This is a genomic window from Pseudomonas sp. Pseusp3, from assembly GCF_047304225.1.
In the GTDB taxonomy this organism is placed as follows: Bacteria; Pseudomonadota; Gammaproteobacteria; order Pseudomonadales; family Pseudomonadaceae; genus Aquipseudomonas; species Aquipseudomonas fluorescens_CD.
Genome location: NZ_JBGLYV010000057.1, coordinates 1 through 41,351 on the forward strand (window position 1 = coordinate 1; position 41,351 = coordinate 41,351).

Below are 41,351 nucleotides of genomic sequence, written 5' to 3' on the forward strand. Positions count from 1 at the left end.
GGGGATTCCTCCGCGGGGGCAGGAATATTTTACAGTGTTCTGGCGGGCCCTATCGCTGGCAAGCCAACTTGCCCTGCTTGCTGGTGATAGGACACTGGTAAATGCGGAGCCACAATTTTCAAGCTCCCCATCTTGTCTGCCGGCAGCACTATCATCAGCTGTCGAACAGGCATCCGTGTAAGGCGCATGAGCATAGCTCAGAACCGCCATATCTTCTGGCAAGTCATCGGCAATACGCAGGGAAAATTGCTGGAGCGTTGGCTCCGCTAACACAAACAACCACGCCTGGTCGTCAGCCTCACCCATGCGCCGAAGAACTCGTCCCAACACCTGTCGGTAGTGCAGTTCTGTTCGAATACGACTGAGGTATATCAGTCCCCTCGCTGATCATTCCTACGGCAACTACCCAGCGGCAGTCGCTGCTTTTGAATTCATTGATTACCTTCTGAGCATCGGCAGTGGCCACAAACCGAGCGCTGAGGTCGTTGACGAGTTTTACAAGCAGGCAATTCCAGCTGATTCGGTTGCCCGAGCCATCGCCTACGCGATCGAGCAACCTGCTGATGTAGACATTAACGAGATCGTCTTGCGCCCAACGTCGCAAGATTTCTGATTCGAGCAATGCCCCGCGCGTGATTCATCCGTAGCAACCGTATTTTCCTGCGACGAGAGCGGTTACCCCTTGCGCTAGTGGGCCTCGTGCTTACCGGCGTTTTTACGTTCCCAATTCAGTTGCCCAGTAACCTGGCGTGAGTGAGTGTGCGGGCTAATGTCTCAGCAACGCGTTCCTTCCACCTAGAGCGTTGGAATGCTTTTGCCATCTGTCACAGCTGTCTCTTGCACCTGCGGTGAAGGCGGGGCATGTCTACGCCGTAATGACCTACCTGTGGACGTTCGTAAGCAGCCTGGATGATGCTCCCGGCATGATTGATCAGATGGCCAGGTTGAAGGACATTGGCAAACGCGTCAGCCCAGGTCTGAAAGATGGGGATGAACAGAAGATCTGATGTATTGAAACGTAACGTCATTGAGCATGTCACGCCCACCAAGATTGCATCCTCTTTTTGATGGCTACAAAGCGATGCTGGTGGAAGAGGTCCGCACATATATTACGTGTCATGACCTGCTCCAAATTGAGGTACTCACTGCATCCCGGGTCGGGGGACTCGCCAGCGCGTTCGGTTCGGTCGCGCTCCTGTGGCTTGTTCCGGGCTCCCTCCCTACAGTGATGTAGCGCCTAGTTTCGACAGGGCGAGTAAAAAGCGCTTTGCCATCAATGGCCGCTATGGGTCGGATGCGGACTCTCACGAAGGGCAACTGTCGGCCAACCGCGCCATATCCTGTCCAGGTCTGGTGTATGGGCAGGCCAGGAAACGCAGAGCCGGGACAAGACCACCATGACTTCGTTTCTCTGCCTGCGGGTCTGCTCCTCTGATTGATCACGACAGCGCGCGCAAGTTGATGGCGAAACTCGTGAGAGAAACTCCGAAAGTCTGTGCAAACACTGCTCCCTTTAAGATGTGACCCGTCCTGAGTATTACGTTCTGCCCCTTAACCTGGAAATCTCAAGGGCTTTCGTATGGAACCAAGAGCGCGTGGCCAATGAGTTTTTTTATCATGTAAAGGAGCGCAAAATGAGCTACCTGGCGTTCGAATGACGTGTCGCAGTCGACTGGCGCGTAGTCATCACGGGCACCATGGGTAAGGACTTTCTCGGGTACGATGAGCGCGCATGCTGTCGACTGCAGGGGGCCGGAGGAGGCGTTTTGAAACCATTCCCGCCAGGACCTGGCACCTCAACTCTGAACATGTTCCTGCAAGGTGGCTTGCCACGCCGTGACGCTGTGCCGCAAACGTTAACGGAAAAAGCAGTCATCCCGGGCATTCCCAATGCTCGCTACTGGTTGGACCACGACCTGACTCTGTTCATTCAGGATGCAATTGATGGCAACAAACGTGAGAGCGAGGCTCTCGCCAGGGCCGGGAAACCGAACAACGTCCTGCCGCAGGCAAGTATGCTGGCAGTTTCGGGAGGCGGTGACGCAGGCACATTCGCAGCGGGACTCATTACGGGGTGGACCACGCATGGGACCCGCCCCATGTTCAAGGTCGTCACGGGCATTAGCGCGGGCGCCCTGCTCGCCCCGTTCGCTTACCTGGGATCCGGGTACGACGACGTTATTCGGTATATCGCCAACGCCATCGGTCCAAAAGACGTTTTTCGTTCGCGAAACGTGCTAACCCGTCTTGCCAGCGACGGTATAGCGGACAGCAAGCCACTGTCGCGACTCATTACAAAGTACGTCACTGCGGAGATTCTTGCGGCGGTTGCGTCGGAATACGCCAAAGGACGCATCCTGCTGATCGGCACAACCGACCTTGATTCAGGGCGGCCAGTCACTTGGAACATGGGCACTATTGCCTCTAGCGAAGCACCGGGAGCGCTCGACCTCTTCCGCAACATCATGATCGCGTCGATGAGTATTCCCGGCGCAGTCTCGCCCGTCATGATCGATGTGGACGTTGACGGCAAACAGTTTCAGGAAATGCACGTGGACGGAGGGGTAATCACTCAGGTGTTCCTTTACCCACCTGGCACCAAGATGGCGCTGAACAGAGCCACCGGAGCACCTTTGCGACTTGAACGTCATTTCTATGTCATTCGCAATGGGACACTGGAGCCACAGTGGTCCGGGACGAAACGCCGTACATTGAGCATCGGCGGTCGAGCCATCAGTGCATTGATTCAAACTCAGGGGATCAGCGACCTGGAGCGAATTTACCGTATGGCGCTGCAGGATGGAGCGGATTTCAACCTTGCGTACATTGGCTCCGACTTTAACTTTGCGCACAATCAGAAATTCGATGGCGAGTACATGAAGCGTTTATTCGATTACGCCTTTCAACTCAGCGCGAAGGGCTATCCGTGGCATAAATCGCCGCCCTCGGAAAACACCAGACTACGAAACGCCCACTGAACGATTTAGCCAATCTGTTGCGTCGACCGGTTGAATCCACAGCCAAAAGCGATCATCCGCGATCTCAAACCGTAACGCCGATGAAGATCAGCAGCTCCAAAAGCGATTCGGTCCATTGCCTGCGTTGTAACTCGACATGAGCTTAGAGGGTAGCCATCCAGGTAACACACATTCCTGATGCCATCGCTTAGGGCCAAGTTGAGCGCGAACAAACTCCTTACTTCTTTTTACAACTTCGAACACGGCACACAACGAAAACTTACATCGCCTTCCAATAATCGGCACTCGAATAACAAAAAGACCGATTACACGGAGAGTATCAAATGCCCTTTACCCGTACTGTTCTAGCGTTGTCCCTCGGCCTGTTTTTTTTGCAGAGCCAGGCCCAGGCGGCGCCGCCGCTGTCGCTCACTAACGGCAACTCCGAGCTGACTGCGCAAATCAGCAATGCCTGGATTGAAATCAACAAGTCCGCGTTAGAGCATAATATCCGTAGCCTGCAAGCGGAGCTGGCCGGCAAGTCGAAACTCTGTGCGGTACTGAAGGCCGATGCTTATGGTCATGGTATCGGACTGGTGATGCCTTCGGTGATCGCGCTGGGTGTACCGTGTGTGGCAGTCGCCAGTAACGAAGAAGCGCGAGTGGTTCGCCAAAGCGGCTTTAAAGGCCAGTTAATCCGTGTTCGCACCGCCTCCCTGGGTGAACTGGAAAATGCTCTGCAGTACAACGTCGAGGAACTGGTTGGCAACCTCGATTTCGCCCGCCAGGCGGCCGATCTTGCACATAACCACGGTCGCAAACTGCAGGTGCACATCGGCCTCAACTCAAGCGGCATGAGCCGTAACGGCGTGGAAATGGCCACCGAACAGGGCAAGAAAGACGCCGTGGCAATCACAAAGGTACCGAATCTGGAAGTGGTCGCAATCATGACCCACTTCGCGGTGGAGGATAAGGACGACGTACGCAAGGGCCTGGCAACCTTCAACGAACAAGCGGCTTGGCTGATGGACGTGGCCCAGCTCGATCGCAAGAAAATCACTCTGCACGCGGCCAACTCCTTCGCCACCCTGGAAGTACCCGAATCGCGCCTGGACATGGTGCGCACGGGCGGCGCGTTGTTTGGCGATACCGTCATTTCGCGCACTGAATATCGGCGCGTGATGCAATTCAAGTCGCATGTGGCCTCGGTCAATAACTATCCCGCTGGAAACACAGTGGGTTACGACCGCACCTTCACCCTGACACGTGATTCGAAACTTGCCAACATCACGGTCGGTTACTCCGATGGGTATCGCCGCGTGTTCACCAATAAAGGCGTGGTATTGATCAATGGTCATCGCGTGCCGGTGGTGGGCAAGGTTTCGATGAACACCGTGATGGTCGATGTCTCGGATGCACCCGACGTCAAGGCAGGTGATGAAGTAGTGCTGTTTGGCAAGCAAGGCGCAAGCGAAGTCAGCCAGGCTGAAGTCGAAGAGATCAACGGCGCGCTTCTGGCCGACCTCTACACCGTCTGGGGCAGTGCCAACCCGAAAATACTGGTCGAGAAGTAATTCCACCACCATCGTAAATTACAGGGCACGCTCATTCGGGCACAGTTTTGCCAAGCGCGGAAAAGCTCAAATGTATGGCAGGGACCGACAGGAGAGAGGTCGCATTCTCTTGCTGGAAGGTGACCATTATGTTTTTTTCCGCGCTGACTCAACGTATCGCCGGTGACGGCACAGTTGCCTGAGATATTCACTACTGCGCCATGGCGGTGAACAGCCTAGTCCGGCACCCTCTGGACAAGTTCCTACCGCCTCGCTCAAAAGAAAAATCAAACCTGCCAGGAAACGCCGTTACACATGGATCAAGCGAAACGTCCACCAGTGTTCGGGCCTACACAAAGAGGCTGTTGCGCTTCAGCCTAACCACCCCATTCATAAAATCACGAACCTGGCACACTGAGTCAGACTGCTAGCCTTCAGGGGGAAAGGCCGCTTCACGCCCTGAGGAAGTCAGTCAACTTTGATCAAGGTTCTTGAGCAACGGTGAACCGCGCGTCCTCTGTGCAACTAAATCCGGGTGAACGCTGATGACTACGTTGACAGATGTGCATAACGGGTCATGGCCCCGCCCAAGACGAAAGAGCACTTCATACCCTGGACAGCATGCTCGAAACTTTCGAACATCTAGACTCGGCGCCAGGGGGTTGTCCTACTCGACAGGCAAAGAACGGCTGATAGCTGCCCTCTGTGACAGGCAGCAATCGGCCAGAAGCAATGGGATGGACTCCTCCTCACCTCGGCATGCGCCTTGGCTTGCCCGCGGTGCATTTGGATATGGGCTTAGCCTGGCAGCGCCGTATCGGACAGCGATCGCAGCGTTATGAAACCTGACGTATTGCCACAGGGCCACCTATGCTTTGGATCAGGACACCGACATCATTTGGACAAAGATCTGGCTCGGTTACATGCCGGTGAAGCAGACCAAGTCCACAACGGGCAATCCAATCTCCGGTCAGTTCGACAACACCTGGATTCAAGCTTGAAACATGGCTTTGCGTTTCTGATTTTCTGTTGACGGAACACGACTTAATCCTGGAGTAAACCCAACATGACCTTGGCCCATAAACTGTTTGTCGGCGTCGCACTAGTCTGCCTGCTGCTCGGCGGCTGCACCTCCCAGGTCACTGAGCGCGAGCAGTACTCCGGCTTCCTGTCCAACTACAACAACCTGGAAGAAGTGACCACCGCCACCGGTGAGAAGGCACTGCGCTGGGTAAGCCCGTCGTGGAACCCGAATGCGTACGACACCATAGCGTTCAGAACGCTGGAGTTTTATCCCGCGCCGAAACCCAATGAGCAGGTCAATCAGCGGACGCTAGCCGACTTGCAGGATTTCATGTCCAGAAAGGCCAAACTCGTGCTGGGCCGGAAATACCAGAGAGTGTCTAACGCGGCCGCTGCACCAGCCGGGTCACACTCCCTGATCCTGCGTGCGGCAATCACCGGCGTCAGCGCCTCGAACGAGGGCATGAAGTGGTATGAAGTGATGCCGATCGCGGCCGTTGTCGGAGCGACACAGGCAGCCACCGGTCACCGGGATCAAGACACTAATCTGTTCATCGAAGCCGAATTCATTGACGCGAGAACCCATCAGACAATGGCCAAAGTGGTGCGAAAGGTATTCGGGAGTCAGCTAGAGAACGAGAGTCAGCAAATCACCACCAAAGACTTTAAAACCGCTATCGAAAAATTGAATACCGATCTCTGGACGTTCGTCCACAGTTGAACTGACTCTTTGGATCAGATGCTGTCTCTCACGAAGGGCAACTGTCGGCCAGAAGCAATCGTTCGGAGATGTTCATTAAGTCAAGGACGACTCAATCACTAATGCCCGGAGGTGGCTCAGGCAAATCGAGAGTCACTTAGTCTGATTCGACGGATAAAGACCGGCAAGCCGCGCTATCACAACACCAACATAAAAGACGCCTGAAAATTCTTCGACCATCACAAGTGAGCGGGCGTGGTTGGTCAACGGGATAACATCACCGTAACCGGTGGTCGTGAGCGTCGTGAGGCTGAAATAGATCAGTTTGAAGAAAGTGCCGGGCTGTCCGAAGTCGAGGTGACCTGGACCGAATGAGCCAGCGCTGGATATCTCGACCAGGGCATAGACGAAGGACCAGACGAAGGCCAGCATGATGTACCCCGCAAGTGCGCCATGCAGCTTGTCGGCGGTAATTGGTCCGCGTTTGAGAATATAGCGAAGCACTCCGCTAAACGAGACTGCAAGGGATGCCGCATAAGATATTCCGGCAAGAAAAAGAATCGCGATACTCTCAGTCCACAACGCAGCCCATTGAAGGCCAACCCCAAGCAACGCCAGGCCCAGTTTGAGAATGAACCCCCGCCGAGTCTGCCTGGTGGCGAAAGCGCCCACGAGCAGAACGGCTGAAAACAGAATGCCAAGCAATGTACGGGCAAATAGACCTTCCTCAAGAAAAGGAAAAAGGAGAATCAATCCTAGCAAGAGCAGCAATAGATAGGTGCAGGGCCCTTGCCCTATTACTATCTGACCTAAATCCTCGTCGGATTCGGCTTTATCTTGCGGATTTGTCATACCGGTTTCCCAAAGATTGAAATAACGCTCGAGACTTGACGCTGCAGGTTTGAAATCTGGCCTGGCTTTAGAAGTGTCGGCAGTGGAATTCTAGTCGCGAATGCATGTGAGAGGATTCAGCCGGACAGCTATGGGTCGATTTTTACCCTTCACGACAGGCAGAAATCGGCCAGGAGCCCGCTAAGCAGCCCGCTGTCGCTTGGGACTCTTCAAAATGATGCCGTAATGAAGGCACATCTCGCTAATAGCCAACGTAGACACGTATTCGCCTCAAAAACCCCCTCTGACAAGCACGATAATTAGCCAGCTAATTGTTAACGAAAATCTGAACTATTCATTTGAGTTTTCAGATTCTTTCGTCGTGCGGCCTGTGCCTAACATCGGCTCCACAGCGAACCAGTCTCGGTATCGCTCAGTGGGATCAGATGACGCAGAGACCCGGATCCGAAGTCCCCTGCTGCCGCTGACCATTGATCGCCAAGCCGTCTGGTGCCGTCGAAGTGCTTTTGCACCAGGCCCTGGGATTTTTGAGGATCACCGATGAAGCTGGAAATCTTTCGCACGCTGTGGGGTTACACCGCCAGCAAGGCTCAGGCGCTCGATGAGTTGCTGCGGGCGGGCTTTGATGGCATGGAAGCACGCCTGCCACTGGACGCCGGTGAACGGGCTGAGTTTGGCGCGTTTCTAGAGGCCAATCGCCTGGGCTATATCAGCACCGTCTTCACCGCGTACGACGTACTGCCCGACCAGTCGGCAACGCCTGCAGTGCACCTCTATGACCTGGACCGCAAGCTCGCCCTGGCCGCCGAACTCGGTCCACGCTTCGTCAACGTACTGGCGGGCAACGACCGCTGGTCCTTGCCACAACAAGTGGATTTTTTTGGCCAGGCACTGGATCTGGCGCGCAAGCACGGCCAGGTCTGCAGTTTCGAAACCCACCGCTCGCGTTCGCTGTTCAACCCCTGGGTAACCCTGGAGTTGATCCGGCAACTGCCCGATCTGTTGTTCACCAGTGACATCAGCCATTGGGTGGTGACCTGCGAGCGTCTGTTGAACGACCCGGCCGATGACCTGAGCGCTTTCGTCGAGCGGGTTCACCATATCCAGGCGCGGGTCGGTTACGACCAGGGCCCGCAGGTTCCGCACCCGGCGGCCCCCGAATATGCAAAAGAACTGGCGTTCCATCAGCAGCACTGGGAAAGCATCTGGCGCTCGCAGCAAGCCCGTGGTTACCAGGTCAGCACCCTGACCCCGGAATTCGGCGCCGACGGCTACCTGCATCATTTGCCCTTCACCAATGTCCCGGTCGCCGACCTGTGGTCATTGAACGTGTGGATGGGCCAGACCGAGCGCGAACACTTCGAGCGTTTCCACCACAAAAGCCATCCTTAGGGAGCCGATGCGTCATGCCTGACAATAAAAACAACAGCGCCAGCACTGACACACACAAAGCCAACTTCAATAGCATCCCGGTGGTCGACATCGCCGGTCTGTTCAGCGTTGAACTGGAACACCGCCTGGCCGTGGCCGAACAATTGGGGCGTGCCGCCAGCGAAGTCGGGTTCCTCTATATCACCCATCACGGCATCGACCCGCAACTGATCGCCAACCTGCGCAAGGCGGCCAAGGACTTTTTCGACCAGCCCTTCGACACCAAGATGCGGCACTACATCGGCACCTCGCAAACCCACAAGGGCTTTGTACCCGAAGGCGAAGAGGTCTATTCCAAAGGCAAGCCGGACCACAAGGAAGCCTTCGACGTCGGCTTCGAAGTCCCGGCCGATGACCCGCTGGTGCTGGCCAATACGCCATTGCTGGGGCCCAACGACTGGCCGCAGCTGGCAGGTTTCAAGGCATCGGTGCAGGCCTACTATGAAGCGATCTTCGCCCTGGGCCGGCGCCTGTTCGGCGGCTTCGCCCTGACCCTGGGCCTGGACGAAAACTATTTCGACAGCCTGGTCAGCCGTCCGCCGTCCAAGCTCCGGCTGATCCACTACCCCTACGACGGTGCGGCCCATGACGCACCGGGTCTGGGCGCCCATACTGATTACGAGTGTTTCACCATCCTCCTGGCCGACAAACCTGGCCTTGAGGTGATGAACAACCTTGGTCAATGGATCGATGCACCACCGATCGCCGATGCCTTTGTGGTCAACATCGGCGACATGCTGGAAGTGATGACGGCAGGCGCATTCGTTGCCACTGCGCACCGGGTGCGCAGCGTGAAGGAGGAGCGTTATTCCTTCCCGCTGTTTTATGCCTGCGACTATCACACCCAGATCAAACCACTGCCCGGGTTCGCCCAGGCCGGCAACGACTACGAAGAAATCACGATCGGCGAACACATGTATGGCCAGGCGCTGCAGACCTATCAGTATCTGCGCCAGAGGGTGGCCAACGGGGAAGTTCAACTGCCAGGCAAGGCACGCAAGCCCGCCAGTTTCGGACATTTGAAAAATCAGGCTCAACTGTCCTGATTGAAGTTTTCAGTTAAATCCTTATCTACGCCGGAGTCAGTAAATAATGAAAAACAATAAAAAAAACCTGTTGAGCTTGGCTGTATTGGCAACCGGCATGCTCGCTGCCTCGGCAAGCATGGCCGCGGCGGACACGTTCAAGGTCGGCATGGAAATCACTTACCCTCCTTTCGAATCCTATGACAAGGACAAGAACGTGGTGGGTTCGGACCCCGAATTGGCAACGGCACTGGCCAAACACATGAACGGCAAGGTGGAGTTCGTCGACACCAAGTTCCCGAGCCTGATCCTGGGCCTGAACTCCGGCAAGTACGACGCGGTCATTTCCGGCATGTACATCACGCCGGAGCGCCAGACTCAAGCCCAGACCATCGCCTATGCCAACACCGGTGCTGCGGTCATGGTGCCTCAGGGCAGCGAGATCAATGCGAAAAAGCCTGAGGACCTGTGCGGCTTGAAACTGGGCCTGGAACAGGGCACTACCTGGGTCAAGGAGTTCCGCAAGCTGTCCGACGACTACTGCGTGCCGAACAACAAAGGCGCCATCACCGTCAGCGAGTACCCCTCTGCGCCCGAAGTGACCCAGGCCCTGTTGTCCAAAAACATCCAGGCCCAGGTTGAAATCGCCGGTGCCGCAAAAATGATCGCGGAAAAAACCAATGGCCGGGTCGTGATCACCACCGAGCACCCGATCTATCAGCAAACCCTGGGCATCTTCGTCAAGAAAGGCAACGACGAAACCTTCCAGGCTTTGCAAAAAGCCTTCGAAGAGACGAAAAAGAGCGGTGAATACGCCGCTATCCTTAAGAAATATGGCCTGGAAGAGCCGGCTGCCCAATAAGAACCTGTCCTTGTAGTCTGGTCATCTGCCGTCCCTGCACGGGGGCGGCAGATCGAGGTGCCCTATGCAATTCGATTGGTCGTACTTTCTCTCCCTGTTCTCCTTGCCAGACTTCTGGAAAGCCTGCGTCACGGTGATCCAGCTCAGTGCCCTGGCCTGGTTCATCGGCATGCTGCTGGGTTTTCTCCTGGCCACGGCCAAGCTGTCCCAATCGCCCTTGCTGCGCATGCCGGCAGCTGCCTATATCTGGTTTTTCCGCAGCATCCCGTTGCTGGTGCTGGTGGTGTTCGTCTACAACCTGCCGCAATTGTTTCCCGGCAGCGGACCGATCCTGTCCAACCCCTTCTATTCCGGCTTGTTGGCCCTGGTGGTCACCGAGGCGGCGTACATGGCGGAAATCCATCGTGGCGGTCTGATTTCCGTGGCCAAGGGCCAAAAAGAAGCCGGGCGCGCGCTGGGTGTCGGCCTGTTCGGCATGCAACGCCTGATCGTGATTCCCCAGGCTTTCCGTATTTCGCTGCCCACGCTGATCAATGAATACATCACTGTGGTCAAGCTGACATCGCTGGTCTCGGTCATCTCCCTGACCGAAATCCTCACGGTCGGCCAACGCCTCTATGCCACCAACTTCCTGGTCATGGAGACCCTGGCGGCGGTAGGCGTCTACTACGTATTGATCGTCACCGTGTTCGGCTATTTCCTGCAGCGCCTGGAGCGCTACCTGGACCTGAACTTCCGCAAGCCGCACACACTCGACGCGGCCACCATTGCCAAATTCAAGGCCTGCGCCGAAGCGTTGCCCGACACTGCGCGCAAAGCCGCCGGCAACAACGCGACGCCCATCCTGCAACTGAAGAACATCCAGAAAAGCTATGGCACGCACAAGGTGCTGCTGGGTATCGACCTGAATGTCGACTACGGCCAGGTGGTCTCGATCATCGGGCCATCCGGTTCCGGCAAGACTTCGCTGATCCGCACGGTCAACGGTTTGGAAAGCATCGATACCGGCAACATTCTGTTGTTCGGCGAAAAATTCATCGAAGCATCGGACAAACCCAACAGCTCCCGCCTGCGCAAAGGCGTGCGGCACATCGGCATGGTGTTCCAGAACTTCAACCTGTTCCCGCACCGCACCATTCTCGACAACGTCACGCTGGCACCGCGTTACCACGGCCAACCGGGCGAGTTGAGTGAACATCATGCGTATGCGCTGCTGGACAAGGTCGGCCTGCTGGCCCATGCCCACAAGTACCCGCACCAGCTCTCCGGCGGGCAGCAACAGCGTGTGGCGATCGCTCGGGCCCTGGCGATGGAACCGCAGATCATGCTGTTCGACGAGCCGACCTCGGCCCTCGACCCGGAATTGGTCAACGACGTGCTCAACGTGATCCGCGACCTGGCGAAGGAAGGCATGACCATGCTGATCGTGACCCACGAGATGGACTTTGCCATGTCGATTTCCGACCGGGTGATTTTCATGGAAAACGGCAATATTCAACTCGATGCCGCACCTGAAACCATACGATGCGACGCCAAGGGCGAGCGAGTACGGCGCTTCATGGGAATCGCTGCCCGATCGCCAAACCTGTCTGCTACGGTGGACCATGCATGAACAGGCAATCACTTTCCTTGAACTACCTACTTTCAGGAAAACCCGCATGAATCTTGGAATAGCAGGACGCTGGGCGCTGGTCTGCGCCGCCAGCAAAGGCCTGGGCAAAGCCTGCGCACAGGCACTCGTGCGCGAAGGCGTGAACGTGGTGATCACCGCACGGGGCGAACACACGCTGAATGAAACGGCCCGTGAGCTCAGAGCGATAAATCCTCAAGTGACGGTCATCGCCGTGGCCGGAAACATTTCGACGCCCGAGGGTCGGGCGGCAGCGCTCGAGGCCCATGAGCATTTCGATATTTTGATCAACAACGCCGGAGGCCCTCCCCCCGGGGATTTCCGCGAATGGAATCGCGACGCCTGGCTCAAGGCGCTGGATGCCAACATGCTGACCCCTATCGAATTGATCAAGGCAACGGTAGACGGTATGGCGGCACGCGGATTTGGCCGGATCATCAACATCACGTCGAGTGCCGTGAAGTCCCCTATCGAAAGCCTGGGCCTGTCCAATGGCGCGCGCAGTGGCCTCACGGGGTTCATCGCAGGGCTCGCCCGACAGGACAACATTGCCAGTCGCAATGTGACGATCAACAACCTGCAACCGGGCTCATTCGATACCGATCGACTGCGTGACAACCTGGTCGCTGCCGCCGAAGAGTCGGGGCAAGACAGTGAGGTATACCTTGGCGAATGCCGTGCCGAAATCCCTGCCAAACGCTTTGGCTCACCCGAGGAGTTCGGTGCGCTGTGTGCCTTCGTTTGCAGCAGCCATGCAGGCTACCTGACCGGGCAGAACCTGTTGATCGACGGAGGAGCCGTTCGCTCCAGCCAATAATGACGGCAGGCACAATGGGACATGTAGGAGCGAGCTCGCTCGCGATGGTCGTCAACGATGCCGCGCGTTTACAGACTGAACGCAGCACTCTTGAGTCCATCGCGAGCGAGCTCGCTCCTACAACTTCTCCTGACCCGAATACCCCGCAAAATCGCGCCCTGTATTGGGGGGGGTATCCCCCAATATCGGGGGCCTTCACCCAGCTTCAGATACGCCCGCGCGAAGCCTGCAGCAAAGGGAATGTGGCGTAGAGCCATTAATCAATTCCTTTCACTTTTGGCAAAAAAATTGCGTCGTAAACATCCCGGCTCGAAATAAAACCTTTCGCCAGCCGGCCCGAAAGTCGTGGCCAGTTACCCAGGTAGTGCCACGCGCTTCGCGGAACCCGTCAGAGGTGTTTGCGATGAAACTAGATACCGAAAGGTTGACGCCTAGTCCATTGTTCAAAACCAGGCTGGCGCTGAGTATCTCTGCTGCCGCGATCATGCTGGGGTTGGGCTTGTCCCACACCCAGGCAGCCCCCCTCGACAACACTGATCAACCGCCTCCTACCGACCCATCGGCGTTCACCAATCCGCCTGCCGACCCCAATGCCGCATTGAGGGACTTGCTCAAGCTGCCTCCGGCAAACGTCGGCGCCTTCGACTTGCCCAATGGAGTGGTCGGTAACCGAAAGACACCCTTGGCCGACAATGTGCTGCCACCCAATCTGCAAACCAGTTTCAATATCCCCACTAACGGTAATGCCAGCCCATTGTTCGGGGCTCAACCGTTCACACAGAAGCTTGAACTTTTCGAGGAGTTCGGCCCAAACAAACTGGATGCGACCGACCCGCCATCACCCGTGCCGTTTCCAGTCCCGACGGTGGGGCCCGCACCGGCGCAAGATCCATTGAAGGTGGCGCGTAGCGGCCCATCGCCGGCTGCGCTGGATGCCTTTCTCAGGCAGCCGGCATTGACGCCCTTCCCGACAGAGTTCTCCAATGTGCTGGACTTCAACCCCTGGAGGGCGCAGATCGAGGACTTCCTCAATCGCCGGGTCAGTTCGCCCGCAGAAGGCCGGCCACCAGGAAAAGGCTGGTCGCACCAGCGCTTCAATGAGTTTTTCCCGCGCAACGCCTTCAAGACTGCGCAAGCCGGCGCGCACGTCAACAGCGGCTTGCGTGATCGTCTGCAACGGCATAACTACGCCGTGGGAGAGTTTGCGCCAGGCGGGCTCTATCACAACACCAACGGCAACCCGGCCAACGAGGGCACCACCAAGGGTATCCAGGTACAGTTTCACCCCAACCTCCCTGTCCAGGACCATAATGCGCTATGGACATTCGACGGCACCTTTCCGCCCAAACTGCTGCAAGTACGCTATGGCCAGGCGATGCTGATGCGTCATTACGATGCCTTGCCCATTGACCCGTCGGCCAACCGGGGCTTTGGCCTGCACACCCTCACCACCCATGAACACAACGGCCACTCCCCCGCGGAAAGCGACGGCTTTACCAACGCGTTCTTCTTCCCGGGCCAGTACTACGACTATCGCTGGCCGATCCAGTTGGCCGGTTACGACACCATCAATACCAAGGCCGAGGACCCGCGGGCAGCGTTCCCCTGCGACCCCGGTGAAACCCTGTTCGTCAACGACGCCACCCCCGGCTTCAAGACCTGCGACCACGGCACCATCAAGATCCGTGGCGACTGGCGCGAAACCATGAGCACCCACTGGTTCCACGACCACATGCTCGACTTCACCGCGCAGAACGTCTACAAGGGCAACGCGACGATGATGAACTACTACAGCGCCGTGGACCGTGGCAACGAGTCGGTCGACGACGGGGTCAACCTGCGCTTACCCAGCGGTTCGGCGCTGGGCTGGGGTAACCGCGACTATGACATCAACTTGACGATCGCCGACAAGGCCTGGGACCAGACCGGCCAACTGTGGTTCAACCCCTTCAACACCGACGGCTTTCTCGGTGACCAGGTGCTGACCAACTGGGAGTACAAGCCCTTCCTGGAGGTACGTGCCCGCCGCTACCGTTTCCGCATTCTCGACGGATCGGTGTCTCGCTATTTGAAGCTGGCGTTGGTGCGTCAGGTCAATGGTAATGGTGGCGAGTTCCCTGGCCCGGCAGGTTCCGGCCTGTCTTATACCCGCGTGCCGTTCCACATGATTGCCAACGACGGCAACCTCATGGAACACGCGGTGCCGTTCGATGGCAGCCTGGACCTCGACGGCGACGGCGACACACAGGACAACAATGCCATTCTGCCGCTCCTGGGCATTGCCGAACGCTATGACATCGTCGTCGATTTCGCGAAAAACGGCATCAAGCCAGGCGACAGGATTTACTTCGTCAATATCGAAGAGCATCAAAACGGCAAGCGTCCCAATCGTGAAGTTCCATTGGCGGATGTACTCTCCGAGAGGTACCTGCCCGTCGTCAGGCAAACCAGCCATGGACCACAGTGGGTCAACGGTGACCCGGGGGTTGGCAGGTTCATGCAACTGAACATCCAGCCTTACAGCGGCCAGGATGTCAGCCTGAATCCGGTCGACTACGAGCCCGCCAAGCCAGGCAAGCCCGAAGGCAAGTTCATGATCCCCCTGCCCTTGCACCGTGATGACCCTGCCGATATCGCCCGGCTTGCCCAGGCGCGGCACCGCACCTTTATCTTCGGTCGCTCCGATGGAACCGATGAGACGCCCTGGACGATCAAGACCGATGGCGGCCCAGGCTTCAACATGGACCCACGGCGAATTTCAGCCGCGCCACAACTGGCCAACGGCCCGACACCGGCCGGGTTCAAGGGTGAAGGCACGCTGGAAATCTGGAAGATCCAGAACGGCGGCAATGGCTGGAGTCACCCGGTGCATGTGCACTTCGAGGAAGGGGTCATTCTCAGTCGAGGTGGCAGGCCACCACCAGAATGGGAAAAAGGGGCGCGCAAGGATGTCTATCGTATAGGCGACGATCCTGACAGCCGCGACAATGTCGAAATGGCCATACGCATCCGTGAGTTTGCCGGTACCTACATGGAGCACTGCCACAACACACAGCATGAGGACACCTCGATGCTGCTGCGCTGGGACTCCGAGCACCCGGGCCAGTTCCAGTTGATGCCCACACCGTTGCCCAGCTGGGACGGCGTGAAATTCGTGAACTCGGTTGCGTTACCGACCTTCCGTACGGGAGATGGCGTCGGGCCACAGGTCAGGGTCAACAATAACCAGGGAGATAACAGCGGCAGCGGAGGCTAGCATGACCCTTTCAACCCAAAGCCGCCTGGCATCACAGTCGGCTTTGGGTCGATGGTCGGACATTGGCAGCCTGGCTTTTTCAGGGTGTGCAACGGCACCGGACCTTCTCATGCTGACTGTCTGCGCCAGGTGCCGGGGGATGTGCCGAACTGGCGTTTGAATGCGCGACTGAACGCGGCTTCGGATTCGTAGCCAACTGCAAAACCGACTTGCGCCACATTGCCGCGACCTTCGCGCAGGTGTTGAGCGGCCACATGCATACGCCAGAGCGTCAGGTATTGCATCGGTGGCTGTCCGACCAGCGCCGTGAATCGCTCCGCGAAAACCGAGCGCGACATGCCCACCTCAAGCGCCAGGGCTTCCGCAGTCCAGCCTTCGGTCGGACGAGCATGGAGTAGCGCCAGCGCACGCCCGATATGCGGATCCCGCAAACCTGCCAGCCATCCGCGCCGCTCGGCGGGCAGGCTGGCGACATACTGGCCGATGGCTTCGACGAATAGCAGCTCGGACAGCTTGGCGATGACCGTTGTCGAACCGACGCGCCCCGCCGCGATTTCACTGACAGCAAAACGGAACGAGCTTTCGATCCAGGCGCCCGAAGCCGTCGCGCGTACGTCCAGTTTCAACAAGGATGGCAATGACGAAAGCAACGGGCTGAAAGGCGTTTCAGAGCCGAGGAATCCGCACAACAACTGTGTGGCCTCGCCGCCCCCGCCGTACTTGATCCGCGAAATCCCACCGACTTCCGGTGGCTGAATGACTTCTCTGGCCGGCATGGGCGCAACGCTCAGGTCGCTGCCAAAAGAGTGAGCGTCATTGCGAGGCAGCAGAACCAGTTCGCCTGCCCCCACGTCGACGGTGGTATCACCGTCGATGCGTATTTGCATGTGCCCCGCCGCGACAAAATGCGACGCAATGATATGCCGGGGTACCGCCAGGAACGGTTTGCAATCATCCGCCGAGAGTCTTCCGTTGATGCACCAGGGCGCAGTGAGCTCCGCCTCGAGGAACACCCCCCCAGACAGCCGAATCACCCGCAAAACATCAGAAAGCGCGTCCAGCAATTGCCAGCCCTCCTTTCCGGAGTCCGGAGCATGTAATCAGGCGCACCGGTCATTTGCCGCCTGAACCGCGAGCCCTAGATTAGCACCAGCGCGGACTCAGAGATCGAGACTGTTCCCAGAGGCTTCACCCAAGATCATTGGCTCCGGCGTCAACCGTAATTGCCCCACTCCAATTCAACCGGGGCAACAGGAGATCCACATGAACACCGTAGCTACCCTACCCGGCTCAGAGTCAGGCAACGCTGCCCGTTATGCGCGGATTGTCAGATCATCGGAAAAAAACCAATGGCAGATCGATCGCGATTTGCTACAGGACCGGCGTTTCGACTTCTCGCGCAAATTCCTGCCCGACGGACTGTCGCAGATCGATCGCCTGACTTTTCTCACCGCGGCCGAGGCACGCCTGCTCAGTCAGATTCAGGGCCGAACCTATGCGTATATCTTTGGCCTGGTGGAGCGCTTTATCAGTGCCAAAATGCTCGATCAGGGTCGGGCCCATGTATTTGACAATCAACTCGCACTCGAAGCGCTGGTGCGCTTTTCCAACGACGAGATCAAGCACCAGGCGTTGTTCCGGCGCATGGAGACGATGATCGGTTCGCAATTGCCCGCGGGCTATCGTCAAGTTGCCGATCCAAACGATGTAGCGCACGTGGTACTGGCGGCCAGCACCTGGTCGGTGCTGGCGCTGACCTGTCATATCGAGCTGTTCGTTCAGGCGCACTACGTACAGAGCATCGCACCACGCGAAGAGTTGTGCCCGCTGTTCAAGGATGTCTTCAAATTTCACTGGATGGATGAAAGCCGGCACGTCGTACTCGATGAACTGGAGTGGCAGGCGGAGCACGCGAAACTCTCGCCGGCCGAGCGCGACTCGGCGGTGAATGACCTGATTGCGCTGGTGGCGGCCGTCGACGCAATCCTGCTGGCACAGTCGGCATCCGATGCCGACTACTTCATGGGTAGTGTTTCACGATCGTTCAGTGCCGAGGAGACCGCGCAAATCAAGGTCGGTGTGCTGGGCGCCTACCGCTGGCAATACATTGTCTCGGGCGTGCAGCATCCACACTTTGGCCGGTTGCTGACGCACATGACAACGCCTGCACAGATGTCCAGGATTCAGACCGCACTGGCACCCATCATGCGCAATTGAACGACAGCGCGCGACCGACTGTTCGTTGGTCGCGCGACTGTGGGATGACTTGCCGATAATGATCTATCGAGGATGGCGGCCATGACCATACCGATGTGGATGTTGCTTGGGTTTGCGACCTGGACTTTGCTGCTGTTGATGGCAACCGTCGGCGTTTATCGCTGGGTCGCCATCCTGTTCTCGAGTGCTCCGATCGCCTCTTTCCGCAGCGATCAGCTCGAAGGCGCGGACTGGTACCAGCGCGGGACCAGGGCACACGCCAACTGTGTGGAAAACCTGCCTGTCTTTGCCGTCATCGTGTTCGTGATTTCCGCCCTTGATATCAACGGCCCGGCAGTGAACTACTTGTCCACGCTCATCCTGATCGCTCGCGTGTGCCAGTCGCTGGTTCACGTATCCCATGTGCAAACCAATGCGTTCGTCGCAGTCCGGTTTACCTTCTTTTGCGTTCAACTGGTCTGTTTTCTTGCGCTCATGGTTATCGCTGCGTATTACGGCGCATGAATACGAAAACGGCCACAAGTAGCCGGTGGTCGTTGCTTTCAGATTATCGCCGGCGTTTGGCTAAGCTTAATAAATCAGGGCGAACTGAAACCTGAGTGATTGCGGCCATCAACGGATCGGTAGTCCCAAAGGAGACGACCATGTATGCGGTTATACGAACCTACCTGGGTACTGGAGCAAAGGAGCTTTTCAATCTTTTGGAAGAACGCAATGTCGACATCGAAGCTACCTTGCGGACAGTGCCTGGTCTGGTCAGCTACACACTGTTGAATACGGGAGATGGTGGTACGTCGGTGACTGTTTGCGAGGACAAGGCCGGCAGTGATGCGAGCTCGAAAGTCGCGCGCGAGTGGATTCAGAAAAACACCTCGAATATCCGGGCGAACCCGCCGATCGTAACTGAAGGTCCGGTCATTGTGCAGATCAACTAGCGTGCCCTTGCGGTTGATCTCGCGACACTACCGGTGTCGCAAGTTGCCGACCGGCCCGCAGGCTGGCGAGTGCTATACTTCGCTCAGATTGCATGAAGTGTGAAACGTTTCCCCCAGTACAGATACCGACTACAAAATCCTGGTTAACGGCTGCCGGACAAAGGAGGTCTACAGCAAACTCTAGATCGGAGGTGTGGCATGAATCGACACTATTACATCAGTGACAATCTCAACGAACTTGAAACCGTTGAAAATGAATTGGAAGCCAGCGGCATCAATTCCGAACAGATTCATGTGTTCAGTGAGAAAGTTGCTGATGTTGAACAACATCACCTCCACGAGATCAGCTCGTTAATGGAACAGGATGCTGTTCACTCCGGTGAGATTGGTGCGGTGGTCGGTGTGCCACTCGCGGCGCTGGTCCTGCTTGGCGCCTATTGGATGGGCTGGACCGAGTCCGCCGCAGGCTGGATGCCCTTTATCTTCCTTGCCATTGTTGTTTTGGGCTTCTGCATCTGGGAAGGCGGCTTTTTCGGGTTCCAGGTGCCGAACACTCACTTTCGCAATTTCAGCCAGGTGGTAAAGGAAGGCAAACATATCTTCTTCGTGGATGTTGAACCGAACCAGGAGTCGATACTGGACCAGGTCATCGGACATCATCCAAAACTGAAGATCGCCGGCACGGGAGCGGCAGCCCCTCACTGGACAGTAGCCTGGCAGCACAAGTGGCATCAGTTCAAGCGAGTGATTTCGGGTTAGCTCCTGGAGACTCAAGGCCATCCGAAGGCGGCTTATTGACCGAAGAAAATGACCCGGCTGAGGAAAACATAATCCGCCTCAGTGGCCATCAGTCCGACGAGCACCAGTAAACACAAAGGTGGGACCAATATCGCGTAGACCATGGCCAACCGCTCCCAGGCCATGTGCATGAAGATGGAGACAATCAAACCCGCCTTCAACAACATGAACGTGATAATCAGGAACCACCGAAGGTAGCCATGGAAGTGGAAATAGTCGACAAGGTACGACATCGTACTGAGGACGAATAACAGCCCCCAGATCTTGAGGTACAGACTGATTGGATGTTGCTGACCCTGAGCATGTGCCATCACCCGTGCTCCTCTACCACAAATAGAAGAAAGCAAAAATAAACACCCACACCAAATCCACGAAGTGCCAGTAAAGCCCCGCTATCTCGACGTTCTGATAATTTCCGGAGCGCTCATAATCTCCGCGCAATACTTTGCGCGCCACAATGCTGAGGTAGAGCGCGCCGATTGACACGTGCAGTCCGTGAAATCCGGTGATCATGAAAAAGCTGGCGCCAAATTGCGCCGCCCCCATGGGGTTCCCCCAGGGGCGCACCCCTTCTGCGATGAGCTTGCTCCATTCAAATGCCTGCATGCTGACGAAGGTCACGCCCAAGGCCGCGGTCGCCAGCATCAGGGCCGTGGTTTTCGCGCGATCACGGCGATAGGCGAAGTTGACTGCCATGGCCATGGTGCCGCTGCTACTGATCAGCACAAAGGTCATGATGGCAATCAGAATAAGTGGAATTTCCGTGCCGCCGATGGTCAAGGCGAACACTTCACTGGGGTTCGGCCAGGCGGTGGTGATGGTCATGCGTACCGACATGTAGCCGGTCAGAAAACAGGTGAATATAAACGTGTCGCTGAGCAGGAATATCCACATCATCGCCTTGCCCCAGTGGACCTGCTTGAAGGCGTCTTTATCCGAGGACCAGTCGCTGGCGATGCCCTCCCATCCCGATGCAGGTGGCGAGCCTGGCGGATTGGATGAACTGGTCTCGACTTGGGCTTGGGCTTGCAGGTGCGATGCCATGGCTTTTCACCTCAGGCCGCAGAATCTGGCGATGGCTTCATAGGTTTGCGGCGTGCTGGTCAGCAGCGCGAACAGCACAAACCAGAGACCCAACAGGTAATGCCAATAGATGGCACAGAGCTCTATGCTGGCGCTGAGTTGCGGCAACGGCACATGACGCAGGAATTTGGCGACGGTCCTGGCCCAGGCAATCAACCCGCCCAACAGGTGGAAGCCGTGCACGCCGGTCAACAGGTAGAAGAAACTGTTGGCCGGATTGCTGGCGACAAAGTAACCCCAGGCGACAAACTGCTGCCAGACCCAGAGCTGCCCCGCCAGAAAGGCAATGGTAAATCCTCCCCCCAATACAAAGCCGATGACCGTGGCGTCCATTCGAGCCTTGCGGGCAGCCATGCGCGACCACTGCAGTGCGATGCAGCTCAATACCAGGAAAGCCGAATTCACCCACAGCTGCCATGGATTGGCCAGCGGCGCCATGGGTTCTGTCAGGGGTAGCCAGTCGACCATTTGTGAGCGGGCGATAAAGGCGAGCAGAAACAGAAAAAATAACGAACTGACCACCACCAGAAACAAGCGCAGGCCAAACCTTGCGATTTGGCTTCTATCGCCGCCCTCGCCGGCCTGAATGCCCTCGGGATCGCGATTCCAGCTACCGCCGGGGTCAGCACCGTCGGCGTTTCTCAGTAGCAGTCTGTTCATGTTTTAACGTCCGCTATTTTGGTTCCGGCACTGAGTTGGCGCATTTGCTCCAGTTCCTCGGCGGAGACCGTTTGCGGCACGAAATCCTGCTCTATCCCCGGCACGCTGTAGTCATAGGCCCAGCGATGCACCACCGGCAGCTTCGCGCCCCAGTTACCGTGTACCGGTGGGGTGTCCGGCGTTTGCCATTCCAGGCTAGCCGCGCCCCAGGGGTTACTGCCTGCGGGTCTGCCTTTGAATACGCTCCAGGCCAGGTTGAACACAAACAGCAATTGGGAAACGCCGACGGTCAGTGCGACCACCGTAATGAAGGCATTCAACTCTTGCGCCGACTGCGGGATGAACGCGTAGTTTTCATAGGCGTAGTAACGGCGTGGCATGCCCTGGAAACCCAGGTAGTGCATGGGAAAGAAAATGGCGTAGGTGCCCAGGAAGGTAATCCAGAAATGCAGCTTGCCCAGGATGTCGTTGGTCATGCGCCCGGTTATTTTCGGAAACCAGTGGTAGATGCCGCCGAACACCACCAGTACCGGTGCGACGCCCATGACCATATGGAAATGGGCCACGACGAAATAGGTGTCCGAGAGCGGTATGTCCACGATCACATTGCCGAGAAACAAGCCGGTCAGACCGCCGACCAGGAAGGTCACGATAAAGGCCAGGGCAAACAGCATTGGCACGGTCAGATGGATGTCGCCGCGCCACAGGGTCAGTACCCAGTTATAGACTTTCAGCGCGGTCGGCACCGCGATGATCAAGGTGGTGACGGCGAAGAAAAAGCCGAAGTACGGATTCATTCCGCTGACATACATATGGTGTGCCCAGACCACAAAACTGAGTACGCCAATCGCAATGATGGCCCACACCATCATTCGGTAACCGAAGATGTTTTTACGCGCATGGGTGCTGATCAAGTCCGAGACCAGGCCAAACGCCGGGAGAGCAACGATGTACACCTCCGGGTGGCCGAAGAACCAGAACAGGTGCTGGAACAATATCGGGCTGCCACCCTGGTGATCGAGCTGCTGCCCCAGCGAAATCATCGCCGGCATGAAGAAGCTGGTGCCCAACAGCTTGTCGAACAGCATCATCACTGCGCTGACAAACAACGCCGGGAAGGCCAGCAAGGCCATGATCGAGGCCATGAAGATTCCCCAGACCGAGAGCGGCATGCGAAACAAGGTCATGCCGTGGGTGCGCGCCTGCAAGACAGTGGTGACGTAGTTCAACCCGCCCATGGTGGCGGCGACAATAAAAATCGCCAGTGAGACGAGCATCAGCACGATGCCCCACTCGACCCCCGGTGTCCCCCGGGCGATGGACTGTGGCGGGTAGAGCGTCCAGCCGGAACCTGTGGGGCCGCCAGGGACAAAGAAACTGGAGAGCAACACCACTACCGCCACCAGGTAGAACCAGTAGCTGAGCATGTTGACATAGGGGAAGACCATGTCGCGGGCGCCGACCATCAGCGGGATCAGATAGTTGCCGAAGCCCCCCAGAAACAGGGCCGTCAGCAAGTAAATGACCATGATCATGCCGTGCATGGTCATCGCCTGATAGTAAGTACTGGCATCCATGAACGCCAAACTGCCGGGGAAACCGATCTGCATGCGCATCAAGCCGGACAACACTACGGCGATAAGCCCCACGAACAAAGCCGTCAGGGAATACTGAATGGCTATGACCTTGTGGTCCTGACTCCAGACATATTTGGTCAGGAAACTCTTGGGCTCGTGCAGTGCTTCTGTATCGGCTTGCTCCGCATAGGCCATCACGTCATCCTCCTGTCGAAGTTTCAGTGTATTGCTGGCTGCTTTACGGCTACTTCCCTGGCTCCGCCTTGCTTGCATCAGCGTTGGCATTCGCTTTGGACTTGATAAAAGCGATCAGCGCGTCCAGCTCCTTGTCGCTCGGTTTCAAGGCCGGCATGACGGCTGCGTAACCCTTGACGACTTTGACAGCAGGTTCAAGAACCGATTCCTTTAAATAACCCTCGTCGACCTTGACGCTCGTATCGTCGGCAAGGGTTTCGGTCTTGCCATACAGGCCCTGCCAGCTGGGGCCGACGCCCTTGTTGCCATCGACACTGTGGCAGGCCAGACAGCCAAGCGACCCGGCCAGCCGCTGTCCCTGCGCCACCAGGTCTTCACCCGGGCCCGATGCTTCGCCAACAGTGGCTTCATCGCCCTGGCGCGCAGCACCCAGTGATTTGATCAGGGCGACGAGCGCGCCCAGTTCATCGTCAGAGAGAGTATAGGCCACCATGACCGGCGGGTAGCCCTTTACCAGGCGGGCCTTCGGATCGAGAATCGACTCTTTCAGGTAGGCCTCATCGACCTGTACGCTGGAGCCATCGGCCAGCTGTTCAGTGCGGCCGTACAGTCCCTTCCATCCAGGGCCAAGACTGGTACTGCCATCCTGGCTATGACAGGCACCGCAACCGTATTTGTCGACCAGCAAGCGGCCTTTTTCCAACAGGCTGTCCCTTCCAGGCCTGGCAGCTGTGGCCAATGTCTGCGCAAACGTCGGTTGGCCTTTCAGCCATTGATCGAAGACGCCCTGTTCTTCCACGATCATATGGCCGCGCATGTTGTAATGACCTACGCCACAAAACTCAGCGCAAAGGGTTTCGTACTTTCCGGTCTTGGTCGGCGTAAACCAAAAGTACGACACCATTCCTGGCACCATGTCCATCTTGCTGCGAATTTGCGGTACATAGAAATCGTGCAGAACATCTTTGGAACGCAGTAAGACTTTCACCGGCCGATCGAGCGGAAGGTGAACTTCATTATTCATGACAAGCACGTCGTCCTGCCCTGCAGGATCCTTGGGATCAAGGCCGAGAGGATTGGTGGAATCAACAAACTTGATATCCGATTTGCCCAGCTTTGCGTCCTGACCGGCAAAACGAAAGGCCCACTGCCACTGCTGGGCGACCACTTCAAGTTCATAGGCATTTTTCGGTACCCGGATGAAATCATCGTAAACAACCAGGCCTGGCGCCAACATCCCGGCAATGCCTATCGAGGTAACGATGATCAACCATAATTCCAGCTTTTTGTTTTCTGGCTGGTAGGCCGCCCGGGCACCCTCCTTGTGACGAAACCGCATCACCGCGACTGCCATGAATACGACGATGGCAATGAAGAATATTCCGCTGATGATCAGAGTGATGAACAGGGTGGTGTCTATGGACCCCCAGTTGGATGCGGCCGGTGTCGCATGCCAGGGCGCGAATATGTGGAATAGCACTGATGCAATAACGATTAGTACCAGGATAATTGCTATTGCCATTTGCTCTTCATCCTATTCCTGATGTTCATTGGTTATGCAAAAGCATCGCCACTGACATCCAAGCAGGCCAGACAAATACCACCCGTCCGGGCGGTAAAGTCAGTAAGGAGTATAGAGCCATCGGCTTGTACCGTGAGGTTGGCAAGGGAGTTCCGGTTGCCAGCTATACTTGAATCCTGATGACGGACGGCAGCGATCGGCCAGAAGCGACCACAAAGTGCGAACCCTGCCCTTGTACAGTCGTCAAACATGAGTGATCGCAATGAACAGGGACGATAGTTAATAGAGTCCAGCAATCCACATGGGAGGTTTCGTCATGAGTGCACTGACGATCGCAGGCTGGTGCAAGCCCAGCCCCGACCAGAAGTCCATCCCGATCGGTGAGATCCATTTTTACGTCGACGGCCCTCTCCATGTCCGTCTGGAGGAGGCCGAAGAGCGCTTGCAGCAGTCCCACGAGCGTGAAGCCATGGTCGATGTCGATATGGATACGATGGAATTGATCATGCCCGAGGGATACGCGCCCTTGTCCGACTGTCAGATGCGTGTCTATCTGCACCACGAACGCGGTCAGTTTCACCTGGTCGGGCACCGTGCGAGCGATGGCAGCCTGGTCTATACCAACGCAGTGTTGATCGATCAGTTGATTGAATAGCGGCTCACCCGCAGCCTCAACCGTGCAGCAGAAAGGCTCCCGGCGGAACCCGATGTCGCAGCTTCTTGCAGCGACCGGGTGCCGGCTGATGCCCGGGCGGGCGATCGGGAAACCAGATCCGGCATTTCCCCGGAGGCGGCAAATGGCCGCGGGGAATCACAACCTCATCGTACGCGGGCGCTGGCGCAACGGAAGCCATTTGCACTGCTTCTTCAGGCTGTGGTTTGTCAGCCGTCGGCGAAACCGATGCCCACGCAGCCTTTACCCGATCAAAAATGCCAGCTTGTTGCCCAGTGTCCGCAGCGGGTTGTTCAACAGGCGCCATCTGTGCTTCCTGGATCTGCTCATCCTGCCCCTTCTGTACTGCAACCTGGCCCTCTCTGGCTTGGGGTGGGGTATTCGAAGCCCGGGCCTGCTGGGCCGCCTGGATCAATTGGAAGTTGCGGTTGCGTAACTCGACGTTGCCACCAACCTGCACATTCGAGCGCAGCGCCAATGTTTCAGCCTGTTGGTACTGCCCCTGCTGAAGGCGCAACACACCGAGGTAATGCAGCGTCGCGGGATTGTTCGGCTGAATATGCAGGGCACGCTCCAGCGTGGCAGCAGCCTGGTCCAGCTGGCCATTTTCATACTGCCGCGAGGCCGTTTCGATCAGGGTGGTAGAGGCGCGGTTACTTTGCGTGGGCGCGATTCGCTCGCCAGCAATGGAACAATGCGACGCGACGGCGCAGAGCACCAGGAGGAGACCGGGGAGAAAACTCTTGGTTGGCATCAGGGGGTGGACTCGACTGATCTCGGCCGGCACTGCCCGAAAACAGGCCACCAGCGCTGCTCGGCTTCTGCGATACAGGGCCCCTATTGACCTGGCCCGTGCCCTGAAGTTCCCGCTGTAAAGGCCGTCGCGACCAATACCTCAAAGGCGCTAAACACTCGGGGCCATCGGCTATTTAAACAGCGGCTTTCTAGAACTTTTCCCTGTTTATCGGTCTATGTGGATAGGCACTTCCGTCCGGCAGGCGCAAACCTGCAGGTGGATGGCCACACGTCCAATTGTCAATCAGAGGTTGTCTTCGTTCATGAAATTCCATGACCCACGGATGGTGCTCTTCGGCCTGTTCGCGCTCGCGGCAGTGGGCTCGGCATCAGCAACACAAATGAAGACCGCAACCCCTGTTGTCGCACCTGAAGTCGCAGTCGTTCAGGCTCCGGTCAAGGCTGCCGACAACCCTTGGCCGACCTTGGCCAACATGGCCGGCAAGCAGCCAGGGCCGATGTTGGCCCATGACGACCGATACTGGCATAACGGCCGTTGGCACTATCGCAGAGATGATTGGCGAAGAGACGATTGGCGCCGAGACGAGTGGCGTAGAGAGCAGTGGCGCAGAGAGCAGGCCCGCCGCGAAGCCGAACGCCATCGTTATTGGGAGCGCCACCAGGATCGGGACATGCGGTACCGCTACGAGGACGATCGCCGCTACTATCGCTAGTTGCCAAGCCACGCCTGCACCACTCGTCCTGCATACACAGAACGAGTGGTGCATCGACCGATGAGAAGCTGACATCAGGTACCGAAGTGCCTGATGACGTTTTGACGATGAGCCCCCTTCCCCGTCACCCAGTTGAAAACCGCTTGCGATAATCACTCGGCCCCACCCCGAGACGCCGCATGAAGGCCCTTCTGAACCCATCCGTATTTGCATAGCCGACGGTATCGGCCAAGCGCTTGAGTGATACGTCCGAATCCTCGATCAGCCGCCTGGCCGCATCGATGCGGGCCAGTTCGACAAACTCGGCCGGCGTCGAGCCGGCTTCGGCCTTGAACGTGCGGGCAAAGTTGCGTTCGCTCATGCCGGCGCGGGCGGCCAGGGTCGGTACGCTCAAGTCGGCCTTCAGGTGCTGCACGACATACTCCTGCACATCCCTTATCACACTGCGCTCGGCGGTTTGCGCTGCCAGTTGCGCGCTGAACTGTGATTGCCCGCCTGGTCGCTTGAAGAACATCACCATTTCACGGGCAACGCTGAGCGCCAGCTCCCTGCCGTGATCCTCTTCGACAAGCGCCAGGGCCAGGTCCATGCCGGCCGTGACGCCCGCCGAGGTGTAAAGGTTGCCGTCCTTGATGAAAATGCTATCGGGGTCGACGTGGGCCTGGGGATGTTCCCTTGCGAGTTTCGCGCTGGAATTCCAGTGAGTGGTGACACGGCGCCCGTCGAGCAAGCCTGCGGCGGCCAGCAGGAAGGCGCCGCTGCAGACTGAGCCGATACGGCGCACTGATTTCGCCTGTTGGCGCAGCCATTCCTGCAGTGCGGGGTTCAGGGCAATTTCGTCGATGTACGGGCTGCCGGCCACGAGCAACGTGTCAATCCGGCCTTTACAGGTTTCGAAGGTCTCGTCGATGCCGAGCTTCAGACCGCTTGAGCCCTTGATCATCCCTTTGTCGGTCCCGATGACTTCGACCCGGTAGGCACGTGGATTGCCAAGTTGCCTGGCGGCCTCGGCGAAGACGTCTGCCGGACCGACCACATCCAGCAGCTGCACGCGGGGGAAGGCCAGGAGGGTTATGCGCATGATGTCTGTCCTCGTCGAATCATTGGCTGAATACGTCGTAACTGCACTATTTCAGCCAACAGCTGCTTGGCTGAAAATAGCTCCAACAGCAAATTCAGTCAAACGGGAGACTGCCATGAACACTGCATACACCCCCAACATCGCTGCAGCTCAATCAGTATCGACCAGCAAGACATCCATCAAGAACCTGCCCATCAATCTGTTCGGTTCAGTCATGGGCTTGGCCGGCCTGGGCCTCGCCTGGCGCTTGAGTGGTCAGCATTACGGCGTCGGTGGCATGTTGGGTGAAGCGATTGGCGCGTTTGCCGGCCTGGTATTCGTGTTGCTGACGCTGGGCTATCTGAGCAAATGGGTGAAGCATCCCGAAGCGGTACGGGCCGAATTCAACCATCCGGTCGCCAGCAACTTTTTCGGCACCGTCACCATCGCCCTGCTGCTGCTTTCCGCAGTGGCAGCGCCCCACAGTCAACTGCTTGGACAGGCACTCTGGATACTGGGCAGCGTATTGACCGTGTTGCTTGCCGGCCTGGTGGTTTCGCGCCTGTTGTCGGGCGGTCACGATCAACTCAATGCCGTACCCGCCTGGTTGATCCCGGGCGTAGCCACCCTCGACATCGCGGTAACCGGTGCGCACATGCCCATGGCCTGGGCTGCGGAGTTCAACCTGTTTGCGCTTGCCGTGGGTGCGGTGCTGGCACTGGTTTTCTTTACCCGGATCTTTTCGCGGCTGGTGCATCAGGCCGCTCTGGCCAAAGGCATGGTGCCTTCACTGATGGTCTTGATTGCACCATTTGAAGTGGGTTTCCTGGCGTACACCAACGTGTTCGGCGAGATCGACCGGTTTGCCAGCGTGTTGTTCTACTTCGGCCTGTTCCTGTTCGTGGTACTGAGCTTCAAAGTGTTCCGTCGCGATGTGCCTTTTGCCCCTTCGTGGTGGGCAATCAGCTTTCCCATCGCAGCCCTGAGCAATGCTGCGCTGAAGTATGCCCATGCCCAGGACAGCACGTTGCTGATGGCTATCGCGGCAGTGATCTTGCTGTTCCTCACAGTGGCCCTGCTTGTGTTGACCGTGAAGACCCTGGCCAGTCTGTTCAGCGGCAAACTGTTGGCCAACTGACGTTTACCTCCCTTTGGCGAGCCTTGACCGGCTCGCTTTTTTTTTGCCAACACAGGTCTTGTCGAATGACTTACACCACATCCTGGTTACTGCTGATTGTCGCCGGCTTTCTGGAGATCGCCTTTGCGGTTGGATTGAAATGCGCAAATGGCCTGGATCGACCCTGGATCCTCGCCGGCACCTTAGTAGCATTGGCCAGCAGTTTGTATTTGTTGACGATGGCATTGCGGGTCCTGCCCGTGGGCACCGCCTACGCGGTCTGGACCGGTATCGGCGCTGCCGGTACGGCCATCGTCGGCATGTATTGGCTCGGTGACGGGGTTTCGCTTTGGCGGTTGTTCTGGGTCGGCTTGATTCTGCTGAGCGTGAACGGGCTGCGCTGATTCAAATCACGAAGGGTTCAACCCATTACGGGGATGACTCCAACAGATCAATCAACCGAGGCTCGATTGAAGTCGCCGATACCTCAAGCAGCGCCAGCGTCACCGGAAGCTTGAAGCGTCGTCGCCCCGCGCTACCGGGATTGACAAACAATCGCTCCCCACGCCATTCGATGCGTGGCTGGTGGGAGTGGCCGGTGATCACCAGCTGTACGCCTGCCTCCAGTTCGACCGGGACATCGGCAATGTCATGCACCAACAACGCCTGCCAACCGTTGATGTCGAAACGCAGAAGATCAGGGAGATGCCCTGCCCATGCAAGGTCTTGATCATTGTTCCCGCGCACGACGTGCAGGGGTGCAATAGCGGCCAGTCGATCAAGGACTTCCGGGGCACCGATGTCGCCGGCATGAATGATTCGCTCGCACCCCTGCAGGGCGGCAAGCGCTTCGGGACGGAGCAAGCCGTGGGTATCGGAAATCACGCCAACTTTCATGCAAGCTCCAGGACGAATACAGGAATCTGCCACAGTGTAACGGGCCGAATGCCTTCGACGCGCAGGATCTCCCACGCACATGACGACGGTGGTGCCATCGAACCACGCCACTACTGTAGGAGCGAGCTTGCTCGCGATGGTCGCTAACGATGCCGCGTGTTTACTGACTAAACGCAGCGCCCTTAAGTCCATCGCGAGCAAGCTCGCTCCTACAGAATCCTTGACTGAACAGTATTGCGCTCAATGGCGACGAGCATATTCTGCAGGTGGTGCGACGATCTGGATCAATACCCGGGTTGAAGCTATACCGAAAGGGTTCAGAGTGGGGATGGACCACACGCTCGATTAGCGACTGAGGAGAACTTCGCGGTGTCCAATCAACTGGTCATACGCAACATGACCCGTCCCGAGCTGGACGAACTCGTCGGTTGGGCCGCCCGTGAGGGTTGGAATCCCGGCCTTCACGATGCCGAGCTGTTCTGGGCTACGGACCCTGCCGCCTTCATCGCAGCGTCCCGGAGCGGCGAATTGATCGGCGGCGGTGCCATCACCTCCTACAATGGCGAATTCGGTTTCATGGGTTTTTTCATCGTCCGGCCTGAATATCGCGGTCAAGGTCTGGGCAATACCCTGTGGCACGCACGCCGCGAGCGACTCCTCGCCCGCCTGCGCCCAGGCGCGAGCATCGGCATGGACGGCGTCTTCGCGATGCAGGACTACTACGCCAAGGGTGGTTTCGTCTTTTCCCATCGCAACATGCGTTTTCGTGCCGAGATCACCGAACACCCGGCGACCTCGCAGGCAGGCGAGGACATCGTCCCGTTGGCCACCTTCCCGTTCGATCAGGTTGTCGATTACGACCGCACCTGTTTCCCCGCCGCGCGCGCAACCTTCCTGAGCGGCTGGATAGCCCAGGCCGACGCACTTGCCGTGGGTTGCCGGCGCGAGGGCAGGCTAAGCGGCTATGGCGTAGCAAGGCGCTGCCGGGAAGGCTGCAAGATCGGCCCCTTGTTCGCCGATGACGCCCTGGCAGCCAATGCCCTCTACGCGCGCCTGGCGGGATTTGCAGCAGGTGGCCCGTTGTTTCTCGATGCCCCGGAGAATAACCCCGCCGCAATGGCGCTTGTGCGCCAACAGGGCATGATCGAGGTTTTCGGCTGCGCACGCATGTACCTCGGCCCTCCTCCGGCGATCGCGCACGAACGTGTGTTCGGCGTCACGACTTTCGAGCTGGGCTGATGGCCGCTCGCGACCTCATCGGATATGGCGGCTGCCCACCCCACCCGCGATGGCCCGGTGAGGCGCGCGTCGCGGTCCAGTTCGTCCTCAACATCGAAGAGGGCGCGGAATCATGCATCCTCAATGGCGATGCACAGTCGGAGGCCTGGCTGCACGAGCTACCGGGCCGTCCGCCGCGTGTGGGCGAACCGGACTTGAGCGTCGAGGGCATGTACGAATACGGGTCGCGCGCAGGGGTGTGGCGCATTCTGCAGCTGTTCAGCGCCCGAGGCCTGCCGCTGACCGCCTTCGCCGTCGGCCGGGCACTGGAACTCACCCCGGCGATTGGCCATGCGCTCTGCGCCGCCGGGCATGAGATTGCCGGGCACGGCTACCGTTGGCTGGACTATCGCGACATGCCTGAAGACCAGGAGCGGCGCCATATCCGCCTGACCCTCGACGTGATCGAGCAGATCTGCGGTAAACGCCCCGTAGGCTGGTACACAGGAAGGGTCAGCCAGAACACCCGCCGCCTGTTGCGTGAGGAAGGCGGGTTTCTCTATAGCTCGGACGCCTACAACGATGATCTGCCCTATTGGCTCCCGGGCTCACCCGCCCACCTGGTGATCCCTTACACACTGGTCAACAACGACGCCCGCTATCTGCTGCCGAACGGTTTCGCCTGCGGCGAAGACTTCTTCCAGCTGCTCAAGGATGCTTTCGACCTGCTGTGGCAAGAAGGCGCGCAACACCCGAAGATGATGAGCGTCGGCCTGCATGGGCGGATCAGTGGCCATCCCGGTCGTGCGATGGCGCTGGCGCGCTTTCTCGATTACGTGCAAGGCCACGACGCGGTGTGGATCTGCCGGCGCGAAGAGATTGCCAGGCACTGGATAGGCCAATTCCCCCGCGTGAGCGGTACATGCAAATCCACCAAAAGCGGTCGGTGAAACAGCGCCGCTACTTTCCCCACAAATGGGGTACTTCACCCACCCCCGCTTCACCCGTCTGTAACGCTCAGAACAACTTGTTAATTTATTTGAATTTTTCCTTCGCCCGGGTGATGGCTCATTAGTTGCACCCCGCCCCTTATGCCCGCAACACCTGTCGTCCCGGACATGGAGACGGTGGAGCATCAGCGGAGGGGTGAAAAATGAAAAGCGCGACACCACCATGCGATTCCTTCGGCCGGCTGCGCAAATCAAGCCTGCCTTGTGCGATGCTCCTGTCCCTGGCCACGGCAGACGCCGCACCGCTGGACGATGTCAGCCAGCCGCCACCGACCGACCCCTCGGCGTTTACCAACTCGCCGCCCGACCCCAAGGCCGCGGTGGATGCCATACGGGCCATGCTACCCGCCAACCAGGGCGCCATCGCCCTGCCCAATGGCGCTTTTGGCACCCGCACCACGCCAACGGCCGACAACGTGCTGCCGCCAGCCCTGCAGACATCCTTCAAGATCCCCACCAATGGCAAGCCCAGCCCATTGTTCGGAGCGCAGCCGTACACCCAGCAACTGCTGCTGTTCGAAGAATTCGGCACGGAGAAACTCGACCCGACACTGCCGGCCCCTCCCCTGACCTTCCCGGTTCCGCTCGTCGGCCCGGCGCCCACGCAGGACCCCAACAACATCGCCCGCAGCGGTCCTTCGGCCGCGGCGCTGGAAGCCTTCATGCGCCAGCCGGGGCTGTACCCGTTTCCGTCGCAGTATTCCAACGTGCTGGACCGCAACCCGTGGAAAGCGCAGATCGAAGCCTTCCTCAACCGCCATCCGGTCGGCTCGCCGGCCGAAGGTCGTCCGCCAGGAAAAGGCTGGTCGCACCAGCGCTGGAACGAGTTCTACCCGCAGGTCGCCTTCAAGACCGCTCAAGCGGGCGCCAAGCTCAACGGCGGCATGCGCGACCGCCGCCAGTTGCACAACTACGCTGTCGGCGAGTTCGGGCCTGGCGGGCTCTACAACCAGACCTCGGATGCTCCGGTCATCGCAGGCACCACCAAAGGCATCGACACCCGCTTCCACCCCAACATGCCGATCCAGAACCACAAGGCGCTCTGGACCTTCGACGGCACCTTTCCGCCAAAACTGCTGATGGTGCGTTACGGCCAACCGGTGCTGATGCGTCACTACAACGCCCTGCCGATCGATCCGTCGGCCAACATGGGGTTTGGCCTGCACACCCTCAGCACCCATGAACACAACGGCCACTCCCCGGCCGAAAGCGACGGCTATGCCAATGCATTTTTCTTTCCGGGGCAGTACTACGACTATCGCTGGCCGATACAACTGGCCGGCTACGACAGCATCAACACCAACGCTCAGGATCCGCGCGCGGCGTTCCCCTGCGCCCCGGGCGAAACCCTGTTCGTCAACGATGCCACTCCGGGCCTGAAGACGTGCAACAACGGCAGCATCAAGATTCGTGGCGACTGGCGCGAAACCATGAGCACCCACTGGTTCCATGACCACATGCTCGATTTCACCGCGCAGAACGTCTACAAGGGCAACGCGACGATGATGAACTACTACAGCGCCCTGGATCGTGGCAACGAAGCGCTGCAAGACGGTGTCAACCTGCGCCTGCCCAGCGGTTCGGCGCTGCCCTGGGGCAACCGTGACTATGACGTCAACCTGCTGGTGGCCGACAAGGCCTGGGATCAGAACGGCCAGCTGTGGTTCAACCCGTTCAACACCGACGGCTTCCTCGGCGACCAGATCCTGGTCAACTGGCAGTACCAGCCACGCCTGAACGTGCGCGCGCGCAGCTATCGTTTCCGCATTCTCAACGGCTCGGTCTCGCGCTTCTTCAGGATCGCGCTGGTGCGTGAAGTCGCCGGCAGCGGTGGCGAATTCCCCGGCCCGGCAGGTTCCGGCGTGTCTTACACCCGCGTGCCGTTCCACATGATCGGCAACGACGGCAACCTTATGGAACACGCGGTGCCGTTCGATGGCAGCATGGATCTGGACGGCGACGGCGATGTGCAGGACCACAACGCCATCCTGCCCACCCAGGGCATTGCCGAGCGGTTCGACATCATCGTCAACTTCGCGAAAAACGGGATCAGGACCGGCGACAAGCTGTACTTCGTCAACCTGATGGAGCACCAGAACGGCAAGGGTCCGGAGAGTACTCCACTGAGCCTGGCCGATGTCCTGTCCGGGAAGTACAAGGCGGTGCTCAAGCTGGGCAGCAAAGGGCTGGAATGGGACGCCGGCGACCCGGTGGTGGGCAAGTTCCTGCAGATGGTGGTCCAGCCTTATGCCGGCCAGGACGTGAGCATGAACCCCGCCGACTACGAACCCGCCAAACCGGGTAAACCGGTCGGCAAGGTCATGATCCCGCTGACGATCAACCGCGACGATCCGGCAATGCAGGCCAAACTGAAACTGGCACGCCATCGCGAATTCACTTTCGGTCGCTCCGACGGCACCGACGAACAACCCTGGACGATCAAGACCGACGGCGGTTTCGGCTTCCAGATGGACCCTCGAATCATCAGCGCCGCTCCGCAACTGGCCAACGGCCCGACCGATGCCGGGTTCTCTGGCGACGGCACCCTGGAAGTGTGGAAAATCAGGAACGGCGGCAACGGTTGGAGCCACCCGGTGCACGTGCATTTCGAAGAAGGCATCGTCCTCAATCGAGACGGCAAGGCACCGCCGGAATGGGAAAAATGGGCACGCAAGGACGTCTATCTCATTGGCCAGGGCATCGACAGCTCGGTGGACGTGGACATCGCCATCCGCTTCCGCGAATTCGCCGGGACCTACATGGAGCACTGCCACAACACCCAGCACGAGGACACCTCCATGCTGCTGCGCTGGGATGTCGAGCACCCGGGCCAGTTCCAGCTTATGCCAACGCCCCTGCCCGGCTGGGACGGCGTCACCTACGTAAACTCCGCCGCGCTGCCGACTTTCCGCACTGGCGATAAACGTGACAATAACGACGGCGATAACATAAAACCGCTTGCCAACCCCGACAGCGCCATCAGCAACAACGGCCAACCGGTGACCATCAACGTCCTGGCCAACGACACCGACCCTGACGGTAACGTGCCGCTTAAAGTGGTGGGCCTGGCACAACCGGACTCCGGCAAGGGTACGGTCAGCACCGATGGTCTGCGCGTGATCTACACACCACCGGCCACGGTCCCCGCGCCGTTCACCGCGACCTTTACCTATCAGGCCGCCGATGCCAAGGGGGCGGAGTCGGCACCGACGACGGTGTCCGTGGCGGTCTCGGCGGCGGTCGCCGAGAACCTGATCGTCACCAGCGCTACCGTCACCGCCCGCAGCAACAGCCGCTACTACTGGGTCCTGTCCGGCACCACCTCGCGTGGCACGGGCAATACCATCACGGCGACTGCCACGACCACCTCAGGTCCAGTGAGCCTTGGCGCCGCCACCCTGACGCCGACGGCGGCAGGCGCGCGCTGGCAGATAGCGGTGACGACCACCGGCAGTGGCCCGGCGCCTGGCGCGACGGTGACCGTTCAGTCGGCCTTCGGCAAAACCGTGACGGTGCCGATAGCGGCGCGTTGAGTGACAACGGGTTAAATTAAATCCGGGCCGCGTAGCTGGATGCTTCTTCGTGCATGCCGATTTGAGCCAGGACATTCAGGCTGCAGCCATTAACTCCATTGGTTATGTGGGTGAGGAGCATTCGTTCTATTGCACACGGCATCGCTGGCTAATCTACTGAGGTTGAGGGGCGGCAACCTTCAGGAAGGTGCAACCATATGGACGCAAATCCGATCGAAACCGACTACCTGATCATCGGTGCTGGCGCGACGGCCATGGCTTTCGTCGATACGCTACTCGAGGAAACGAATGCACGCATCGTGATAGTGGATCGACACGAACGGCCTGGTGGTCACTGGAATGATGCCTACCCCTTCGTCCGCTTGCACCAGCCCTCGACCTGCTATGGCGTCAACTCACGCGAACTGGGCAGCGGAACGAAAGACACGACGGCACTGAACGAGGGCTTGTATGAGCTGGCCTCCAGTGCCGAGGTGGTGAGTTACTTCGACCAGGTGATGAATCAGCGGTTTCTGCCGTCAGGTCGAGTCCGTTATTTCCCCATGTGCAACTACACCGGCGACCGCCTTGACGACCACCGGTTTACCTCGCTGGTCAGCGGCGTAAACCATCAGGTCCGGGTGCACAAAAAGGTGGTAGACGCCACCCATGCGCAGACAGCAGTTCCCTCGACCCACCCGCCCAGGTACAAGGTGGAACCCGGCGTGCAATGCGTGCCGCTGAACGACTTGCCGAAAATCCGGCACCCATACTCCAGCTACGTAGTGGTGGGCTCGGGCAAGACCGGGATCGACGCTTGCCTGTGGTTGCTGCAAAACGGTGTTGCGCCCGCAACAATCTGCTGGATCATGCCGAACGATCCGTGGTTGATCGACCGGGCCAACATGCAACCCGGCCTCGACAACTTCGAACGAACAATCGGCGGTGTCACGGCACAGTTCGAGGCCATCGCAGCCGCAGACTCGATCCCGGACCTGTTCTCCAGGCTCGAGGCGGCGGGCCAGCTCCTGCGCCTGGACAAGTCCGTCGAACCCACTGCCTACCGCTGCGCCACCGTCACACAGGCGGAATTACGCGAGCTTCGACGCATCGACAACATTGTGCGTCTGGGGAGAGTGCGAGTGATCGAGCCAACGCGCATCGTGCTCGAGCAGGGCAACATCGCCACGAGCCCAAGTGCCCTGCACATCGATTGCAGCGCCAGTGCCATCCCGACACTCCCTGAAATGAAGGTGTTCGACGGCGGCAAGATCAACCTGTTGATGGTCAGCAGCTGCCAACCCGTGTTCAGCGCGGCCTTGATCGCCTATGTGGAAAGCCACCTGGTCGATCAAGCGCAAATGAACTCGCTGTGCATGATGGTCCCCCCGCCTCACGTCCCCACGGACTGGATCAGAATCTGGGCGGTCTACCTGGGTAACCAGCTACGCTGGGGAGAGCATGACGGCCTTAACCGCTGGATCAGGCAGTCGCGCTTGTACTTCATGACGGCGGTGGTCAGGGGTTTGCAAGAAACCGACACCGAAAAACTGGCACAGCTGCATCGGCTCTCTGTCGGCAGGCAGCAGGCTCTGGCGAGTTTGCCACGGTTGCTGGGGGCCATCGCTTGAATCGCAGGAAGCGCACATGAACGAGCCACACCTCGAACTGCTCGATATCAATGGCATCCGCATGCAGATCGCAACGCAAGGTTGTGGCCCGCTGGTCTTGCTATGCCACGGTTTCCCGGAGCTTTGGTACTCGTGGCGTAACCAGCTTGCTGCGCTGGCGGCCGCTGGCTACAGAGCGGTCGCGCCCGACATGCGTGGCTATGGCGGCACAGATGCACCGGCCGAACCCGACGCCTACACCATGCTGCACCTGGTAGGCGACATGGTCGAGCTGGTCCACGCACTCGGCGAACAGCAAGCCGTCATCGTCGGCCATGACTGGGGCGCGCAGGTGGCCTGGAGCACAGCAATGATGCGGCCCGATCTGTTCCGCGCCGTGGTCGGCATGAGCGTTCCCTTCTCGCCACCGGGGCGCGTGGAGCTCCTCGGCGCGCTTGCCTCGCGGGGCATCCGTGACTTCTACATCCAGTATTTCCAGACGCCGGGTGTGGCCGAGGCCGAACTGGAAAGGGACGTCGAGTCGTCGATCCGGCGCATCTACTTCAATGGCTCGGGTGACGGGCCCGATTGGCCGGTGTTCGGCCAGCTGCAGCCGGGCCAGGGCTTCCTGGGGGCGATGATCGAACCCAAAACCCTGCCAGCCTGGCTAAGCCTTGAGGATATTGCCTGCTACACCCGCGAATTCACCCGCAGCGGATTTCGCGGCGGCCTGAACTGGTACCGCAACATGACGCGTTCATGGGCACTGCTGGCACCCTGGCGTGGTTGCATTATCCGGCAGCCGTCGATGTTCATTGCCGGCAGCCGCGACGGCGTGCTGAAGTTTGCGGGCTCCCCGCGGCAGATCGAAGCCTTCGCGCAGACACTGCCGCAACTGCGCGGGTGTCATATCCTCGAAGGTGCCGGCCACTGGATACAGCAAGAGCGCGCGACAGAGGTCAATGAGCTGCTGCTGGGCTTCCTGAAAAAACTCTGATCCGCAGGTTGAATTCTTATCCATAATTGAAATGCCGCAGATCGCTCCATCCCATGTTTGCGTAGTGATGCGAGAGACTGTTGGCATGCAGGCGGCTTCAACACCCGACCGGTGTTGGCTATGCGGATTTAAAACTGGAGGGAACCATGAGCAATCTCATCGCCACCGACGAGTCACCTGTAGCCGTTCGCCTCATGGTCAAGGTTTACGCCTACTTGCTGCTCGCAGGGTTTGCGTTCGTTCCGGCCTATCTGATTGGCTACTTGTACTTTTTCCAGGACCCCACGCTTGTATTCGAGAATCACCTGTTCCATGTAATCGCGATCATCACAGCCACCCTGGCGGGCTCGTTTGTCACTTACGTAACGTGGCGCTGCTATCAGTCATCGGGGGATCCGCTGCTACGATGGATGACGCTTGGTTTCCTCGGGTTTGTACTGATCTACGCGTTGCATGGTGCGTTCACAGGGCTTGCACACCACAATATCTGGCTCTTCCTGCTTTATGGACCAGCCTCTCGACTGGTCATGTCGATTCTGCTGTTGGTCGGAATGCTGTCGTACCACCGCCCACCTGATGCCGCGGACCAACGAATGAAGGCCCACCCGTGGCTGACCTGGATAGGACTGTTCCTGCTGGTTGACCTGGCAGTGGCGTAAGTCGCGAACTTGCCGATCGCCGGCAATCTCGCGGTGCGCCTCTCCATGGAGGGTGGCGCCCTCGTTCTTTCCGCATTGACCGCGGCCATACTTCTGTTGCGCCGTATCCGTTCGCCGCTGATGATAATTTTCATCATCTCGGTCACCGCGTTCGCGCTGTCATCTCTTGCCTTCATCCTTGCGCGTCCGTGGAACCATATGTGGTGGCTCGCTCATGCGATCTTCGCCGGTGGATTCTTCATGCTGAGCTATGGGGTGGTGCAAGCGTTCCTCACCACGCGGTCGTTTTCGAAGATCTACAGCCAAGAGGAATTGATGGTGCGTCTTGCCGAAGCGATGGCGTATGCCGAGAGCGCTCTGCAGGAACTCCAGCGCACCAATCAGGAACTCGGGCACCTTGCGGCGACCGATCCACTGACCGGCGCTGAAAATCGGCGTCGCTTCATGGAGCGGGTCGACGTCGAAATTGGCCGGACCAAACGCGGCGGTGCGCCGTTCTCCGTGTTGGCACTCGATCTGGATAATTTCAAGTCCATCAACGATCGCTTCGGGCACCAGGTTGGCGATGACATCCTGAAGAGTTTCGTGGAGAAATGCCTGGATTCGATTCGGCCGTATGACGGCGTAGCCCGAGTGGGCGGGGAAGAATTCATGATACTGCTGCCCCAGACTTCACTTGAAGGCGCGCACGAAATCGCCGAGCGTCTGCGAAGCACCGTTGCAAATAGTTCTTTTCATGGCCTGCAGCGCTCAACCGTGGTCACGGTGAGCATCGGCGTATCGCAATCCGGTCGCGACGGCGACACCATCGAGGCAATTCTGCGCACAGCCGATCAACGCCTGTATCACGCTAAACACGAAGGCCGTAACCGAGTGGTCACCACCTTCAAAACCAGCCTCCAGCCTCTGCCCTGACCATCGTCGCGAAGCCGTTGCCTGGCAGCGCCGTATCGGGCAGCAATCGCAGCGTTACGAAACCTGACGTATTGCCACAGGGCCACCTATGCTTTGGATCAGGACACCGACATCAGTTGGACAAAGATCTTGCCCGGTTACATGCCGGTGGAGCATTCCCGGTCCACAATGGGCAATCCAATCTCCGGTCAGTTCGACAACACCTGGATTCAAGCTTGAAACATGGCATTGCGTTTCTGGTTTTCTGTTGACGGAACACGACTTGATCCTGGAGTGAACCCAACATGACCTTGGCCCATAAAGTGTTTGTCGGCGTCGCACTAGTCTGCCTGCTACTCGGCGGCTGCACCTCCCAGGTCACTGAGCGCGAGCAGTACTCCGGCTTCCTGTCCAACTACAACAACCTGGAAGAAGTGACCACTGCCACCGGTGAGAAGACACTGCGCTGGGTAAGCCCGTCGTGGAACCCGAATGCGTACGACACCATAGCGTTCAGAACGCTGGAGTTTTATCCCGCGCCGAAACCCAATGAGCAGGTCAATCAGCAGACGCTGGCCGATTTGCAGGATTTCATGTCCAGAAAGGCCAAACTCGTGCTGGGCCGCAAATACCAGAGGGTGTCTAACGCGGCCGCTGCACCGGCCGGGTCACACCCCCTGATCCTGCGTGCGGCGATCACCGGCGTCAGCGCTTCGAACGAGGGCATGAAGTGGTATGAAGTGATGCCGATCGCAGCCGTTGTCGGAGCGACACAGGCAGCCACCGGTCACCGGGATCAAGACACCAATCTGTTCATCGAAGCCGAATTCATTGACGCGAGAACCCATCAGACAATGGCCAAAGTGGTGCGCAAGGTATTCGGCAGCCAGCTAGAGAACGAGAGTCAGCAAATCACCACCAAAGACTTTAAAACCGCTATCGAAAAATTGAATACCGATCTCTGGACGTTCGTCCACAGTTGAACTGACTCTTTGGATCAGTTGCGGCCTCTCACGAAGGGCAACTGTCGGTAGTGGATTCAACCGGTCGTGGCAGGCAACAATCGGCTGTGGATTCAACCGGTCGATGCAACACAACTAAATTCTGTGTGAGCAGAAGGAGTGTTGCAGATGAAGCAGAGA

General features: G+C 58.3%; 35 protein-coding genes and 3 pseudogenes. 27 read left to right on the forward strand and 11 right to left on the reverse strand.

The window, feature by feature from the left end:
• Window positions 1-460, reverse strand: a pseudogene (locus ACCD00_RS19325) (hypothetical protein); the annotation flags it as partial.
• On the opposite strand from ACCD00_RS19325, the pseudogene ACCD00_RS19330 reads away from it, so the two are divergent.
• The 5 genes and pseudogenes from ACCD00_RS19330 to ACCD00_RS19350 form a co-directional block, all read left to right on the forward strand.
• Window positions 446-613: pseudogene (locus ACCD00_RS19330) on the forward strand (oxidoreductase); the annotation flags it as partial. The pseudogenes ACCD00_RS19325 and ACCD00_RS19330 sit on opposite strands and share 15 nt — an antisense overlap.
• A 208-nt stretch (window positions 614-821) precedes the next feature.
• A pseudogene (locus ACCD00_RS19335) lies at window positions 822-1,007 on the forward strand (hypothetical protein); the annotation flags it as partial.
• Window positions 1,008-1,766: 759 nt separating this feature from the next.
• Window positions 1,767-2,978: a patatin-like phospholipase family protein gene (locus ACCD00_RS19340; protein WP_413426935.1), complete on the forward strand. Its 1,212-nt coding sequence runs from the start codon at window positions 1,767-1,769 to the stop codon at window positions 2,976-2,978.
• 323 nt (window positions 2,979-3,301) lie between these two features.
• The gene (gene alr, locus ACCD00_RS19345; protein ID WP_413426937.1) at window positions 3,302-4,531 is read left to right on the forward strand and encodes an alanine racemase; all 1,230 of its coding nucleotides are present in this window, start codon (window positions 3,302-3,304) and stop codon (window positions 4,529-4,531) included.
• Between the two features lie 1,045 nt (window positions 4,532-5,576).
• Window positions 5,577-6,254, forward strand: a complete 678-nt coding sequence (locus tag ACCD00_RS19350) for a DUF3313 domain-containing protein (RefSeq protein ID WP_413426939.1) — start codon at window positions 5,577-5,579, stop codon at window positions 6,252-6,254.
• Between the two features lie 132 nt (window positions 6,255-6,386).
• On the opposite strand, the gene ACCD00_RS19355 is transcribed toward ACCD00_RS19350, so the two are convergent.
• Complete coding sequence (locus ACCD00_RS19355; protein ID WP_413426941.1) at window positions 6,387-7,085, reverse strand: ion channel; 699 nt, start codon at window positions 7,083-7,085, stop codon at window positions 6,387-6,389.
• A 540-nt stretch (window positions 7,086-7,625) separates the two neighbouring features.
• Between ACCD00_RS19355 and ACCD00_RS19360 the strand changes: the two genes are divergently transcribed.
• From ACCD00_RS19360 to ACCD00_RS19385, 6 genes are all read left to right on the forward strand, one after another.
• Window positions 7,626-8,477 (forward strand): sugar phosphate isomerase/epimerase family protein, encoded by an 852-nt coding sequence (locus ACCD00_RS19360; RefSeq protein WP_413426943.1) that lies wholly within the window; start codon window positions 7,626-7,628, stop codon window positions 8,475-8,477.
• A gap of 14 nt (window positions 8,478-8,491) precedes the next feature.
• Complete coding sequence (locus ACCD00_RS19365) at window positions 8,492-9,562, forward strand: isopenicillin N synthase family dioxygenase (protein WP_413426945.1); 1,071 nt, start codon at window positions 8,492-8,494, stop codon at window positions 9,560-9,562.
• Window positions 9,563-9,608: 46 nt separating this feature from the next.
• On the forward strand, window positions 9,609-10,403 hold the full coding sequence (locus ACCD00_RS19370; RefSeq protein ID WP_413426947.1) for an ABC transporter substrate-binding protein: 795 nt from the start codon (window positions 9,609-9,611) through the stop codon (window positions 10,401-10,403).
• 64 nt (window positions 10,404-10,467) lie between these two features.
• The gene (locus ACCD00_RS19375; protein ID WP_413426949.1) at window positions 10,468-12,015 is read left to right on the forward strand and encodes an amino acid ABC transporter permease/ATP-binding protein; all 1,548 of its coding nucleotides are present in this window, start codon (window positions 10,468-10,470) and stop codon (window positions 12,013-12,015) included.
• Between the two features lie 46 nt (window positions 12,016-12,061).
• Complete coding sequence (locus ACCD00_RS19380; RefSeq protein ID WP_413426951.1) at window positions 12,062-12,850, forward strand: SDR family oxidoreductase; 789 nt, start codon at window positions 12,062-12,064, stop codon at window positions 12,848-12,850.
• Window positions 12,851-13,253: 403 nt separating this feature from the next.
• Complete coding sequence (locus ACCD00_RS19385; protein WP_413426953.1) at window positions 13,254-16,106, forward strand: multicopper oxidase domain-containing protein; 2,853 nt, start codon at window positions 13,254-13,256, stop codon at window positions 16,104-16,106.
• A gap of 107 nt (window positions 16,107-16,213) precedes the next feature.
• Here the strand turns inward: ACCD00_RS19385 and ACCD00_RS19390 are convergent, their stop codons facing one another.
• Window positions 16,214-17,170: an AraC family transcriptional regulator gene (locus tag ACCD00_RS19390; protein ID WP_413426955.1), complete on the reverse strand. Its 957-nt coding sequence runs from the start codon at window positions 17,168-17,170 to the stop codon at window positions 16,214-16,216.
• A 199-nt stretch (window positions 17,171-17,369) separates the two neighbouring features.
• On the opposite strand from ACCD00_RS19390, the gene ACCD00_RS19395 reads away from it, so the two are divergent.
• The 4 genes from ACCD00_RS19395 (at window position 17,370) to ACCD00_RS19410 (ending at window position 20,017) form a co-directional block, all read left to right on the forward strand.
• Complete coding sequence (locus ACCD00_RS19395; protein ID WP_413426957.1) at window positions 17,370-18,323, forward strand: diiron oxygenase; 954 nt, start codon at window positions 17,370-17,372, stop codon at window positions 18,321-18,323.
• 81 nt (window positions 18,324-18,404) lie between these two features.
• Window positions 18,405-18,827, forward strand: a complete 423-nt coding sequence (locus ACCD00_RS19400) for an MAPEG family protein (RefSeq protein WP_413426959.1) — start codon at window positions 18,405-18,407, stop codon at window positions 18,825-18,827.
• Between the two features lie 140 nt (window positions 18,828-18,967).
• Window positions 18,968-19,258 carry a hypothetical protein gene (locus tag ACCD00_RS19405; RefSeq protein ID WP_413426961.1) on the forward strand — a complete coding sequence of 97 codons (291 nt, stop codon included), beginning with the start codon at window positions 18,968-18,970 and terminating at the stop codon, window positions 19,256-19,258.
• A gap of 198 nt (window positions 19,259-19,456) precedes the next feature.
• Entirely contained in the window at window positions 19,457-20,017 is a 561-nt protein-coding gene (locus ACCD00_RS19410) for a magnesium transporter (protein ID WP_413426963.1), read from the forward strand.
• Between the two features lie 32 nt (window positions 20,018-20,049).
• Here ACCD00_RS19410 and ACCD00_RS19415 read toward each other — a convergent pair whose 3' ends face one another.
• Genes ACCD00_RS19415 through ACCD00_RS19435 form a run of 5 tightly spaced genes read right to left on the reverse strand, consistent with a single transcriptional unit; the run spans window position 20,050 to window position 25,093 of the window.
• The gene (locus tag ACCD00_RS19415) at window positions 20,050-20,367 is read right to left on the reverse strand and encodes a cytochrome C oxidase subunit IV family protein (RefSeq protein WP_008017298.1); all 318 of its coding nucleotides are present in this window, start codon (window positions 20,365-20,367) and stop codon (window positions 20,050-20,052) included.
• A 13-nt stretch (window positions 20,368-20,380) separates the two neighbouring features.
• Complete coding sequence (locus tag ACCD00_RS19420; RefSeq protein ID WP_413426966.1) at window positions 20,381-21,100, reverse strand: heme-copper oxidase subunit III family protein; 720 nt, start codon at window positions 21,098-21,100, stop codon at window positions 20,381-20,383.
• Window positions 21,101-21,106: 6 nt separating this feature from the next.
• Window positions 21,107-21,799: a heme-copper oxidase subunit III gene (locus ACCD00_RS19425; RefSeq protein WP_413426968.1), complete on the reverse strand. Its 693-nt coding sequence runs from the start codon at window positions 21,797-21,799 to the stop codon at window positions 21,107-21,109.
• The gene (ctaD, locus tag ACCD00_RS19430; protein ID WP_413427001.1) at window positions 21,796-23,571 is read right to left on the reverse strand and encodes a cytochrome c oxidase subunit I; all 1,776 of its coding nucleotides are present in this window, start codon (window positions 23,569-23,571) and stop codon (window positions 21,796-21,798) included. The genes ACCD00_RS19425 and ctaD overlap by 4 nt, the downstream gene beginning before the upstream one ends.
• A gap of 49 nt (window positions 23,572-23,620) precedes the next feature.
• Window positions 23,621-25,093 carry a c-type cytochrome gene (locus tag ACCD00_RS19435; RefSeq protein WP_413426970.1) on the reverse strand — a complete coding sequence of 491 codons (1,473 nt, stop codon included), beginning with the start codon at window positions 25,091-25,093 and terminating at the stop codon, window positions 23,621-23,623.
• A 316-nt stretch (window positions 25,094-25,409) separates the two neighbouring features.
• Between ACCD00_RS19435 and ACCD00_RS19440 the strand changes: the two genes are divergently transcribed.
• Complete coding sequence (locus tag ACCD00_RS19440; RefSeq protein WP_413426972.1) at window positions 25,410-25,748, forward strand: hypothetical protein; 339 nt, start codon at window positions 25,410-25,412, stop codon at window positions 25,746-25,748.
• Window positions 25,749-25,764: 16 nt separating this feature from the next.
• Here the strand turns inward: ACCD00_RS19440 and ACCD00_RS19445 are convergent, their stop codons facing one another.
• A complete protein-coding gene (locus ACCD00_RS19445) occupies window positions 25,765-26,520 on the reverse strand; it encodes a tetratricopeptide repeat protein (protein WP_413426973.1) in 756 nt (251 codons plus the stop codon).
• A gap of 304 nt (window positions 26,521-26,824) precedes the next feature.
• On the opposite strand from ACCD00_RS19445, the gene ACCD00_RS19450 reads away from it, so the two are divergent.
• The gene (locus tag ACCD00_RS19450; RefSeq protein ID WP_413426975.1) at window positions 26,825-27,235 is read left to right on the forward strand and encodes a hypothetical protein; all 411 of its coding nucleotides are present in this window, start codon (window positions 26,825-26,827) and stop codon (window positions 27,233-27,235) included.
• A gap of 124 nt (window positions 27,236-27,359) precedes the next feature.
• On the opposite strand, the gene ACCD00_RS19455 is transcribed toward ACCD00_RS19450, so the two are convergent.
• Window positions 27,360-28,316, reverse strand: coding sequence for a GlxA family transcriptional regulator (locus ACCD00_RS19455; RefSeq protein WP_413426977.1), 957 nt, complete (start codon window positions 28,314-28,316; stop codon window positions 27,360-27,362).
• Between the two features lie 115 nt (window positions 28,317-28,431).
• Between ACCD00_RS19455 and ACCD00_RS19460 the strand changes: the two genes are divergently transcribed.
• Window positions 28,432-29,433, forward strand: coding sequence for an SLAC1 anion channel family protein (locus ACCD00_RS19460; protein WP_413426979.1), 1,002 nt, complete (start codon window positions 28,432-28,434; stop codon window positions 29,431-29,433).
• Window positions 29,434-29,498: 65 nt separating this feature from the next.
• Window positions 29,499-29,816 (forward strand): DMT family transporter, encoded by a 318-nt coding sequence (locus tag ACCD00_RS19465; protein WP_413426981.1) that lies wholly within the window; start codon window positions 29,499-29,501, stop codon window positions 29,814-29,816.
• 25 nt (window positions 29,817-29,841) lie between these two features.
• Here the strand turns inward: ACCD00_RS19465 and ACCD00_RS19470 are convergent, their stop codons facing one another.
• Window positions 29,842-30,309, reverse strand: coding sequence for a metallophosphoesterase family protein (locus ACCD00_RS19470; RefSeq protein ID WP_413426983.1), 468 nt, complete (start codon window positions 30,307-30,309; stop codon window positions 29,842-29,844).
• A gap of 369 nt (window positions 30,310-30,678) precedes the next feature.
• Between ACCD00_RS19470 and ACCD00_RS19475 the strand changes: the two genes are divergently transcribed.
• The 8 genes from ACCD00_RS19475 (at window position 30,679) to ACCD00_RS19510 (ending at window position 41,192) form a co-directional block, all read left to right on the forward strand.
• Window positions 30,679-31,548 (forward strand): GNAT family N-acetyltransferase, encoded by an 870-nt coding sequence (locus ACCD00_RS19475; protein ID WP_413426985.1) that lies wholly within the window; start codon window positions 30,679-30,681, stop codon window positions 31,546-31,548.
• Complete coding sequence (gene puuE / locus ACCD00_RS19480; RefSeq protein WP_413426987.1) at window positions 31,548-32,477, forward strand: allantoinase PuuE; 930 nt, start codon at window positions 31,548-31,550, stop codon at window positions 32,475-32,477. The genes ACCD00_RS19475 and puuE overlap by 1 nt, the downstream gene beginning before the upstream one ends.
• 203 nt (window positions 32,478-32,680) lie before the next feature.
• The gene (locus tag ACCD00_RS19485; RefSeq protein ID WP_413426989.1) at window positions 32,681-36,070 is read left to right on the forward strand and encodes an Ig-like domain-containing protein; all 3,390 of its coding nucleotides are present in this window, start codon (window positions 32,681-32,683) and stop codon (window positions 36,068-36,070) included.
• A 197-nt stretch (window positions 36,071-36,267) separates the two neighbouring features.
• Entirely contained in the window at window positions 36,268-37,680 is a 1,413-nt protein-coding gene (locus tag ACCD00_RS19490) for an NAD(P)-binding protein (protein ID WP_413426991.1), read from the forward strand.
• Window positions 37,681-37,696: 16 nt separating this feature from the next.
• Window positions 37,697-38,656 (forward strand): alpha/beta fold hydrolase, encoded by a 960-nt coding sequence (locus tag ACCD00_RS19495; RefSeq protein WP_413426993.1) that lies wholly within the window; start codon window positions 37,697-37,699, stop codon window positions 38,654-38,656.
• Window positions 38,657-38,802: 146 nt separating this feature from the next.
• Complete coding sequence (locus tag ACCD00_RS19500) at window positions 38,803-39,315, forward strand: hypothetical protein (protein ID WP_413426995.1); 513 nt, start codon at window positions 38,803-38,805, stop codon at window positions 39,313-39,315.
• A gap of 9 nt (window positions 39,316-39,324) precedes the next feature.
• Complete coding sequence (locus ACCD00_RS19505) at window positions 39,325-40,230, forward strand: GGDEF domain-containing protein (RefSeq protein WP_413426997.1); 906 nt, start codon at window positions 39,325-39,327, stop codon at window positions 40,228-40,230.
• A 284-nt stretch (window positions 40,231-40,514) separates the two neighbouring features.
• Complete coding sequence (locus ACCD00_RS19510; RefSeq protein ID WP_413426999.1) at window positions 40,515-41,192, forward strand: DUF3313 domain-containing protein; 678 nt, start codon at window positions 40,515-40,517, stop codon at window positions 41,190-41,192.
• Window positions 41,193-41,351: the final 159 nt, after the last annotated feature.

Bases quoted from the DNA above. Each gene is read 5' to 3' on its own strand.
- alr (WP_413426937.1), top strand. From the start codon at position 3,302: ATGCCCTTTACCCGTACTGTTCTAGCGTTGTCCCTCGGCCTGTTTTTT.
- ACCD00_RS19350 (WP_413426939.1), top strand. From the start codon at position 5,577: ATGACCTTGGCCCATAAACTGTTTGTCGGCGTCGCACTAGTCTGCCTG.
- ACCD00_RS19355 (WP_413426941.1), bottom strand. From the start codon at position 7,085: ATGACAAATCCGCAAGATAAAGCCGAATCCGACGAGGATTTAGGTCAG.
- ACCD00_RS19360 (WP_413426943.1), top strand. From the start codon at position 7,626: ATGAAGCTGGAAATCTTTCGCACGCTGTGGGGTTACACCGCCAGCAAG.
- ACCD00_RS19365 (WP_413426945.1), top strand. From the start codon at position 8,492: ATGCCTGACAATAAAAACAACAGCGCCAGCACTGACACACACAAAGCC.
- ACCD00_RS19370 (WP_413426947.1), top strand. From the start codon at position 9,609: ATGAAAAACAATAAAAAAAACCTGTTGAGCTTGGCTGTATTGGCAACC.
- ACCD00_RS19375 (WP_413426949.1), top strand. From the start codon at position 10,468: ATGCAATTCGATTGGTCGTACTTTCTCTCCCTGTTCTCCTTGCCAGAC.
- ACCD00_RS19380 (WP_413426951.1), top strand. From the start codon at position 12,062: ATGAATCTTGGAATAGCAGGACGCTGGGCGCTGGTCTGCGCCGCCAGC.
- ACCD00_RS19385 (WP_413426953.1), top strand. From the start codon at position 13,254: ATGAAACTAGATACCGAAAGGTTGACGCCTAGTCCATTGTTCAAAACC.
- ACCD00_RS19395 (WP_413426957.1), top strand. From the start codon at position 17,370: ATGAACACCGTAGCTACCCTACCCGGCTCAGAGTCAGGCAACGCTGCC.
- ACCD00_RS19400 (WP_413426959.1), top strand. From the start codon at position 18,405: ATGACCATACCGATGTGGATGTTGCTTGGGTTTGCGACCTGGACTTTG.
- ACCD00_RS19405 (WP_413426961.1), top strand. From the start codon at position 18,968: ATGTATGCGGTTATACGAACCTACCTGGGTACTGGAGCAAAGGAGCTT.
- ACCD00_RS19410 (WP_413426963.1), top strand. From the start codon at position 19,457: ATGAATCGACACTATTACATCAGTGACAATCTCAACGAACTTGAAACC.
- ACCD00_RS19415 (WP_008017298.1), bottom strand. From the start codon at position 20,367: ATGGCACATGCTCAGGGTCAGCAACATCCAATCAGTCTGTACCTCAAG.
- ACCD00_RS19420 (WP_413426966.1), bottom strand. From the start codon at position 21,100: ATGGCATCGCACCTGCAAGCCCAAGCCCAAGTCGAGACCAGTTCATCC.
- ACCD00_RS19425 (WP_413426968.1), bottom strand. From the start codon at position 21,799: ATGAACAGACTGCTACTGAGAAACGCCGACGGTGCTGACCCCGGCGGT.
- ctaD (WP_413427001.1), bottom strand. From the start codon at position 23,571: ATGGCCTATGCGGAGCAAGCCGATACAGAAGCACTGCACGAGCCCAAG.
- ACCD00_RS19435 (WP_413426970.1), bottom strand. From the start codon at position 25,093: ATGGCAATAGCAATTATCCTGGTACTAATCGTTATTGCATCAGTGCTA.
- ACCD00_RS19440 (WP_413426972.1), top strand. From the start codon at position 25,410: ATGAGTGCACTGACGATCGCAGGCTGGTGCAAGCCCAGCCCCGACCAG.
- ACCD00_RS19445 (WP_413426973.1), bottom strand. From the start codon at position 26,520: ATGCCAACCAAGAGTTTTCTCCCCGGTCTCCTCCTGGTGCTCTGCGCC.
- ACCD00_RS19450 (WP_413426975.1), top strand. From the start codon at position 26,825: ATGAAATTCCATGACCCACGGATGGTGCTCTTCGGCCTGTTCGCGCTC.
- ACCD00_RS19455 (WP_413426977.1), bottom strand. From the start codon at position 28,316: ATGCGCATAACCCTCCTGGCCTTCCCCCGCGTGCAGCTGCTGGATGTG.
- ACCD00_RS19460 (WP_413426979.1), top strand. From the start codon at position 28,432: ATGAACACTGCATACACCCCCAACATCGCTGCAGCTCAATCAGTATCG.
- ACCD00_RS19465 (WP_413426981.1), top strand. From the start codon at position 29,499: ATGACTTACACCACATCCTGGTTACTGCTGATTGTCGCCGGCTTTCTG.
- ACCD00_RS19470 (WP_413426983.1), bottom strand. From the start codon at position 30,309: ATGAAAGTTGGCGTGATTTCCGATACCCACGGCTTGCTCCGTCCCGAA.
- puuE (WP_413426987.1), top strand. From the start codon at position 31,548: ATGGCCGCTCGCGACCTCATCGGATATGGCGGCTGCCCACCCCACCCG.
- ACCD00_RS19485 (WP_413426989.1), top strand. From the start codon at position 32,681: ATGAAAAGCGCGACACCACCATGCGATTCCTTCGGCCGGCTGCGCAAA.
- ACCD00_RS19490 (WP_413426991.1), top strand. From the start codon at position 36,268: ATGGACGCAAATCCGATCGAAACCGACTACCTGATCATCGGTGCTGGC.
- ACCD00_RS19495 (WP_413426993.1), top strand. From the start codon at position 37,697: ATGAACGAGCCACACCTCGAACTGCTCGATATCAATGGCATCCGCATG.
- ACCD00_RS19500 (WP_413426995.1), top strand. From the start codon at position 38,803: ATGAGCAATCTCATCGCCACCGACGAGTCACCTGTAGCCGTTCGCCTC.
- ACCD00_RS19510 (WP_413426999.1), top strand. From the start codon at position 40,515: ATGACCTTGGCCCATAAAGTGTTTGTCGGCGTCGCACTAGTCTGCCTG.